Source organism: Stenotrophomonas sp. HITSZ_GD, assembly GCF_029543105.1.
GTDB lineage: Bacteria > Pseudomonadota > Gammaproteobacteria > Xanthomonadales > Xanthomonadaceae > Stenotrophomonas_A.
The window spans coordinates 1-57,103 of record NZ_JARQXB010000015.1; the positions used below are offsets into that span (position 1 = coordinate 1).

At 69.3% G+C, this 57,103-nt stretch carries 51 protein-coding genes (1 of these 51 cut by a window edge); 11 read left to right on the forward strand and 40 right to left on the reverse strand.

The features are described 5' to 3' along the window. Nucleotides 1–253: 253 nt before the first annotated feature. From P6166_RS14020 to P6166_RS14040, 5 genes are all read left to right on the forward strand, one after another. Entirely contained in the window at nt 254–454 is a 201-nt protein-coding gene (locus tag P6166_RS14020; protein WP_130320098.1) for an AbrB/MazE/SpoVT family DNA-binding domain-containing protein, read from the forward strand. Nucleotides 455–458: 4 nt separating this feature from the next. Beyond that, nucleotides 459–857: a type II toxin-antitoxin system VapC family toxin gene (locus tag P6166_RS14025; RefSeq protein WP_130320097.1), complete on the forward strand. Its 399-nt coding sequence runs from the start codon at nt 459–461 to the stop codon at nt 855–857. A gap of 43 nt (nt 858–900) precedes the next feature. Beyond that, nucleotides 901–3,492, forward strand: coding sequence for a bifunctional aconitate hydratase 2/2-methylisocitrate dehydratase (gene acnB / locus P6166_RS14030; protein ID WP_277765073.1), 2,592 nt, complete (start codon nt 901–903; stop codon nt 3,490–3,492). Nucleotides 3,493–3,507: 15 nt separating this feature from the next. Further along, nucleotides 3,508–3,831 (forward strand): Blp family class II bacteriocin, encoded by a 324-nt coding sequence (locus P6166_RS14035; RefSeq protein ID WP_277765074.1) that lies wholly within the window; start codon nt 3,508–3,510, stop codon nt 3,829–3,831. A 171-nt stretch (nt 3,832–4,002) separates the two neighbouring features. Beyond that, the gene (locus tag P6166_RS14040) at nt 4,003–4,155 is read left to right on the forward strand and encodes a hypothetical protein (RefSeq protein ID WP_277765075.1); all 153 of its coding nucleotides are present in this window, start codon (nt 4,003–4,005) and stop codon (nt 4,153–4,155) included. Between the two features lie 6 nt (nt 4,156–4,161). On the opposite strand, the gene P6166_RS14045 is transcribed toward P6166_RS14040, so the two are convergent. Continuing rightward, nucleotides 4,162–5,415: a LysR substrate-binding domain-containing protein gene (locus tag P6166_RS14045; protein ID WP_345781878.1), complete on the reverse strand. Its 1,254-nt coding sequence runs from the start codon at nt 5,413–5,415 to the stop codon at nt 4,162–4,164. A 101-nt stretch (nt 5,416–5,516) separates the two neighbouring features. Here P6166_RS14045 and P6166_RS14050 point away from each other — a divergent pair, with 101 nt between their 5' ends. The 6 genes from P6166_RS14050 (at nt 5,517) to P6166_RS14075 (ending at nt 11,934) form a co-directional block, all read left to right on the forward strand. Next, on the forward strand, nt 5,517–6,188 hold the full coding sequence (locus tag P6166_RS14050; protein WP_277765076.1) for a 4-carboxy-4-hydroxy-2-oxoadipate aldolase/oxaloacetate decarboxylase: 672 nt from the start codon (nt 5,517–5,519) through the stop codon (nt 6,186–6,188). Beyond that, on the forward strand, nt 6,181–7,236 hold the full coding sequence (locus P6166_RS14055; RefSeq protein WP_277765077.1) for a 4-oxalomesaconate tautomerase: 1,056 nt from the start codon (nt 6,181–6,183) through the stop codon (nt 7,234–7,236). The genes P6166_RS14050 and P6166_RS14055 overlap by 8 nt, the downstream gene beginning before the upstream one ends. 45 nt (nt 7,237–7,281) lie before the next feature. Next, on the forward strand, nt 7,282–8,604 hold the full coding sequence (dctA, locus tag P6166_RS14060) for a C4-dicarboxylate transporter DctA (protein WP_277765078.1): 1,323 nt from the start codon (nt 7,282–7,284) through the stop codon (nt 8,602–8,604). A gap of 81 nt (nt 8,605–8,685) precedes the next feature. Then, entirely contained in the window at nt 8,686–9,996 is a 1,311-nt protein-coding gene (locus P6166_RS14065) for a carbohydrate porin (RefSeq protein ID WP_277765079.1), read from the forward strand. A gap of 25 nt (nt 9,997–10,021) precedes the next feature. Beyond that, on the forward strand, nt 10,022–11,044 hold the full coding sequence (locus P6166_RS14070; RefSeq protein ID WP_277765080.1) for an amidohydrolase family protein: 1,023 nt from the start codon (nt 10,022–10,024) through the stop codon (nt 11,042–11,044). Then, complete coding sequence (locus P6166_RS14075; protein ID WP_277765081.1) at nt 11,044–11,934, forward strand: amidohydrolase family protein; 891 nt, start codon at nt 11,044–11,046, stop codon at nt 11,932–11,934. The genes P6166_RS14070 and P6166_RS14075 overlap by 1 nt, the downstream gene beginning before the upstream one ends. Nucleotides 11,935–12,180: 246 nt before the next feature. On the opposite strand, the gene P6166_RS14080 is transcribed toward P6166_RS14075, so the two are convergent. The 39 genes from P6166_RS14080 to fliJ form a co-directional block, all read right to left on the reverse strand. Further along, a complete protein-coding gene (locus P6166_RS14080; RefSeq protein WP_277765082.1) occupies nt 12,181–12,759 on the reverse strand; it encodes an isoprenylcysteine carboxylmethyltransferase family protein in 579 nt (192 codons plus the stop codon). Between the two features lie 53 nt (nt 12,760–12,812). Beyond that, nucleotides 12,813–15,398 carry an EAL domain-containing protein gene (locus P6166_RS14085; RefSeq protein ID WP_277765083.1) on the reverse strand — a complete coding sequence of 862 codons (2,586 nt, stop codon included), beginning with the start codon at nt 15,396–15,398 and terminating at the stop codon, nt 12,813–12,815. Nucleotides 15,399–15,405: 7 nt separating this feature from the next. Further along, complete coding sequence (locus tag P6166_RS14090; RefSeq protein WP_277765084.1) at nt 15,406–16,491, reverse strand: chemotaxis response regulator protein-glutamate methylesterase; 1,086 nt, start codon at nt 16,489–16,491, stop codon at nt 15,406–15,408. Further along, complete coding sequence (gene cheD / locus P6166_RS14095; RefSeq protein ID WP_130320083.1) at nt 16,488–17,084, reverse strand: chemoreceptor glutamine deamidase CheD; 597 nt, start codon at nt 17,082–17,084, stop codon at nt 16,488–16,490. Before cheD ends, P6166_RS14090 begins: the two co-directional genes overlap by 4 nt. Continuing rightward, a complete protein-coding gene (locus P6166_RS14100) occupies nt 17,081–17,941 on the reverse strand; it encodes a CheR family methyltransferase (RefSeq protein ID WP_277765085.1) in 861 nt (286 codons plus the stop codon). The genes cheD and P6166_RS14100 overlap by 4 nt, the downstream gene beginning before the upstream one ends. A 157-nt stretch (nt 17,942–18,098) precedes the next feature. Continuing rightward, nucleotides 18,099–20,462, reverse strand: a complete 2,364-nt coding sequence (locus P6166_RS14105) for a methyl-accepting chemotaxis protein (protein WP_277765086.1) — start codon at nt 20,460–20,462, stop codon at nt 18,099–18,101. A gap of 85 nt (nt 20,463–20,547) precedes the next feature. Beyond that, on the reverse strand, nt 20,548–20,931 hold the full coding sequence (locus P6166_RS14110; RefSeq protein ID WP_057646266.1) for a hypothetical protein: 384 nt from the start codon (nt 20,929–20,931) through the stop codon (nt 20,548–20,550). Between the two features lie 151 nt (nt 20,932–21,082). Beyond that, entirely contained in the window at nt 21,083–21,571 is a 489-nt protein-coding gene (locus P6166_RS14115; RefSeq protein WP_277765087.1) for a chemotaxis protein CheW, read from the reverse strand. 81 nt (nt 21,572–21,652) lie between these two features. Continuing rightward, nucleotides 21,653–22,456: a flagellar brake protein gene (locus P6166_RS14120; RefSeq protein ID WP_277765088.1), complete on the reverse strand. Its 804-nt coding sequence runs from the start codon at nt 22,454–22,456 to the stop codon at nt 21,653–21,655. 214 nt (nt 22,457–22,670) lie between these two features. Beyond that, nucleotides 22,671–24,857 (reverse strand): methyl-accepting chemotaxis protein, encoded by a 2,187-nt coding sequence (locus tag P6166_RS14125; RefSeq protein ID WP_277765089.1) that lies wholly within the window; start codon nt 24,855–24,857, stop codon nt 22,671–22,673. Between the two features lie 782 nt (nt 24,858–25,639). Further along, nucleotides 25,640–28,351: a Cache 3/Cache 2 fusion domain-containing protein gene (locus P6166_RS14130; protein ID WP_277765090.1), complete on the reverse strand. Its 2,712-nt coding sequence runs from the start codon at nt 28,349–28,351 to the stop codon at nt 25,640–25,642. A gap of 90 nt (nt 28,352–28,441) precedes the next feature. Beyond that, nucleotides 28,442–30,700, reverse strand: a complete 2,259-nt coding sequence (locus P6166_RS14135) for a methyl-accepting chemotaxis protein (RefSeq protein WP_277765091.1) — start codon at nt 30,698–30,700, stop codon at nt 28,442–28,444. A gap of 300 nt (nt 30,701–31,000) precedes the next feature. Further along, nucleotides 31,001–33,001 carry a chemotaxis protein CheA gene (locus P6166_RS14140; protein ID WP_277765092.1) on the reverse strand — a complete coding sequence of 667 codons (2,001 nt, stop codon included), beginning with the start codon at nt 32,999–33,001 and terminating at the stop codon, nt 31,001–31,003. Between the two features lie 44 nt (nt 33,002–33,045). After that, nucleotides 33,046–33,411, reverse strand: a complete 366-nt coding sequence (locus tag P6166_RS14145) for a response regulator (protein ID WP_057642711.1) — start codon at nt 33,409–33,411, stop codon at nt 33,046–33,048. Continuing rightward, a complete protein-coding gene (locus P6166_RS14150) occupies nt 33,408–33,716 on the reverse strand; it encodes an STAS domain-containing protein (RefSeq protein WP_277765093.1) in 309 nt (102 codons plus the stop codon). The genes P6166_RS14145 and P6166_RS14150 overlap by 4 nt, the downstream gene beginning before the upstream one ends. Before the next feature lie 65 nt (nt 33,717–33,781). Next, entirely contained in the window at nt 33,782–34,876 is a 1,095-nt protein-coding gene (locus tag P6166_RS14155; RefSeq protein WP_277765094.1) for a chemotaxis protein CheW, read from the reverse strand. After that, nucleotides 34,873–35,655, reverse strand: coding sequence for a ParA family protein (locus P6166_RS14160; protein WP_277765095.1), 783 nt, complete (start codon nt 35,653–35,655; stop codon nt 34,873–34,875). The genes P6166_RS14155 and P6166_RS14160 overlap by 4 nt, the downstream gene beginning before the upstream one ends. Further along, on the reverse strand, nt 35,655–36,629 hold the full coding sequence (gene motD / locus P6166_RS14165; protein ID WP_277765096.1) for a flagellar motor protein MotD: 975 nt from the start codon (nt 36,627–36,629) through the stop codon (nt 35,655–35,657). The genes P6166_RS14160 and motD overlap by 1 nt, the downstream gene beginning before the upstream one ends. A gap of 3 nt (nt 36,630–36,632) precedes the next feature. Then, nucleotides 36,633–37,373: a flagellar motor protein gene (locus P6166_RS14170; protein WP_277765097.1), complete on the reverse strand. Its 741-nt coding sequence runs from the start codon at nt 37,371–37,373 to the stop codon at nt 36,633–36,635. A gap of 153 nt (nt 37,374–37,526) precedes the next feature. Further along, complete coding sequence (locus P6166_RS14175; protein WP_277765098.1) at nt 37,527–39,251, reverse strand: chemotaxis protein CheA; 1,725 nt, start codon at nt 39,249–39,251, stop codon at nt 37,527–37,529. 3 nt (nt 39,252–39,254) lie between these two features. After that, nucleotides 39,255–39,872: a protein phosphatase CheZ gene (locus P6166_RS14180; protein WP_277765099.1), complete on the reverse strand. Its 618-nt coding sequence runs from the start codon at nt 39,870–39,872 to the stop codon at nt 39,255–39,257. Further along, on the reverse strand, nt 39,872–40,264 hold the full coding sequence (cheY, locus tag P6166_RS14185) for a chemotaxis response regulator CheY (RefSeq protein WP_057647133.1): 393 nt from the start codon (nt 40,262–40,264) through the stop codon (nt 39,872–39,874). The genes P6166_RS14180 and cheY overlap by 1 nt, the downstream gene beginning before the upstream one ends. Before the next feature lie 22 nt (nt 40,265–40,286). Then, entirely contained in the window at nt 40,287–41,039 is a 753-nt protein-coding gene (locus P6166_RS14190; protein WP_130320068.1) for an RNA polymerase sigma factor FliA, read from the reverse strand. Further along, entirely contained in the window at nt 41,036–41,920 is an 885-nt protein-coding gene (locus P6166_RS14195) for a MinD/ParA family protein (RefSeq protein WP_277765100.1), read from the reverse strand. Before P6166_RS14195 ends, P6166_RS14190 begins: the two co-directional genes overlap by 4 nt. Continuing rightward, nucleotides 41,907–43,505, reverse strand: coding sequence for a flagellar biosynthesis protein FlhF (flhF, locus tag P6166_RS14200; RefSeq protein WP_277765101.1), 1,599 nt, complete (start codon nt 43,503–43,505; stop codon nt 41,907–41,909). Before flhF ends, P6166_RS14195 begins: the two co-directional genes overlap by 14 nt. Before the next feature lie 60 nt (nt 43,506–43,565). Then, nucleotides 43,566–45,638, reverse strand: a complete 2,073-nt coding sequence (gene flhA / locus P6166_RS14205; RefSeq protein ID WP_277765131.1) for a flagellar biosynthesis protein FlhA — start codon at nt 45,636–45,638, stop codon at nt 43,566–43,568. A gap of 17 nt (nt 45,639–45,655) precedes the next feature. Beyond that, nucleotides 45,656–46,789 carry a flagellar biosynthesis protein FlhB gene (flhB, locus tag P6166_RS14210; RefSeq protein ID WP_277765102.1) on the reverse strand — a complete coding sequence of 378 codons (1,134 nt, stop codon included), beginning with the start codon at nt 46,787–46,789 and terminating at the stop codon, nt 45,656–45,658. A 55-nt stretch (nt 46,790–46,844) separates the two neighbouring features. Then, entirely contained in the window at nt 46,845–49,766 is a 2,922-nt protein-coding gene (locus P6166_RS14215; protein WP_277765103.1) for a diguanylate cyclase, read from the reverse strand. Between the two features lie 143 nt (nt 49,767–49,909). Next, entirely contained in the window at nt 49,910–50,701 is a 792-nt protein-coding gene (fliR, locus tag P6166_RS14220; RefSeq protein ID WP_277765104.1) for a flagellar biosynthetic protein FliR, read from the reverse strand. Between the two features lie 7 nt (nt 50,702–50,708). Continuing rightward, on the reverse strand, nt 50,709–50,978 hold the full coding sequence (locus tag P6166_RS14225) for a flagellar biosynthetic protein FliQ (RefSeq protein WP_057647119.1): 270 nt from the start codon (nt 50,976–50,978) through the stop codon (nt 50,709–50,711). 38 nt (nt 50,979–51,016) lie between these two features. Then, on the reverse strand, nt 51,017–51,802 hold the full coding sequence (locus P6166_RS14230; protein WP_277765105.1) for a hypothetical protein: 786 nt from the start codon (nt 51,800–51,802) through the stop codon (nt 51,017–51,019). A gap of 18 nt (nt 51,803–51,820) precedes the next feature. Continuing rightward, nucleotides 51,821–52,006 carry a hypothetical protein gene (locus P6166_RS14235; RefSeq protein WP_277765106.1) on the reverse strand — a complete coding sequence of 62 codons (186 nt, stop codon included), beginning with the start codon at nt 52,004–52,006 and terminating at the stop codon, nt 51,821–51,823. A 65-nt stretch (nt 52,007–52,071) separates the two neighbouring features. Beyond that, the gene (fliP, locus tag P6166_RS14240; RefSeq protein ID WP_277765107.1) at nt 52,072–52,911 is read right to left on the reverse strand and encodes a flagellar type III secretion system pore protein FliP; all 840 of its coding nucleotides are present in this window, start codon (nt 52,909–52,911) and stop codon (nt 52,072–52,074) included. Continuing rightward, a complete protein-coding gene (gene fliO / locus P6166_RS14245) occupies nt 52,908–53,321 on the reverse strand; it encodes a flagellar biosynthetic protein FliO (RefSeq protein WP_277765132.1) in 414 nt (137 codons plus the stop codon). The genes fliP and fliO overlap by 4 nt, the downstream gene beginning before the upstream one ends. 2 nt (nt 53,322–53,323) lie before the next feature. Then, nucleotides 53,324–53,656: a flagellar motor switch protein FliN gene (gene fliN / locus P6166_RS14250; RefSeq protein ID WP_130320106.1), complete on the reverse strand. Its 333-nt coding sequence runs from the start codon at nt 53,654–53,656 to the stop codon at nt 53,324–53,326. Then, nucleotides 53,656–54,666, reverse strand: coding sequence for a flagellar motor switch protein FliM (gene fliM, locus P6166_RS14255; protein WP_277765108.1), 1,011 nt, complete (start codon nt 54,664–54,666; stop codon nt 53,656–53,658). The genes fliN and fliM overlap by 1 nt, the downstream gene beginning before the upstream one ends. Nucleotides 54,667–54,675: 9 nt before the next feature. Beyond that, nucleotides 54,676–55,194 carry a flagellar basal body-associated FliL family protein gene (locus P6166_RS14260; RefSeq protein ID WP_277765109.1) on the reverse strand — a complete coding sequence of 173 codons (519 nt, stop codon included), beginning with the start codon at nt 55,192–55,194 and terminating at the stop codon, nt 54,676–54,678. A 271-nt stretch (nt 55,195–55,465) separates the two neighbouring features. Beyond that, nucleotides 55,466–56,743, reverse strand: a complete 1,278-nt coding sequence (locus tag P6166_RS14265) for a flagellar hook-length control protein FliK (RefSeq protein WP_277765110.1) — start codon at nt 56,741–56,743, stop codon at nt 55,466–55,468. Further along, nucleotides 56,740–57,103, reverse strand: partial view of a flagellar export protein FliJ gene (gene fliJ / locus P6166_RS14270; RefSeq protein ID WP_277765111.1) — the 3' portion only. It continues 92 nt past the right edge of the window; the window shows 364 of its 456 coding nt (coding positions 93–456); its start codon lies beyond the right edge, outside the window; the stop codon is at nt 56,740–56,742. Before fliJ ends, P6166_RS14265 begins: the two co-directional genes overlap by 4 nt.

Genomic DNA, 57,103 nt, shown 5'->3' on the forward strand with positions numbered 1-57,103 from the left:
GTCAGCGGGCCATGGATGGCCCGCGGCGGCGAATCGGACAGGACGTCTGCTGAGCCGTGACGACCATACCCGCCAGGCCGGTGCCCGCACCGTAAGAAGCCGCAACAAACCGCCCAAACACGAGCGCGCCCCTAAAAAATCCACCCCACAAACCCGAAACCCAAGACAACCCCCCCAGCAAAGAACACCCCCAAACCCCACCCACCCCACCCCCAAGTATGTATAATTCGTACATACTTTCCGGAGCCTACCCATGGAAGCGACCGTCGCCGAACGCGGCCAGATCACCCTTCCCAAGACCGTGCGCGACGCGCTCGGCCTCACCAAGGGCAGCGTGCTGAAGGTCGAACTGGAAGGCAGCCGCATCGTGCTGCGCAAGAGCGTGGACGACGCCATCTCCCGCGTCCGCGGCAAGTTCACCCGCGACCCCTCCGCCGGCCCGGAGCAGGGCTGAGCCCGTGATCGCCATCGACGCCCCCGTCCTGGTCGAGCTGCTCACCGACGGCCCCCAGGCCGACGCCGCGGAGGCCTGCCTGCGCCAGTGCCTGGGCAATGGCCGCGTCGTGGTCAGCGACGCCGCCTTGGCCGAACTGTGCGCCGCGCTGCGCAATGGCGCCGAAGCGCTGGGCGCGCTGGAGGAGATGGGCATCCATTTCAACCCGGTCGAGGCCAAGTCGGCCCTGCGCGCCGGCGAGATGCAGCGCCGCTCGCGCCAGCGCGGTGGCGCCGCAAGGCCGATCGCCGATTTCTTGGTCGGTGCCCACGCGCTGCTGCAGTGCGATGGCCTGATCACCCACGACACGAATTTCTATCGCGACTACTTCAAGGGCCTGAAGCTGATCGTGCCGCAAGCCTGAGCCCAAACCACCGAATCCTTTTTCCGATTCCCGGAGTGTTGTCATGTTGGAAGCCTATCGCCACCACGTCGCCGAACGCGCCGCGCTCGGCATCCCGCCGCTGCCGCTGAGCGCGCAGCAGACCGCGGATGTCATCGAACTGCTGAAGAACCCGCCGGCCGGCGAGGAAGCCTTCCTGGTCGACCTCATCACCCATCGCGTGCCGGCCGGCGTGGACGACGCCGCCAAGGTCAAGGCCTCCTACCTGGCCGCCGTGGCCTTCGGCACCGAGAAGACCCCGCTGCTCAGCCCGCAGCGCGCCACCGAACTGCTGGGCACCATGCTCGGCGGCTACAACATCCATCCGCTGATCGAACTGCTCGACAACCCGGAACTGGGTGCCGTGGCCGCCGAAGGCCTGAAGCACACGCTGCTGGTGTTCGACGCCTTCCATGACGTGCAGGAAAAGGCCGAGAAGGGCAATGCCCACGCGCAGGCCGTGCTCAAGAGCTGGGCCGCGGCCGAGTGGTTCACCAGCAAGCCGGAAGTGCCGCAGAGCCTGACCATCACCGTGTTCAAGGTGCCGGGCGAAACCAACACCGACGACCTGTCGCCGGCGCCGGACGCCACAACCCGCCCGGACATCCCGCTGCACGCGCTGGCGATGCTGAAGAACAAGCGTCCCGATGCGCCGTTCACCCCGGAAGAAGACGGCAAGCGCGGCCCGATCCAGCAGATCCTGGACCTGAAGAAGAAGGGCCATCTGGTCGCCTACGTCGGTGACGTGGTCGGCACCGGTTCGAGCCGCAAGTCCGCCACCAACTCGGTGCTGTGGTTCACCGGCGAGGACATCCCGTTCATCCCGAACAAGCGCTTCGGCGGCGTGTGCCTGGGCTCGAAGATCGCGCCGATCTTCTACAACACCATGGAAGATGCCGGCGCGCTGCCGATCGAACTGGACGTCTCCCAGATGGAGCACGGCGACGTCATCGAGCTGCGCCCGTATGACGGCAAGGCGCTGAAGAACGGCGAAGTGATCGCCGAGTTCGAACTCAAGAGCGACGTGCTGCTGGACGAAGTGCGCGCCGGTGGCCGCATTCCGCTCATCATCGGCCGTGGCCTCACCGCTAAGGCGCGCGAAGCGCTGAAGCTGCCGGTCACCGACCTGTTCCGCCTGCCCGTCAACCCGCCGGACACCGGCAAGGGCTTCTCGCTGGCGCAAAAGATGGTCGGCCGTGCGTGCGGCCTGCCGGAAGGCCAGGGCATGCGCCCGGGCACCTATTGCGAACCGAAGATGACCTCGGTCGGCTCGCAGGACACCACCGGCCCGATGACCCGCGACGAGCTGAAGGACCTGGCCTGCCTGGGCTTCTCGGCCGACCTGGTGATGCAGTCCTTCTGCCACACCGCCGCCTATCCCAAACCGGTGGACGTCAAGACCCACCACACGCTGCCGGAGTTCATCTCCACCCGCGGCGGCGTCTCGCTGCGCCCGGGCGACGGCGTGATCCACAGCTGGCTCAACCGCATGCTGCTGCCCGACACCGTCGGCACCGGCGGCGACTCGCACACCCGCTTCCCGATCGGCATTTCGTTCCCGGCCGGCTCGGGCCTGGTCGCCTTCGCCGCGGCCACCGGCGTGATGCCGCTGGACATGCCCGAATCGGTGCTGGTCCGCTTCAAGGGCCAGATGCAGCCGGGCGTGACCCTGCGCGACCTGGTCAACGCGATCCCGCTGTACGCCATCAAGCAGGGCCTGCTGACCGTGGCCAAGCAGGGCAAGAAGAACATCTTCTCCGGCCGCATCCTCGAAATCGAGGGCCTGCCGGACCTGAAGGTCGAGCAGGCGTTCGAGCTGTCCGACGCCTCGGCCGAGCGTTCGGCCGCCGGCTGCACCGTGCACCTCAACAAGGAGCCGATCATCGAGTACCTCAACAGCAACATCACGCTGTTGAAGTGGATGATCGCCGAGGGCTATGCCGATGCACGCACGCTGGGCCGCCGCATCAAGAAGATGGAAGAGTGGCTGGCCGACCCGCAGCTGCTCGAGCCCGATGCCGACGCGGAATACGCCGCGGTGATCGAGATCGACCTGGCCGACATCCACGAGCCGATCGTCGCCTGCCCGAACGACCCGGACGACGTGAAGACGCTGTCCGAAGTGGCCGGCGCGCAGATCGACGAAGTGTTCATCGGCTCGTGCATGACCAACATCGGCCACTTCCGTGCGGCCGCCAAGCTGCTGGAAGGCAAGCGCGACATCCCGACCCGCCTGTGGGTCGCGCCGCCGACCAAGATGGACGCCTCGGAGCTGACCAAGGAAGGCCACTACGGCACCTTCGGCACCGCCGGTGCGCGCATGGAGATGCCGGGCTGCTCGCTGTGCATGGGCAACCAGGCGCAGGCGCGCGAGGGTGCGACCGTGTTCTCGACCTCCACCCGCAACTTCCCGAACCGCCTGGGCCGCAACACCAACGTGTACCTGGGTTCGGCGGAGCTGGCGGCGATCTGCTCGCGGTTGGGCAAGATCCCGAGCAAGGAGGAGTACATGGCGGATATCGGCGTGATCAACAGCAAGGGTGCCGAGATCTACCGCTACATGAACTTCGACCAGATCCAGGATTACCAGGAAGTGGCCGATACCGTCGCGGCGTAAGCCACGCGGGAAGGAATGCAGAAAGCCCGGCGAAAGCCGGGCTTTTTGTTTGAATTTTCTAACTGTTCGGCAAGATGTGTCCGAAAGCGGTGGACGCTCGATGCGACTTGGGAAAGCCTGATCGTGCGGAACGACCCGCGAAATCAAGGTGATACATCCATGCGTGAACTAACGATTGATGAGATCAAGTCGGTTGATGGCGGTGCCTATGCCGAGCGTCACCAGGTCCAATTCCGCAACATGATGGTTACCGCCATCGGGGGCGCGATCATCAGCGGGCCGGCAGGTTTTGCCGTTGGGCTCGTGGTCGGCGCGATCACCAGCTACTCCGCCCGGTGAGGCGGCAGGGGCGCCGCAGTCGGCGCCCCCCTTGCTCTTGCGTCAAGACAAAAGCGAGTGCGCATGTATAGAGAGCCTCGATGTGTCCTGCGGCTGCTGAGTTACTGCGGCCTCCCGAACTTCCTCAAGCAGAAGCAGCATCGATTCGCCCATGCCTTCTGGATGCATGGATTGAATTTCCTGCTCACCTTCGGCCCCGTGTTTCTGCTCTTGCGCTTGTGGATGGGGCCGCCAGGCGGCTGGCTGCTCGCGTTCTGCGTGCTGGTTGCGGGATCATTGGTCTACGGCCTCATGATGGCCAGTACGCAACCGCGCGCCGAGTGAGGTACCTCACCGCGCCGCATGCCGGAACGGCCACGGGTCGTCATCCCCGGCGCCGCCGCGCTCGGCGCACACCGCGCGGAACATCTCCACGAAGGCCGATTGCTGCCGGGTAGGGTGCCAGTCCGCGCGGGTCGTGAGGCCGATGCGCCGACGCAGGCCTTCACCGGCGCTGGCGAGTTCGGTCATCAGCCCGGCGCGGCGCTCGATCAGGAACTGGTCGCGCGACATCAGCGTCAGCCAGTCGTCCTCCAGCAGCAGGCCGCGCGTCACCAGTACCGAGCCGCACTCGATGCGCGGTGGCGGCGGTGCGTGGCCCTGGTCGAGGAACATGCGCTCCCAGCGCGCCCGTACCGGCGCGCCGGTGGCGGCGATGACCCAGGGGTAGTCGAGCAGGCGCTCGAATGCGAAGTGCGTGCCGGCCAGCGGGTGGCCGGCGCGGGCGACGATCACCGGGTCGTCGTCGAACAAGCCTTCCTGCACCACGTCGCGCACGGGCAGGCGGTCGCGCATGGCGCCGACCAGCAAGTCGAGGTTGCCCTCGCGCAGGTCGTTGAGCACTTCGGCATAAGGCCCTTCGACCACGTTGATGCGGGTGTTCGGATACGCCCGCGAGAACCGTGCCAGCACCTGCGGCAGCAGGATGGCGCGGGCCAGCGGCATCACGCCCAGTGCGATGCGCCCGCCGCGCTCCGAACGCAGCGAGGCCAGTTCATCCACCCCGGCCGACAGTTCGGCCAGCGCCAAGCGCACCAGCCGCAGCATGCGCGTGGCCGCCGGCGTGGACTGCACGGTCTTGCCGCGGCGCATCGTCAGCGGCACTTCGATCAGCTCGGAGAGGTCGTGCACCGCGCGATACACCGCCGGCTGCGAAATACCGCTGCGCGCGGCGGCCAGCGAGTAGTTGCCGGCCTGGTCCACCGCGGTCAGCGCACGCAACTGGCCCAGCGCCACGCGCCGCTCCAGCCCGGCCAGCGCGGGCAGGCGCTGCGAACGCCGCGCCAGCCGCACGCCGTGCGCGATGTAGGCCAGGGCGCGCTCGATGCGCGGCACGAGCAGTTGCGCCGCTTCGGTAGGCGCCATGCCGCCGGGCTGGCGATCGAACAACGTCGAGTGCAGTTGCCGCTCCAGCTTGGCGATGGCCTGCGTCAGCGCGGGCTGCGAAAGATTCACCTGCGGCGCGGTCGCGCTGATGCCGCCGCTGGCGACCACCACGGTGAGCGCGTGGAGGTGGCGAAGGTTCAGGTCCGGGAGCTGCTCCATGGATCAACTATAACCAAAACCAATGGCCGTCTCGGAAAACGATCTTGAGCCCCCGCGCGGATCGCGGCCAGACTCGCTCATCCCCAACGAAGGATGGATGGATGTCCCGGGTCGTCACCCATATCGAACGCACCGATCTTGCCCTTGTCGATGGCCTGGCCGAGGCCGGCGTGGCCACGGTCCACGAGGCACAGGGCCGCAGCGGCCTGCTGCATCCGCGCATCCGGCCCGTCTATGCGGGCGCGCGCATTGCCGGCACGGCGGTTACGGTGTCGGTGCCGCCGGGCGACAACTGGATGATGCACGTGGCTATCGAACAGCTGCGCGAGGGCGACGTGCTGGTGGTCGCCCCGACCAGCGAATGCTGCGACGGCTATTTCGGCGACCTGCTGGCCACATCCGCGCAGGCGCGCGGCTGCCGCGGCTTGGTCATCGACGCCGGCGTGCGCGATGTGCGCGACCTGACCGCGATGGGCTTCCCGGTGTGGAGCCGTGCCATCCACGCGCAGGGCACGGTCAAGGAAACGCTGGGCTCGGTGAATGTGCCCGTGGTGTGCGCCGGTGCGTGGGTGCAGCCGGGCGACGTGGTGGTGGCCGACGACGATGGCGTGTGCGTGGTGCCGCGTGCCGACGCGGCGCGCGTGCTGGGCGAGGCCCAGGCCCGCGAGGCCCGCGAAGCGGAAAAACGCGAACGGCTGGCGCGCGGCGAGCTTGGCCTGGACATCTACCAGATGCGCGAGCGGCTGGCGGCCAAGGGCCTGACTTATGTCTGAGCCGGTGCGCGCGATGTGGATGCGGGGCGGCACGTCGAAGGGCGGGTTCTTCCTGGCCTCGGACCTGCCGGTCGATACCGCTGCGCGCGACGCCTTCCTGCTGCGCGCCTATGGCTCGCCCGACCCGCGGCAGATCGACGGCATGGGCGGCGCCGACCCACTGGCCTCCAAGGTCGCGGTGGTGTCCGCTTCCGACCGCGACGACGCCGATGTCGATTACCTGTTCCTGCAGGTGTTCGTGGACCAGGCGCTGGTCAGCGATGCACAGAACTGCGGCAACATGCTGGCCGGCGTCGGTCCGTTCGCGATCGAGCGCGGCCTGGTCACTACGCAAGGCGAGCGTACCGAGGTGCGCATCTTCATGGTCAACACCGGCAAGCTGGCCACCGCCACGGTGGAGACGCCCGCCGGGCGCGTGCGCTACGACGGCGACGCGCGCATCGACGGCGTACCCGGCACCGCCGCGCCGGTGCCGCTGGCCTTCGCCGACATCGCCGGTTCGTCCTGCGGCGCGCTGCTGCCCACCGGGCGGGCACGCGACACGATCGACGGCATCGACCTCACCCTGATCGACAACGGCATGCCCTGCGTGGTGATGCGCGCCGAGGACTTCGGCATCAGCGGCTACGAAGACCGCGAGACGCTCGACGCCCATGACGAACTGAAGCGGCGGCTGGAATCCATCCGCCTGCAGGCCGGTCCGCTGATGAACCTCGGCGATGTGGCCCAGGCCTCGGTACCCAAGATGATGCTCGTTGCCGCACCGCGCGAGGGCGGTGCCATCAGCGTGCGCTCCTTCATCCCGCATCGCTGTCACGCCTCCATCGGCGTACTCGGCGCGGTCAGCGTCGCCACCGCCTGCCTGCTGCCCGAATCCCCGGCGCATGCACTGGCCCGGCTGCCGGAAGGGCGCTCGCTGCGGCTGGAAGTCGAACACCCCAGCGGCAGCACTGGCTGCGTGATGGACCTCGACGACGCGGGCCAGGTCGTGCGCGCGGCGGTCCTGCGTACCGCCCGCAAGCTTTTCGACGGTGAACTGTTCGCCTGAAACAGACGCCGGCTTCATTATCATCATTGACCTGGGAGGGTTGACATGACCGTGGTAGAGAAGCGGCCCGGCCGCTTCGGAATCTTTGGCCAGCTGTGGTTCCAGGTGCTGGCCGGCACGCTGATCGGCGTGCTGCTGGGCTGGCTGCAGCCGGATATGGGCTCGGCGATGAAACCCTTTGGCGATGCCTTCATCAAGCTCATCCGCATGATGATCGGGCCGGTGATCTTCGTCACCGTCGTGCACGGCATTGCCGGCATGCGCGACATGAAGAGTGTCGGCCGGCTGGCGTTGAAGTCGCTGATCTACTTCGAGGTCATCACCATCGCCGCGCTGGTCATCGGCCTGGTGGCGGTGGACCTGTGGAAGCCGGGCGCGGGCATGAACATCGACCCGGCCACCATCGATACGGCAACCATCCAGGGCTACGTGCACACCGCGCACGACCAGTCCATCGTCGCCTACCTGATGGGCATCATCCCCAACACGCTGGTCAGCGCGTTCACCGAGGCCCACGTGCTGCAGGTGTTGTTCGTCTCGGTGCTGTTCGGCGTCGCGCTGGCGGCGGTGGGCGAGCGTGGTGAGCCGGTGATGAAGGTCATCGAGTCCACCTCCAGCGCGCTGTTCAAGATCATCGGGTACGTCATGTACTTCGCCCCGATCGGTGCGTTCGGCGCCATCGCCTTCACCGTGGGGCAGTTCGGCGCCGGCTCGTTGCTCTCGCTGGGCGAGCTGATCATCGAGTTCTTCGTGGTGTGCGGCCTGTTCACCGTGATCGTGCTCGGCGCGGTGGCGTGGTGGTGCGGCGTGAGCCTGTGGCGGCTGATGGCCTACCTGCGCGATGAAATCGTCATCGTCGCGGCGACGACCTCCACCGAGACCGTGCTGCCGCGCCTGATCGAGAAGATGAAGAAGCTTGGCGCCGAGGAAGGCGTGGTCGGCTTCGTGATTCCCGCCGGCTACTCGTTCAACCTCGACGGCACCTGCCTGTACCTCACCACCGTGGCGCTGTTCCTGGCCCAGGCCACCAACACCGAACTGACCGTGTGGCACCAGCTCGGCCTGATCGCCGTGTTGCTGCTCACGTCCAAGGGCGCGGCGGGCGTGGCCGGCGCGGCCTTCGTGGTGCTGGCCGCTACGCTGGGCACCACCGGCACGATTCCGGTGGCGAGCATCGCGCTGATCCTGGGCATCCACCGCATCCTGGCCGAAGGGCTGACCTTCGTGAACCTGATCGGCAACGCGGTGGCCGTGCTGGTGATCGCCAAGTGGGAAGGCAAGCTCGACGAGCGGATGCTCGCCGCGCAGGTCGGCACGCGCCGGCTGCGCCAACGGCACGCCGGCCTGCCCGCGCACCAGCAGATCTGATCCGGGCGGCCGCAGGCACCGCCGCGGCCGCCCGCTTACCCCATTCCAGTGCCGGCCGCAGACGGCCGGACAGGAGGCTTTGTGTCCCGTATTTCCCGTTGTACCCGCAGTGCGTTGGCGCTGTGCATCGCCGCCGGGCTTTGCGCGCCGGCCTGGGCGCAGGACGAAGCCGGCGCCAGGACGCCGGGCAAGGTACGCGACGGCATCGACCTGACCCTGGATTTCGTCGGCAACGTGGCTTCCAACCCGGTGGGCGGCGTGGAGCAGGGCACGGAAGGTTCGTACTGGGTGATGGCGCAGTCGAAGTTCGACCTCGACAAGTTGTTCGGCGTCCACAACACCGACGTGGACCTGCAATGGGCCTGGTTCGCCGGGCGCAACCTGGCGCGCGAGAAGATCGGCAGTTCCATCAGCGCGCAGCAGACCTGGCGCCCGGTCGCCGGTGGCCGCCTCACCCGCATGACCGTGCGCCACCGCTTCGACAACGGCCTGAGCATCACCGCCGGCCGCGCGCCGGTGAACAGCTACTTCAACAACTCCCCGCTCAACTGCGTGTTCATGAGCAACGCGATGTGCCTCACGCCGTATGGTGCGATCACCGACCTGGGCATCACCGCGTATCCGAACTCTTCGTGGGCGGCGATCTTGCGATACGACGTCAACGACCGCTGGTACGCCCAGACCGGTGCGTTCGATTACAACAACGACCTCAACAAGGCCGGCAAGAACGGCCTGGATTTCTCCTTCGGGGAGGGAACCGGCACCATCGTGCCGTTCGAGGTCGGCTACCAGACCAACGCGAAGAACGACCCGCTGCCGCGCGCCTACCGCGTGGGCGTGTACCACAACAGCGATGGCGGCAAGAGCCCTTACTGGGACATCAACGGCAACCCGGCCGGGCTCACCGGCAAGGCGTTTGCCAGCCAGGATGGCTCGCGCGTGGGCTGGTACGCCATGGCAGACCGGACCGTGTGGAAGCAGGGGCCGCGCAGCCTGGCGCTGTTCGCGCGCTACTACGTCAATACCGGCAACGATGCGCCGATCGATTACTTCGCGTCCGCCGGCTTCGTGAAGACCGGCACCTTCGCCGGACGCGACCGCGATACGCTGGCGATGTTCGTCTCCAACACGCATTTCAGCGACAGCCAGCAGGCCTACCTGCGCGACCGCCGGATCCGCAACGGTGGCAGCGGCACGCCGGACAACAACGAGATCATCGCCGAGCTGAGCTACGGCTGGGCGGTGCATCGCGGCGTCCGGCTGATGCCGAACCTGCAATACATCGTCCATCCCGACCCGATCTACGCGCCCACCCGCACCACCGACATCCCCGATGCGCTGGTGGTGGGCCTGCGCGTGGACGTGCATTTCGCCCAGCTGTTTGGCTGGTGACCTTCCTCCCCCACGAGGCCTGCCCATGATCATCGACTGCCACGGTCACTACACCACCGCCCCCAAGGGCCATGACGCTTTCCGCAAGGCACAGGTCGCGCATTTCGACGACCCGTCGCTGCCGCCGGCGGTGTACCCCACGATCTCCGACGACGCGCTGCGCGAGAGCGTGGAGAACCACCAGCTGCGCCTGCTGCGCGAGCGGGGCGCGGACATGACGATCTTCTCGCCGCGCGCCAGCACGATGGCCCACCATGTGGGAGATGAGCGTGTCAGCGCCGAATGGACGCGCCGTTGCAACGACCTGATCGCCCGCGTGGTCGGGCTATACCCCGAGACCTTCATCGGCGTGTGCCAGCTGCCACAGTCGCCGGGCGTGCCGATCAGCCATTCGATCGGCGAGCTGGAGCGTTGCGTCAACGAGCTGGGCTTCGTGGGGTGCAACCTCAACCCGGACCCGTCAGGCGGACACTGGAGTGGCGTGCCGTTGACCGACAAGGCCTGGTATCCCTTCTTCGAAAAGATGGTGGAGCTGGACGTGCCGGCCATGGTGCATGTGTCCGGCAGCTGCAACCCCAACTTCCACGCCACCGGCGCGCATTACCTCAATGCCGATACCACGGCGTTCATGCAGTTCCTGCAGGGTGACCTGTTCCGAGATTTCCCTGAGCTGCGCTTCATCATCCCGCACGGCGGCGGCGCGGTGCCGTACCACTGGGGCCGCTTCCGGGGCCTGGCCGACATGCTGGGCAAGCCGCCGCTGGACACGCACGTGATGCGTAACGTGTTCTTCGACACCTGCGTCTATCATCAGCCGGGCATCGATTTGCTGTTCGAGGTGATCGACATCGACAACATCCTGTTCGGTTCGGAAATGGTCGGCGCGGTGCGTGGCATCGATCCGCAGACGGGCCATTATTTCGACGACACGCGGCGCTATGTGGATGCGCTGGGACTGGCGCCGGCCGACCTGCACAAGGTGTACGAAGGCAATGCGCGGCGCGTCTATCCGCGCCTGGACGCGCAGCTGAAGGCAAGGGGGCTGTGATGGTCGCCTTCCAGAAAGATGCGAACTGGCTGGACTGGTGCGCGCACCCCAGCAAACCGGCGTTCGTTCCGCCGGCGGGTGCAGTGGACGCACATTGCCATGTGTTCGGACCGGGCGACGAGTTTCCGTATGCACCCGAGCGCAAGTACACGCCGTGCGATGCGGGCAAGGCGCAGCTGTTTGCCCTGCGCGATTTTCTTGGCTTCGAGCGCAACGTGATCGTGCAGGCGACGTGCCATGGCGCGGACAACCGGGCGTTGGTGGATGCGTTGCAAGCGGCGGATGGGCGGGCCCGCGGCGTGGCGACGGTGCGCGACACGGTGACCGATGCGGAGCTGGCCGCGCTGCATGCGGCCGGCGTGCGCGGGGTGCGCTTCAACTTTGTGCGGCGGCTGGTGGATCCGAAGCCGGATGCCTACTACCGGGCGATCATCGAGCGGATCGCGCCGTTGGGCTGGCATGTGGTGATCTATTTCGAGGCCGCGGACCTGGCCGAGCGCTGGGACTTCTTCACTTCGCTGCCGACGACGGTGGTGGTGGACCACATGGGCCGGCCGGATGTGCGGCTGCCGGTCGAGGGGCCAGAGTTCCAGCGGTTCGTGCGGTTGATGGACGAGCATCCGAACGTGTGGAGCAAGGTGAGCTGCCCGGAGCGGCTGTCCGTGTCCGGGCCCCCAGGGTATGACGACGTGGTGCCGTTCGCGCGCTACCTGGTGGAGCGGTTCCCGGATCGCGTGCTGTGGGGCACGGATTGGCCGCATCCCAACATGACTTCGCATATGCCCGATGATGGGAAACTGGTGGATTTTATCCCGCGCATCGCGGTGAGTGCGGATTTGCAGCGGAAGTTGTTGGTCGATAATCCGATGCGGCTTTACTGGGGCGCGTAGAGCGGCTCTCCGGGTTTCATGCGGCGGCCTTCGGGGGCGGCGGGCGCTTTCGGGACACGCCGTGAATCCATCCATGGAGGCTCGTAGGCGACATCCATGTCGCCTACGGTCCCGAAAGCGCCCGCCGCCCCCGAAGACCGCTCAGGTTTCCCACGAACGGATACGCGCCGCTACATACTGTGTGGCGCGCTGGTCGTGTCTTTCTCCTGCTCCTCGTGGGAGCGGCTTCGGCCGCGACCCGTCGACCTACAGGATTCCCGGAATCAGGGCGCGCGTCCGCTGTTTGTACGCGGCATACCGTTCACCGAATTGTTCGCCCAGCCAGCGCTCTTCCAGCCGCAGCTTGCGCCAGAACGAGACGAACACGATCGCCAGCGCGATCAGCCCACGCCAGTCGCCCACCTTGATTGCATTGCCGAGGAAGGCGAGCAGCAAACCGGTGTAAATCGGATGGCGTATCCAACGGTAGGGGCCGCGCTCGATGAGCTCATGGTCCTGCTTGAGTTGCACCACGCTGCTCCAGTTGCTGCCCAGCAGGTGGCGCGACCAGATCGCCAGGGCGACACCGACCCATGCGAGCGCCACGCCGGTGGCCCTGATCGGAATGCTTTTGGGAACGAAGCGTTCGCTCAGCCAGCTGCCTTCGTACCATTCGCCCGGGCCCAGCAGGAGCACCGCGACCAGCAGGGGCAACCAGTACACCGCCAGCTGTCGCCATGGGGTTTCGCTGCGGCTGGCGCGTTTCACCCGGCGCGCGGACCAGATCCAGTAACCGAGGAATACCAACCAGGCGAGGGAGAGTGCGGCGTCGAGAAAGGCTTTCATGGGCGCAACGTAGGGGCGATGGGCCGATCCTACCGGTTACGGCCGCACTGCGTTCATTCGGCGTCGCGCTCGGCCAGCCAGCGCTCCAGGTCCGCGGCCGGCAGTGGCTTGGAAAACAGGAAGCCTTGCAGCACTTCGCAGCCCAGGCCGGCAAGCAGGCGGCGCTGCCGTTCGGTTTCCACGCCCTCGGCCACCACGTGCTTGCGCAGGCTCTCGCCGATGCGCAACACGGAGTTGGTCAGGGCGCGGGCGGACATGCTGTGCTCGATGTCGCGCACGAAGCTCATGTCCAGCTTCAATTCGTTGATCGGCAGCCGGTGCAGGTGGCTCAGGCTCGAATAGCCGGTGCCGAAGTCGTCCAGCGACAAGGCCAGGCCGGCGGCCTGCATGGCCGCGATGTTGTCCAGCACGCGCGGCTGTGGAGAGAGCATCACGCTCTCGGTCATCTCCAGCGTCACGTCGGTCGGCGAGAGGCCGTGTTGCAGCAGCAGGCGCAGCAGTTCGTCCAGCAGCTGTGGGTCCTCGAAGTTGCTGGCCGACAGGTTCACCGCGATGCGCGGGATGGCCACGCCGCGCGCGCGCCAGTCGGCGAGCTGGCGCAGCGCGTTGCGCAGCACCCATCGGCACAGGTCGCCGATCAGGCCGCTTTCCTCGGCCAGCGGCACGAAGCGGGCCGGCGAGATCGCGCCCAGCTGCGGGTGGTCCCAGCGCAGCAGTACTTCCACGCCATACAGCGGGTGCGGCGGATGGCTGAGGACCTGCGGCTGGTAATGCAGCTGCAACTGGTCGCGGCGCAGGGCCTCGCGCAGCGCGGTTTCCAGCGCGACGCGCTCCTGCGCCAGGCGGTTCATGTCGGCGCTGAAAAAGCGGAAGCTGCCGCCGCCTTCGGTCTTGGCGCGATGCATCGCCAGGTCGGCATGCCGCAGCAGCGTGTTGATATCGCGGCCGTCCTCGGGAAAGATCGCCACGCCGATGCTGGCCGAGGGATGCAGCGTCATGTGACCGACCACCGACGGCGCGGCGATCGCCCCCAGCAGGCGCTCGGCGATGCCGCCGGCCTGCTCGGCGCCGCAGTTCGGCAGCGCCAGCACGAATTCGTCGCCGGCCTGGCGCCCGACAAGGTCCCCCAGGCCGAGGTTCTCGCCCAGGCGCTGGGCGATATCGCGCAGCAGGCCGTCGCCGGCGGCGTGGCCCTGGGTCTCGTTGACCCGCTTGAAGCGGTCCACGTCGAGGAACAGCACCGCCGCCGGCGCATGCTGGCTCTCGGCGTTCACCAGCAACTGCTCGGCGCGGGCGTTGAACATCATCCGGTTCGGCAGGCTGGTCAGCGCGTCGTAGAAGGCCAGCTGGTGCACCCGGGCACGGGTGTGCTCGCGTTCCAGCGCCAGCGCGCACAGGTGCAAGCAGATGTCGGCAAGCTTGATGTGCCAGGGGTCGGGCTCGCGCGCCTCGGCGTAGTAGATGGCGAAGGTACCGAGCACGCGGCCGCCGCTGGACTTGATCGGGCTCGACCACGCCGCGTGCAGGTCGTAGCGCGCGGCGAAGTGGCGGAAGTCCTTGAACAGCGGGTCGGTGGCGATGTCGCTCACGCTCACCGGCCGCCCGCGCCAGGCGGCGGTGCCGCACACGCCCACGCCCGCGCCGATGCGCAGGCCGTCCACGTCCTCGCTGTATCCGGGCGGCATGCTGGGCGAGGCGAGGGTATGCAGGCGGCTGTCGCTGTCCACGCTGAGTACCGAGGCGCGCAGCGCCGGGGCCACGCGCTCGAGCTCCACGCAGATCATCGCCATCACGTCGGCCAGCGGCTGCTCGCGCACGATCGCGTCGAGCACGTGGGTGTGCAGCACCTCGTGCATCTTGGCGTGGGTGATGTCGGTGATCACCGCCACCGTTTCGCTGGGCACGCCGGGTACATCGCTCACCGGATTGGTGATTACCGAGGTCCACAGCGGCTGGCCGTCGTGGCGGTACAGCAGCAGGTCGGCGCGCGCCTGGCGCCAGGCGGCGGCCTGTTCGTAGAGCCCGCGCAAGGTGTCCGGGTCGGTATGCGGGCCGGCCAGCACCTGCGAGGGACGCTTGCCGCGCATTTGCGCCAGCGAATAGCCGAACAGGCGGGTGAATCCTTCGTTGACGTAGGCCACGCCCAGCGCATCGTCCAGCGTGAGCAAGGCGGTGTCGCTGCGGTCCACGGCCAGCGAGAGCTGGCGCATGCGTGCTTCGTGTTCGCGCTGGCGGGTGACATCGCGGATGAAGCCTACCGTCACGCGGCGCGTGTCGCGTTCCACGCTGAGCAGCGAAATGGCCAGCACGGCGACATTGCCGTCGCCGCGCACCAGCTGGATGTCGCGCGGGTCGGTGGCGCGGCCCGGCGGGTCGAGCGCCACTTCGTCGAAGTACGTGCCCAGGATCGCCGGGCACAGGTGTTCCACCGGCTGGCCGCACACCAGCGCGGACTCCGTGCCCCAGATGCGCTCGGCGGCGCGGTTGAACATCACCACGCGCCGCGCCGTGTCCACCGCGATGACGCCGTGCGGCATCTGCGAGAACGTGTAGGCCAGCAACGTGTCCAGGTCGCGCGGATCGATCAGCGCGGTCTCGGGCAGTGTGGCGGTCGCGGTGGACAGCGCGAGGTCGTCCATGCGCGCCTCAGCGACTGACGCGGGAAAGGGCGAGCAGGCGCTCGGCGACGCGCTCCAGCGGGACGGTCTCCTGTGCGGCCCCCAACTTGAAGGCGGCACCGGGCATGCCCCACACCACCGAGGTGGCTTCGTCCTGCACGAGCGTGGCGGCGCCAGCCTGCTGCATTTCCAGCAAGCCGCGGGCGCCGTCGTCGCCCATGCCGGTGAGGATCGCGCCGATCGCGTTGGGGCCAGCGTTGGCTGCCACCGAGCGGAACAGCACGTCCACGGCGGGTTTGTGGCGGTTGACCGGCTCGGTGTCGTCGATGCGGCAGCGCCAGCGGGCGCCGTCGCGGATCACGCGCAGGTGGCGGCCGCCCGGCGGCAGGTAGGCGTGGCCCGGCAGCACGGCCTCGCCATCGCTGGCCTCACGCACGGACATCGCTGAATGGCGGTCCAGGCGCTCGGCGAAGGCGGTGCTGAAGCTGGCCGGCAGGTGCTGGGTCAGCACCACGGCCGGCGCGTCGGCGGGCATGCCTTCGAGCACCACGCGCAAGGCCTCGGTGCCGCCGGCCGAGGCGCCGATGGCGATCAGGCGGTCGGTGGTGCGGAACAGGCCCGCGCGTGCGGCGGCGCTGGCCGGCGTGGCCGCCGGGGTATCGAGCTCGACCTTGGCGGCGGCCGGGCGCGCCAGCGGGCGCACGCGCGCCTGCGCGGCGGCCTTGACCTTGCCGACGATCTCTTCGGCATAGGTTTCCAGCCCGCGCGCGACATCGAGTTTGGGCTTGGCGACGAAATCCACCGCGCCCAGCGACAGCGCCTGCAGCGTGGTATCCGCGCCGCGCTCTGTGAGCGAGGAAATCATCACCACGGGCGTGGGGCGCAGGCGCATCAGGTTCTCGAGGAACGCCAGCCCGTCCATGCGTGGCATTTCCACGTCCAGCGTGATGACGTCGGGGTTGAGGCGCTTGATCTTCTCGCGCGCCAGCAGCGGGTCGGCGGCGCTGCCGACGACCTCGATGCCGATGTCGCGCGAAAGGATTTCGGTGAGGATCTGCCGCACGACCGCGGAGTCGTCGACGATCAATACGCGGACCGGAGCCTGCAGGTTCATTGGAACAGCTCCACGCCGCCGCTGACGGGCGTCTTCGACAGGCGGGCCCGTACGGCCGATTCGGTCGCCGCGACCTCGGCCTCGTGCGCATGCGGCAGGCGCTGCACGACGACGCGGCCGGTGACCGGGAAGAACCAGATCTTGCGCGGATGGATGCCGCACAGGTCCTCGGCCACGATGGGGATGTGCTCGGCCAGCAGGTAGGCGCGCACGAACTCGGCGTTGCGCGTGCCCACCGGGTTGGAGGTGAAGCCCTTGAGCACGTTGGCGCCGCCGAACACCTTGGCCTCCAGGCGCTTGCGGTGCGCGCCGCGCTTGAGCAGGTCGTTGATCAGCAACTCCATGGCGTAGCTGCCGTAGCGCGCCGGCGCACCGTCGCCGACCTGGCCTTCGGGCAGCAGGAAGTGGTTCATCCCGCCGATCTTCAGCACTGGGTCGCGCACGCACGCGGCCACGCACGAGCCCAGCGTGGTGGTCAGCGCGGTGTCGTCGTCCACCACCAGGTACTGGGTGGGCAACAGCTTGGCGGCGATGGTCTGGAAACGGGTGTCGCGGTAGCGCATCACCTCGTCGATCTTCAGGGCCGAGGTCATGCGCGCGCTCCGCGGGCGGCGCGGTACAGCGTGCGGCCGCAGGGCTGGATCAGGTCGGCGGCGTGCAGGTAGTTCTCCGAGTGCCCGGTGTACAGCAGCCCGTCCTCGCCCAGGTGCGGCACCAGGCGCGAGAGGATGCCGCGCTGGGTGGGCTTGTCGAAATAGATCATCACGTTGCGGCAGAACACCGCGGCGAACGGGCCGCCCACGTCGTAGCGCGGGGCCAGCAGGTTGAGCTGGCGGAACTCGATCAGCTGGCGCAGCGCCGGCAGCACCCGGCACTTGCCTTCGTTCGGGCCGCTGCCGCGCTGGAAGTACTTGCGGCGCAGCGCCGGGTCCAGCGAGGACACGCGGTCGACCGGATATACGCCGCGCGCACCGGTCTCCAGCACCTGGGTGTCCACGTCGGTGGCCAGGATGCGCACCGGCGGGTTCAGCGTGCCGAACGCCTCGCAGGCGGTGATCGCCATCGAGTACGGCTCTTCGCCGGTGGACGCCGCGCACGACCACAGTTTGAGCGTGGGTTCGCGGCGATGCTTGAGCAGTTCCTCGCGCAGCTTGTCGAAATGGTGCGGCTCGCGGAAGAACGAGGTGAGGTTGGTGGTCAGCGCGTTGGTGAACGCCTGCCACTCGTCCTCGTCCTGGCCGCTTTCCAGCAGGTCCAGGTAGTCGCGGAACGAGCGCAGGCCGAGCGCGCGCAGCCGCCGCGAGAGCCGGCCGTACACCATGTCGCGCTTGGCCGGCGCCAGGGCAATGCCGGCGCGCTGGTGGATCAGTTCGCACACGCGGCGGAAATCGCGGTCGGCGAACTCGAATTCGCGACTGTCGACGGGGGCGGGGGAGAGGGTGGGCGGCATTCGGCACCTCGGGTTCAAGAAGGTTATCGGCCGCGCGGGGGCGGAACTGTAGTGCGAGCGCAGTCGCAAATTTCCTGCCCGCCACGGCGTGGCCGGCGCCCAAAAACAGACACCCCGGCCGGAGCCGGGGTGTGTGCATTGCCACTACACGGAGAGATCAGAATTCCTGCCAGTCGCTGTCGGCGACCACCGCTTCGGCTTCCTGGCGCGCCGGGCGGGCGGGCCGGGCAGCCGGTTGCGGGCGCGCCGCGCGCTCGCTCGTGCGCGGGGCCAGCGCCGGCGCCGGTTCGGCGGCCGATTCTTCCAGGCGGAAGATCGACACCGCATCGGACAGCTGGCCGGCCTGTTCTTCCATCGCGCGCGCGGCGGCGGTGGCTTCTTCCACCAACGCGGCGTTCTGCTGGGTCGTTTCGTCCATCTGGGTGATGGTCTGGTTGACCTGCTCGATGCCGGCGGACTGTTCCTGCGATGCCGCGGAAATCTCGGCCATGATGTCGGTCACGCGCTGCACCGAGGCGACGATCTCGCCCATGGTCGCGCCGGCCTTGTGCACCAGCGCCGAGCCGTCGGCGACGCGGCCGACCGAATCATCGATCAGGCCCTTGATTTCCTTGGCCGCGTTGGCCGACCGCTGCGCCAGCGTGCGCACTTCCGAGGCCACCACCGCAAAGCCACGGCCCTGCTCGCCGGCACGCGCGGCTTCCACCGCGGCATTGAGCGCCAGGATGTTGGTCTGGAAGGCGATGCCGTCGATGACCGAAATGATCTCGGCGATCTTCTTGGAAGACTTCTCGATGTCGCCCATCGTGGTGACCACCTTGCCCACCACCTCGCCACCCTGCGAAGCCACCGTGGCCGCGCCCTGCGCCAGCTGGTTGGCCTGGCGGGCATGCTCGGCGTTCTGGCGCACGGTGGAGGTCAGTTCCTCCATCGAGGCGGCGGTTTCTTCCAGGTTGGCGGCCTGCTGTTCGGTACGGCGCGACAGGTCGCTGTTGCCGGCGGCGATCTCGCCGGCGGCCGAGTTGATCGCCACCGAGGACTGCTTGATGCGGCCAACGATCTCCGTCAGCTGCTCGGCGGTGGCGTTGGCGTCGTCGCGCATGCGGGCGAACACGCCCTGGTAGTCGCCATGGATACGCACGGTCAGATCACCCTGCGACAGCGCGGCCAGCAGGCGGGAGACCTGATCGATCGAAGCACCGTTGGCGTCCAGCAAGCCGTTGAGCTGCTGGGCCAGCTGCAGGAAGAAGCCTTCCTTGCCTTCGACCGCCACGCGGCCGCCCATGTCGCCAGCCGCGGCCGACTCCACGATGCGCGCCACTTCCTCTTCCACCTGCACTTCGATGCTGCGGTCGCGCCACTCGCACACGGTGCCCACGGCCTGGCCGTCGGCGTCGCGGATCATCGAGACGATCTGCGCGATATGCGCATCGCCGTAGCGCATCTCGCGGCGCGCCGAACCGTTCTTCTCCAGTTGGGCGACGAACTTCGGGTCCACCTCGCCGCCGTGCTCGAGCACGTTGACGTGGTGGCCGACCAGCGAGGCCTCGATGTCCAGTGCCGGCAGCGCCTGCTGGAAGTCCTCGGCGTGCTGGGCGATGACCTGGTGGATGGCCGGGTTGGTGTAGACGACCTGCAGCGAGGGATCGGTGATGATCACGCCGGTGGAGGAGGCATCCAGCGCGGTGCGGATGCGCAGGTTCTCGGCGGCGACGGCCTGGTCGCGCTCGATGCGCTCCTTCAGGTCGCGCTGCATGCGCTGCAGCGCGCGCATCAGGTCGCCCACCTCGTCGGAGGCGGCGGTGTCGATATGGCCGTCCAGCTTGCCGGTCGCCACGTCGTTGGCGACATTCACCGCGCCGCGCATGTTGCCGACCAGCGAGCGGGCGAACAGCCAGGCCAGCAACAGGCCACCGGCGATGCCGGCCAGCACCATCACCACGGTCAGCGTGACCGAGGTGGCGTGCACGGTTTCGGCGCGGTCCTTGGCTTCCTGCGCGAGGCGGTTGTCCTCGTCGATCAGCTTGGCCAGCGAAGCCTGCGCGGCCAGGTGGGCGCTGCGCGTCTCGCCGACGAAGGTGTCCACGGCGTCGTCGGGCAGGTTGAGTTCGAGCATTTCCTCGACGCTGGCGTAGGAGGCGGCGGCCTTCTTCCAGTCGGCGACGAACTGGTTGTAGAGCTTCTTCTGCGCGTCGCTGCGCAGCAGGTGCGGATAGTCGGCGATGGTGGCGTCGATATCCTTCTTCAGCTGGACCTGGCGCGTCTTGGCGTCCTGCTTGACCGCGTCGCTGGCGCGGATCAGGCCCTGGTAGGCCGAGTTGCGGAATTCGCCGAGCATGCCGCGCAGTTCGCCGGCTTCGCGCACGCTGGCCATCGAATCGCCGGCCAGATCGCGCGTCACGTTGTTGAGGGCGGCAAGGCCGGAATAGGCGATGATGCCCTGGATCAGCATGATGACCAAGACGATGCCGAAGATCAGCATCAGCTTCGGGCCGAGTTTGAATTTGTTGATCCACTGCATGTACGCGCTTCCTCTTCCTGTGACGTTGCCCGGCGGGAGGGCCAGGCACCGTCCCGCGCACGGCGCGGGACGGCGCGGCGGGGTATTACTTGATCGTCGCCAGCTTCAGGCTGGACGGCGAGCTGACTTCGATTTCCGCGCGCGAGGCGTCGCGCTGGATCTTGCCGATCACGCAGACGTCCTTGCCTTCCAGGGTTTCCGGGGCGAAGGAGAACTTGCTGCGGTTGGCGCCGTCGATGCGGGCCGAGAAGGTGTGGCGCGGGAACATGCCGCCCATGTACAGGAAGGTCGGCTCGCCCTCGGAGGACTGCGCGTACTTGGCCTTCTCGACCTTGCCGCACACCATGCCGTCCTTGCCGACGAAGCGGGTCGCCATTTCCGGCGGGATCATTTCTTGGGACTGGGCCAGCACGTCGGCCGACAGGGTGGCCAGGGCCAGGGCGGGAATCAGGGTGAACAGGGTTTTCATGGGTATCTCCGAAGTGGGGAGGGGTGGCCTCGCGCGGGCCTTGAGGCAGCTATCGGCCCCTGCCCGGACAACTTGAACGGGCGGGATGAGAACTGCGCCACAGTTCGTTCCACCGGTGGCGGCTGTGTCGGGGCATGCCCGACACGGGCCGTCAGGCGGCTTCTTCGGTGAGGGCTTCCTGCGGGGACAGGTCGGCGCTGTCCAGCAGCGTCTCGATGTCGAGCAGGATCAGCATGCGATCGTCCTGCGTGCCGATGCCGGAAATGAAGCGGGTGTCCACGGCGGCGCCGAACTCCGGCGTCGGGCGGATCTGCTCTTCGCTGAGCGGGATCACGTCCGAGACGCTGTCCACGACGATGCCGACCACGCGGTCCTCGACGTTGAGCACGATCATCACGGTGAAGGCGTCGTAGCGCGCTTCCTTCAGCCGCAGCTTCAGGCGCAGGTCGATGACCGGCACGATGGTGCCGCGCAGGTTGATCACGCCCTTGATGTAGTCCGGCGCGTCCGGCACGCGGGTGACCGCGTCGTAGCCGCGGATTTCCTGCACCTTGAGGATGTCCACGCCGTACTGCTCTTCGCCCAGGGCGAAGCTGAGGAATTCACCGCCGTGACCGGCGGCTGGCTTTTTGTCGTTCATCGGTGGCTCCGGGCAGGCACGGCGGAATGGCGGGGTTGCCATGCCAAGATCGGCCCGGGCGGCGGAATCTTTAGGGCGCGCTCAGAACACGCCGCTCTTGCGCGCGTTGCGCTGGCGGTCGATGCGGAAGATGTAGCGCTGGATATCCTCGTCGGCGCCGCGTGGCAGGTTCTCGAAGCGCGCGCCGATGCGGAAGCTTTCCACGCCGTTGGCCAGGGTCTGCCGGGCCTGGCTGCAGATCGCCAGGGCGACGGGGAAGGGCGGCTGGTCGGGCAGGCGCAGCTCGCAGCGGCGGTAGACGCGCCCGACCTCCAGCAGCGGCGCGCCGGCCGGCAGGCTCACCGCCAGCCCGCCGCCGGAGATATCGATCACCCGCAGGCGCAAGGGCTCGCGCGGGAGGGCGTCTTCGTCCTCGCCCGGGTCCGGGTCGAAGCCGATCAGGCAGGTGGGCGAATCGGTGATCGGCGTTTCCAGCCGGTAATACTCGCGGCGCTGCAGGTGGTAGATGCCGGTCGGCAGCGCCGCGCGGAAGGCCACGTGGCCCTCGTGCTCGATGCGCTCGACGTGGTCGAGCCGGAAGCGGATGCGCACGCGGTCCAGCTGGGCGAAGCACAGCAGGTGGCTGGCCTCGGCGGCGGCGCGGTTGGAGGCCTCGTTCGGGCTGCCGTCCAGCAGGATCCATTCCTCGTCTTCGTCCACCTCCAGCACCGCGCTGGGAAAGGACTGGTCGCGGCCACCGATATGCGCGCTCACCAGCGAGCGCTGGTCGATCAGCGCGCGCAGCAGGCCCCGCACCTGGCGCGGATTGCGGACGAGGTAGCGGTCCTCCCCCTCGTCCGGCTCGGTATGCGGCTGCTGCGATGCGCTGGTGTCGCCTGGAAGCATGGGGCCCTTTGTCTTGCAGAAGCACGAACGGTCGGGGAAATCGACCCCGGCATGGCCTCCATATCGGCCAATCGGCGCGAAATTGTAGGGTAAACAGGCTTTCTTGCGTGATGGCGTAAGCGCTTCCACGCGCGACGCGGCCGCAATGCGGGCCAGGTCGCCGTCGCGCGGGGGCGATGCGCCGGCCCGCGTTGCGCGGGCCGGCGCCGTGGGATCAGGCGGTTTCCAGCGGCTCGACGGCCTGGCGGCCCAGGCGCTGCACCAGCCGCCGCGCGTCCGCCTCTTCGGCGGCGGCCAGGCGGAACTGCGCCACGGCCTCGCGCAGCTCGCCGGCCTGCTCTTCCAGCGCACGCGCCGAGGCGGTGGCTTCCTCCACCAGCGCGGCGTTCTGCTGTGTGGTTTCGTCCATCTGGGTGATGGTCTGGTTGACCTGCTCGATGCCGGCGGACTGCTCCTGCGAGGCGGCCGAGATCTCGCTCATGATGTCGGTCACGCGCCGCACCGAGGCGACGATCTCGCTCATGGTGCCGCCGGCGTGGTGCACCAGTGCCGACCCCTCGGCGACCTTGTCGACCGAATCGTCGATCAGGCCCTTGATCTCCTTGGCCGCGTTGGCCGACCGCTGGGCCAGCGTGCGCACTTCCGAGGCCACGACCGCGAAGCCGCGGCCCTGTTCGCCGGCACGCGCCGCTTCCACCGCGGCATTGAGCGCGAGGATGTTGGTCTGGAAGGCGATGCCGTCGATGACCGAAATGATCTCGGCGATCTTCTTCGAGGAGGCTTCGATGCCGGTCATGGTGGCGACCACCTTGCCGACCACCTCGCCGCCCTGCGAGGCGACCGAGGCCGCGCCGAGCGCCAGCTGGTTGGCCTGGCGCGCGTGTTCGGCGTTCTGCTTCACCGTGGAGGTCAGTTCCTCCATCGAGGCGGCGGTTTCTTCCAGGTTGGCGGCCTGCTGTTCGGTGCGCCGGGAGAGGTCGCTATTGCCCTGCGCGATCTCGCTGGCGGCCAGGTTGATGCTGCCGGTGGCTTCCTGGATGCGGCCGACAATGCCGGTCAGCTGATCCACGGTGGCATCGGCATCGTCGCGCATGCGCGCGAACACGCCATGGAACTCGCCGTGCATGCGCGCGGTGAGGTCGCCCTGGGCGATGGCGCGCAGCAGGGCCGAGAGCTTGCCCAGGTTGCGGTCGTTGACGGCCATCATCGAGTTGAGGTCGCCGACCATGACGGCGAAATCGAACTGGAAAGCCGCCTCGTCGCCACGCACCGAGAAATCGCCGGCGGCGGCGGCCTGTGCGAGGCGCTTGATCTCGTTGTTGATCGCCCGCAGGCTGTCGCGCACGCCGTTGATGGCGGCGGTGATGACGGCCTTTTCGCCGGGCAGGGCTTCCATTTCCTGCGACAGGTCGCCGGCCGCGTAGGCCTGCGCGAGCTCCACCACGCGCAAGGTGACGCGGATATGGTCGGCCGCCAGGCGGTTGGTGCCTTCGACCATGGTGGCGAACTCGCCGGAGAAGGCATGGCTGTCGATGCGGTAGCTGACGCTGCCCGCATCGTGCTGGCGGGCCATCTCGTGCTGGGCTTCGATGACATCGCGCAGGCGGGCCTGCATCTCGTCCATCGCCTGCAGCATCTGCCCGACTTCGTCGCGGCCACGATGGCCGACATGCACGTGCAGGTCGCCTTGCGACACGCCCTTGATCACCGCCAGTGCGCGGCCCACCGGCACCAGCACCGAGTTGCCGAGCAGCCAGCCCAGGCCCAGGTTGATGAGCACCAGCACGCCGCCGGCCAAGGCCATGATGCCGGTGAACACCAGCGCCTGGGATTGCGTATCGTCGACGTAGACGCCGGTGCCGATCACCCATCCCCAGGGCTGGTAGAGCGTGTTGTAGGAGGTCTTGGCGACCGGGTCCTTCTTGCCGGGCTTGGCCCAGGTGTAATCCACGTAGCCGCCGCCGGCCTGCGCGACTTTGACGAACTCGGGGAAAATGCGCTTGCCGTCGGGGCTGAGCACATCGTTGAGCGGCTTGCCCACGAGGTCCGGCCGCGTGGGGTGCATGAGCATGTTCGGCTTTTCGTCGGTGACGTAGAAGTAATCCACGCCCTTGTTGGCCTGCAGCGTGGCCAGCGTGGCCAGGGCCTGTTGCTGGGCCTGTTCCAGCGACAATTCGCCCTTCTCGGCGCGGGCGGCGAACGATTCCACGACGCCCAGCGCCATCTGGGTCTGCGCCTTCAGCGCGGCCTGGCGCGTGTGGGTGAGGTCGAGGTACTGCATCCGCGCGGCGACGACCGCCAGGGCGACGATGCCGACCGCGACCAGGAAGGTCTGCGAGAGGAACTTGCGCTTCAAGGGCATGTTGGCCATGGCCTGGGCGAGGGCGCTTTGCGTTTTCATCGACTCGGCTCGTTTTGCGGGAATAGGCGGATGCCTAAGCGGAATAACGGCTTTGCGGGGCCAAAATTGAGCGCTGGGTCTCAACGCGCGGTTGATGGAATTCCGCTGGGCGATTCATGGCTTGGATCGCCGGGTGTGTGTGTGCTGCCCGGGGCGGTTGGTATTTCCCTTCGAAGCATTGGCGCTGGATGTTCGGCGCGCGGCGAGCGGTGGCGGCCTGTGGCCGGGACACGCCGTGAACCCATCCATGGGGGCTCGTAGGCGACATCCATGTCGCCTACGGTCCCGGCCACAGGCCGCCACCGCTCGCCCGAAAGACCACGTGAGCCGACAGAAATGCAAAAACAGGCGCCGCAGATCATCGCGCAGCGCCGTAGCTTTCGCGCATGCGCGCCGCGCTGACCAGGAAGGCAGGGCACGCATCGCCGCGCGTGCCGGGCCCGCGGCGCCTGCATTTGATTGCCGGCCCGTACACGCTGCACGTCCGGGTGCCCGGTGGCGAACCCTTGTCGGGACCGTAGGCGACATGGATGTCGCCTACGAGCCTCCATGGATGGATTCACGGCGTGTCCCGGCAAGGGTTCGCCACCGGGCGCCGCGCGACGAACCCCGCGAGCCGCGCCTCAGGAAGGAGGCAACCCGATCACCGCGCGACGAACCCCGCGAGCCGCGCCCCAGGAAGGAGGCGAGCCGATCACCGCGCGACGAACCCCGCGAGCCGCGCCTCAGGAAGGAGGCACACCGATCACCGCGCGACGAAGCGAACCAAAAAAGCAGCCCCCTCAGCCCCGACCCGCGACCCGCAACGGCGCCTTGCGCAACGGCACCACCGGCGCGCTGGCCGGCGTCGCCGACTCGGTGCGGAAGATCGACACCGCCTCGGACAACTGGCCCGCCTGCTCCTCCATCGCCCGCGCCGCGGCGGTGGCTTCCTCCACCAGCGCAGCGTTCTGCTGCGTGGTTTCGTCCATCTGCGTGATCGTCTGGTTGACCTGCTCGATCCCCGCCGACTGCTCCTGCGAAGCCGCCGTGATCTCCGCCATGATGTCCGTCACCCGCTGCACCGACGCCACGATCTCCCCCATCGTCGCGCCCGCCTTGTGCACCAGTGCCGAACCATCGGCCACCCGCTCGACCGAATCGTCGATCAGCCCCTTGATCTCCTTGGCCGCGTTGGCCGAACGCTGCGCCAGCGTACGCACTTCGGAAGCCACCACCGCGAACCCGCGGCCTTGCTCGCCGGCACGCGCCGCCTCCACCGCCGCGTTGAGCGCCAGGATGTTGGTCTGGAACGCGATACCGTCGATCACCGAGATGATCTCGGCGATTCTCTTCGAGGAAGCCTCGATGTCGCTCATCGTCGAGACCACCTGGCCCACCACCTCGCCACCCTGCGACGCCACCACCGCCGCCCCCTGCGCCAGCTGGTTGGCCTGGCGCGCATGTTCGGCGTTCTGCTTCACCGTGGAGGTCAGCTCCTCCATCGACGCCGCGGTTTCTTCCAGGTTGGCAGCCTGCTGCTCGGTACGGCGCGACAGATCGCTGTTGCCCGCGGCAATCTCGCCCGCCGCCAGGTCGATGCTGCCGCTGGCGGCCTGGATGCGGCCCACGATGCCGGTGAGCTGCGCCACGGTCGCATTGGCGTTGTCACGCATCTGCGCGAACACGCCGCGGAAATCACCCTGCATGCGCGCGGTGAGGTCGCCGTGCGCGAGTGCGTCGAGCACGCCCGAAATCTGCGCGATGCTGTGCGCGTTGGCGTCGAGCAGGCCGTTGAGCTGGCGCGCCAGCAGCAAGTAGAAGCCGCTTCGCCCCTCGGTCTGCACGCGCTGCGACAGGTCGCCATCGACCGCCGCCTGCACGATGCGCGCCACCTCGGCCTCCACCTTCGCCTCGGTGGTGCGGTCGCGCCATTCGCAGACCGCGCCGAGCAACTGGCCGCCCTCGTCGCGCACCTGCGAGATGTTCTGGTCGAAGCACACCTCGCCGAACTGCACCTGGCGACGCACCGTGCCCTCGCGCTGCAGCTGCGCGAGCACGTCCGGCGCCAACGCGCCGCCTTGCTCGAGCACCGCCAACGGCTGGCCGACCAGCGGGCGGTCGGTGTCGATGTCCGGCAGCGCGCGGCCGATCTGCTCGGCATAGCCGTTGAGCATCGCGCGCAGCGCCGGGCTGGCGTAGATGACGGTGAGGTCCGGGTCGGTGATCAGCGTGCCGGTCGACGCGCTGTCCAGCGCGATGCGCACGCGCAGGTTCTCCGCCGCGACCGCCTGGTCGCGCTCGATGCGCTCGCGCAGGTCGCCCTGCATGCGCTGCATCGCGCGTAGCAGTTCGCCCACCTCATCCTGGCCACCGGCCGGGATATGCCCATCGAGCTTGCCGGCGGCGATATCGCGCGCCACGCCGCAGGCGCCAGCCAGCGGCTTGCTGACCATGCGGCGCGTGGCCACGAACACCAGCGCGGCGATCAGGCCGATGGCCACCAGCGACAGGCCGAGCATCGCGGTCATCATCCGCCGCAGCGTGGCCGCCAGCGCGGTGCGCGGCTCCACGCCCACCAGCGCCCACTTCCAGCGCGGGAAGTGTTCCACGCTGACGGTGGCCGGCACCGGCGTGGCCTTGTCGCTGGCCGCGACGTCGAACACGCCCACCGCCGGCGCCGAGGCAGCGCTGTCGACCAGCTTGCCGAACGCCTCGCGGTCCTGCGCGCCGACCAGCGCCAGCGCATCGCCGCCTTCGCCGGCCGGGTGCACCACCAGCTTGCCGTGGGCGTCGCCGTCGGCCTGGTCGATGATGAAGAAGTAACCATCCGCGCCGATCTTCAGCCCGCGCATGCGCTCCTTCAGCGCCGCCAGCCCTTCGCTGTAGTTGACGCCCACGAACGCGATGCCCACCACCTGGCCGGTGGCATCCACCAGCGGCTGGTAGTGCGTCATGTAGTCGTTGCCGAACAGCTTGGCGCGGCCGGTGTAGGGCTTGTTCTCCAGCATCAGCGCATAGGCCGGGTGCTTGTGGTCCAGCACCGTGCCGACCACGCGCTCGCCCTTGTCGTTGGTGAGCGAGGTGGAGATGCGCACGAAATCGTCGCCGCTGCGCGAGAAGATCGTGGCCACCGCGCCGGTGCCGGCGGTGAAGCGGTCCACGAGCTGGTCGTCGGCGCCCAGCGCCTTGCCGCCGAAGGCCAGGTTGGCGACCTCGAACTCGCCGCGCTTGAGCGGCTTGCCCCGCGCCGGGCCCGCGTCGCCCGCCGGGAACAGCGCGGTGAACCCGCCGCTCAGCCGTTCGGTGTCCTGGGTGAGCGCGCGGTCATACAGGGCGATGGTGTCCTGCATCACGTGGGTGGCGGTGGCCAGGCCCTGGCGGCTCTTGGTCTCGTAGGCACTGGCCGATTGCTCGTAGACGCGCCAGGTCAGCGTGAGCAGGACCAGCGTCACCGCAAGGGTGACCAGCAGGGAGAGACGGACGCCGATCGACAGGCGGGAGAGGATGTTCATGGCGGTGAGGGTTCCGGAAGCTCGTTCGCGTGGCTTCCGTGCCTCGCGTGGGGAAGGGAAGGGTGCCGGCGCGGGCCGGCACCCCGTGCGTCAGAACTCCTGCCAGTCGGCGTCGCCCGCGGGCGCGGCGATGGCCGCCGCCGGCTTGCGCGCCGTGGCCGGGCGCGGCGCGTTCGGCGCGGCGCCGGCCGGCGCGCTGGCGCGTGCCGGCGTGCGCAGCTTCACCACCGCGGCGCTCGGCGCGGCGGCCTGGCGGGTCTTGAAGATCGACACGGCCTCGGAGAGCTGGCCGGCCTGTTCTTCCATCGCACGCGCGGCGGCGGTGGCTTCTTCCACCAACGCGGCGTTCTGCTGGGTCGTTTCGTCCATCTGGGTGATGGTCTGGTTGACCTGCTCGATGCCGGCGGACTGTTCCTGCGAGGCCGCGGAGATCTCGGCCATGATGTCGGTCACGCGCTGCACCGAGGCGACGATCTCGCCCATGGTCGCGCCGGCCTTGTGCACCAGTGCCGAGCCATCGGCCACGCGCTCGACGGAGTCGTCGATCAGGCCCTTGATCTCCTTGGCCGCGTTGGCCGACCGCTGGGCCAGCGTGCGCACCTCGGAAGCCACCACCGCGAATCCGCGGCCCTGTTCGCCGGCACGCGCGGCTTCCACCGCGGCGTTGAGCGCCAGGATGTTGGTCTGGAAAGCGATGCCATCGATGACCGAGATGATCTCGGCGATCTTCTTCGAGGACGCCTCGATGTCGCTCATCGTCGAGACCACCTGGCCCACCACTTCGCCACCCTGCGAGGCCACGCCGGCCGCGCCCTGGGCGAGCTGGTTGGCCTGGCGCGCGTGTTCGGCGTTCTGCTTCACGGTGGAGGTCAGCTCCTCCATCGAGGCGGCGGTTTCTTCCAGGTTGGCGGCCTGCTGCTCGGTGCGGCGCGAGAGGTCGTTGTTGCCCTGCGCGATTTCGCCGGCGGCCAGGTTGATGCTGCCGGTGGCGGCCTGGATGCGGCCGACGATGCTGGTCAGCTGCGCCACAGTGGCGTTGGCGTCGTCGCGCATCTGCGCGAACACGCCGTGGAAATCGCCTTCCATGCGGTGTGTCAGGTCGCCGTCGGCGATGGCCCGCAGCAGCGCCGAGAGCGCGTGCAGGTTGTCGTCGGCGGTGGACATCAGGCGGTTGAGCGTTTCCACCATCGAGCGGAAATCGTACTGGAACGCCTCCGCGTCGCCGCGCACGCTGAAGTCGCCCGCCGCGGCCGCCGCGCCCAGGCGCTTGATCTCCGCGTTGATCGCGCCGAGGTTGCGCTTGACCGTGTCCATGGTGTCGCTGATGACCGCCTTCTCGCCGGGCAGGCGCGGCATGTCCTGGCTCAGGTCGCCGATGGCATAGCGCTGCGTCAGGTCGATGACCTGCATCTTCACTTCGATGTGCTCGGCCACCAGTTGGTTGGCGTCGTGCACCATGCGGCCGTAGTCGCCCGGGAAGCGGCCTTCGTCCATGCGGAAGCTGATCTCGCCGGCTTCATGGCGACGCGCCATCTCCTCCTGCGCTTCCAGCACGGCCTGCAGCTGCTGCTGCATGTGGCGCATGCTCTCCAGCAGCTGGCCGGTCTCGTCGCGGCCCTGCACGACGATGGCGTTGTCCAGCTTGCCGCGCGCGATGGCGCCGGCCACGCGGGTCGCCTCGCCGAGCGGGCGGGCGATCGAGCGCGCGATGGCGTAGCCCAGGCCGATGGCCAGCACGGTGAGCAGGCCGAGCACGACCAGCATCGTCGCCACGGTGCGCTTGTGGGCCTCGTTGGCCTTGGCCACCGTGCCATGCAGATGCTCGACGTTGTACGCGCTCAGTTCCTTCAGCGCGGCAAACAGGTTGCGGCGCGCTTCGCGCGAATCGCTGGAGGAGATCGCGCGGGCGGTGTCGAAGTCGCCCGCGTGCACGGCGTCGGCGACCTTCTTGTGCGCGGTGAAGTACGCATCGCGGGCCTGCTTGACCTTGCCGTAGATGGCCACCTCGTCCGGGTCGGCATCGGTGGAGGCGTCGGCGTAACCCTTCTCTTCCTTGGCAATGGCGGCTTCGCCTTCCACCATGCGCTTGTCGTAGTCGGCGATCTTTTCCGGGTCGTCCTGGCTGTAGAGCTGCGAGATCTCGTAGGTGCGGTACTCGCCGAGCTGCGCACGCATTTCACCCAGGTGCTGCACCGAAGGCATCCAGTCTTCGCTCAGCTCGACCAACTGGTCGTTGCCGTGGCCCAGTTGCTGGAGCGCGAACGCGCCCAACGCCAGGGTCATCACGGTCGTGACGGAAAACGCGAGCGCCAGCTTTCTGGCGATCGTCAGATTCTGGAACCACTTCATGTCGATATCTCGAATGTTCGGCCTGGAGCCGCGGGATGGGAGGCGCCACGGCGACGGATGGATTTCGCCTTGACACAGGAATTAGCGGCGCGACAAGTTCACCCTTGAGGGTCGATGAGCGTCACAATTCGAACGCCGTTAATAATCCCCGCGACTAGTTCATTCCTGATCTGGTCAATTCGGGAATAAGTGCCCGTGGCGGGCGGGGAGGGCGCTGCGGCGGGCGATACGAAAACGCCCCGGCGCGCTGCCGGGGCGGGGAACGTTCGACACCGGCGGCGACGGGCGCCGCGGAAAGGCTCAGGCCGCTTGTGGCAGCGCACGCAGCGAGCGCACCAGCCCGCCGATATCCACGATCAGCGCCACGCGGCCATCGCCGAGGATCGTCGCGCCGGAGATGCCGGCGATGCGCCGGTAGTTGTTCTCGATGTTCTTGACCACGACCTGCTGCTGGCCGACGAGTTCGTCCACTTCCAGCGCGATCTTCTGCCCGTCGCCCTCGACGACGACCACCAGCGGGTCCTCGCTGCGCTGGCCGGCGTAGCCGTAGTAGTCGCTGAGCGAGAGGATCGGCAGGTATTCGCCGCGCACGCGCAGCACGCGGCCTTCGCCGGCCATGGTGCGGATGTCGGCCTGCTGCGGCTGCAGCGCTTCGAGCACGTAGGCCAGCGGCAGGATCAGCGTTTCGCCGGCCACCGAGACGGTCATGCCGTCGAGGATGGCCAGGGTCAGCGGCAGGCGGATCAGCGTGCGCGTGCCGTGACCGGCGCTGCTTTCCACCTGCACTTCGCCGCCCAGCGCCTGGATGTTGCGGCGGACCACGTCCATGCCCACGCCGCGACCGGAGAGGTCGGTCACCGCGTCGGCGGTGGAGAAGCCCGGGGCGAAGATGAGGTCCCACACCTGGGTGTCGGTCGGGTTGTCCGGCACGCTGATGCCGCGTTCGGCCGCCTTGGCCAGGATCTTCTCGCGGTTCAGGCCGCGGCCGTCGTCGCTGACCTCGATGACGATGTGCCCGCCCTGGTGCGAAGCGGCCAGGGTGATCGTGCCGGTCTCGTCCTTGCCGGCGGCGCTGCGCGCCTCGGGCAGTTCCAGGCCGTGGTCGATGGAGTTGCGGACCAGGTGCACGAGCGGATCGGCGATCTTCTCGATCAGGCCCTTGTCCAGCTCGGTGCCTTCGCCCAGCGTGCGCAGGCGCACCTGCTTGCCCAGGCGGGTGGACAGGTCGCGCACCAGGCGCGGGAAGCGGCGGAACACCGCATCCACCGGCAGCATGCGCACGCCGATCACCGCTTCCTGCAGGTCGCGGGTGTTGCGTTCGAGCAGGTCCAGGCCGGCGGACAGGCGTTCGGCATGCGCGGCATCGAGCCCGCCGGACACGGCCTTGAGCATGGCCTGGGTGATGACCAGTTCGCCCACCAGGTTGATCAGCGCGTCCACCTTGTCCACGCTCACGCGGATCGAGGTTTCGGCTTCATGCGCGGCGCTGTTGGCGGCCGGGGCGGCGCCCTGGGCCGCGGCGGGCGCGGGCGGGGCGGCGGCCACCGGCGCGGCCGGCGCAGCGTCTTCCACGGCCAGGCTCGGCGGCGGGGCCGGCACCGCCATCGGGCGGATCTCCAGCTCGCAGTCGTCCACCACCCAGGCGAAGGTGTCTTCGATCTTGCTGCGCGGCACCTTGCCGATCAGGCCCAGGTCCCACGCCAGGTAGGCCTCCATCGGGTCGATCTGCTCGAAGCCGGGCAGGCGCTCCAGGCGCGCGGCGATTTGCAGCGGGCCCAGGTGTTCCAATTCGCGGATGATGCGCAGCGGGTCGTTGCCGCTCATGAACAGCGACGGCGCCGGCGTGAAGCCGATATGCCAGGCTTCCGGTTCTTCTTCCTTCTGCGCGGCGGCGGCCGGCGCGGCGGCGGCCTGGCCGGACAGCACGGCATTCAGGCGCGCCAGCACCGCCTGCACGGCGGCCGGGTCGGCGGCCTGGCCATGTTCGGCCTCGCGCAGCAGGGCGCGCAGCACGTCCACCGAACCCAGCATGGCGTCCACGGCAGCCGGTTCGAGTGCGCGCTTGCCGGCACGCAACTCGTCGAGCAGGGTTTCCAGCACGTGGGTCAGCCCGGCGATCGACTCGAAGCCGAAGGTGGCCGCGCCGCCCTTGATCGAGTGCGCGGCGCGGAAGACCGAGTTGATCGTTTCCGGATCGCGGCTGCCTTCCTCGAGCGAAAGCAGGCCGGCTTCCATCGCGTCCAGCCCCTCGCGGCTTTCCTCGAAGAACGTGGCGTGGAATCGTTGCAGGTCCATGCTCATGGCGCGCGGTCCGGAAGTCTTCTGGGAGGAGGGGTGGGTGGGGCTCAGCCCAGGACTTTCTGCACCGTGGCGACCAGCTGTTCGGGATTGAACGGCTTGACCAGCCAACCGGTGGCACCGGCGGCCTTGCCTTCGGATTTCTTGTCGGCGGCCGATTCGGTGGTCAGCATCAGCAGCGGGGTGAACTTGTAATCCGGCAGCTGGCGCAGCTCGCGGATCAGCGCGATGCCGTCCATGTTCGGCATGTTCACGTCGGTCACGACCGCGTTGAACTTGGCACCCTTGGCACGGCCCAGGGCGACGGCGCCGTCCTCGGCTTCTTCGACCGCGAAACCGGCCGAGGTGAGGGCGAAGGACACCATCTGGCGCATCGACGCCGAATCGTCCACCACCAAGATACGTGCGCTCATGCGGCGTTCTCCACAGATTTCAGGTTGTCATGGGACGCGGCCAGGCCCAGCACGGCACTGACGCCGAGCAGACGCGCCGCGTCCTTGAAGGTTTCGTTGCAGCCGTCGAAGCCAGTAGCGCGTCCGGCGCGGCGGCGGGCGTCGAAGAACGCGCAGAGCAGCTGCACGCTGGCCGTGTGGATGCGGCGGACCTGGCCGGCATCGAGCAGCAGTTCGCCTTCCTGCGAGAGGTGGGTGGCGAGCGTCTGCTTGAGGTCGGCGCTGGTCTCGATGCCGAGATCCTCGCCCAGTGACAGGGTGCTCATCGGTACTCCGAACGGATGGTTGCAGTCAGGTTAGCGGCCATGGCCGGACAGACTTTAGGCCGGGGTCAGTGCAGCAGTTGGGTGGCGTCGAGCAGGATCACCGGATGGGCGCTGATCCGGGCCACGCCTCGGAAGAGGTGGTTGGAAATGCGGCACAGGCGGGTGGTGTCGGGCGGTTCGATCTGCTGTTCGGTGAGGCTGGCGACGTCTTCCACCGCCGACACCCGCAGGCCCATCGTCTCGCCGTTCTCCTCCAGCACGACCACGCGGGTCTGGGTGTCCTGGACGACCGGTGCGGCGCCCAGGTGCAGGCCCAGGTCGAGCACCGGCACCACCTGGCCGCGCAGGTTCATGATGCCCAGCATCGAGCGCGCCGCGCCGCGCAGCGGCAGCAGCGGCACCGGCAGGACGACTTCCTGCACCTTCAGCAGTTCCAGCGCATAGGTCTGCTCGCCGCAGCGCAGGCGCAGCCAGCGCGTGCTGCGCTCGGCGGCGCGGCGGTGCGGGCTGGGGTCGCTCGGCGGCGGCTGGAACATGGCCGCGATGTTCGGCGGCAGGCGCGAGGGGCGCGGCGCGGCCGCGCGGCGCGCAATGGGGGCGATCGGCGCGCTGGGGCGCGGCCGGGTCATGGCGGGCAACGCAGGCGGCGCCGGCGCTGGCTTGGGCGGGGCGAACGCCGGGTCGGCGTCCATCTCGGCGAGCATCGCGGCGGTGTTGGCGTCGATGTCCAGCGTAGGCCCGGGGGCCGGCGCGGGCTTGGGCGGGGCGAACGCCGGGTCGGCATCCATCTCGGCGAGCATCGCGGCGGTGTTGGCGTCGATGTCCAGCGTAGGCCCGGGGGCCGGCGCGGGCTTGGGCGGGGCGAACGCCGGGTCGGCATCCATCTCGGCGAGCATCGCGGCGGTGTTGGCGTCGATGTCCAGCGTGGGCGCGGCGGCCGGCGCGGGCTTGGACGGCGCGAAGGCCGGGTCGCTGTCCATCTCCGCCGGCAGCGCGGCGACGTTGTCGTCCGCCGCGGCTTCGGCCGCGACGTGGGCAGGCTGCTCGGTCGCGGCTGACGCCACGCCTGCAGGGGCGTCCGGCGCGGCCGTCACCGGCGCGGGCGCCGCTTCGGCCAGCAGGCCGAGCAGGTAGTCGTCCAGGGCTTCGACCGCGTTCATGCCGCCTGCTCCATCGCCTGCGCGTCCTCGGCGAGGATCCATTCCAGTGCGCGGCGGTAGGCCGACAGCCCACGGCCGGGATACTCGCCCGGCACGCCGGGCAGGGTCAGCGTCTCCACCGCGCAGATGCGCGTGTCCACCGGGATCGCGTCTTCCCACACGCGCTCGCCGTAGCGGTCCTGCATCTGCTTGAGCGTCTCGGTGCCGGCGCGGGTGCGGCGGTCGAACAGCGTGGGCAGGATCGAGACCGGCAGCGGACGGCGGCGCGAGCGCTCCACCATGTCCGCCGTGCGGCTCATGCCGGCCAGGCCGTGCAGCGCCAGCGGCTCGGCCTGGGTCGGGATGACCAGGCGGTCGGCCGCGGCCAGCGCGTTGATCATCAGCAAGCCCAGCGTGGGCGGGCAGTCGAGCAGGATGTAGTCGTGGTGCCGCGCGTGGCGGGTGAGCGCGTTCTGCAGCGCCAGGCCCAGGCCGGGCTGGTTGGCGCTGCGGCGCTCCAGCGTGGCCAGCGCGGTCTGCGCGCACACGAAGGACAGGCCGGGAATCGGGCTTTCGCGCAGCAGGCCGGCCAGGTCGGCCGGCGGCGTGGAGAACAGGTCCAGCACGCCCTTCGGCGGCGGGTCCAGCGGCACGCCGAACGCGCGCGTCAGCGAGGAGTGCGGATCCAGGTCGATCAGCAGGACGCGATGGCCGAGCGCGGCCAGCCCACGGCCCAGCGCCAGGGTCGTGGTGGTCTTGCCTACGCCACCTTTCTGGTTGGCGATCGCCCAGATACGCATCAGTTCACTCCTTCGGTCACGGCAGGAGCCACGGCAGGGCCGTGGCCCGGATTCGACGGGCCGCCCGCCACCGGGTTCGGCGGCAGGGCCGGGCCGGCCTGCAGTTGCGTTGGCGGCCGGGGTTCCGGCGCCAGGTTCGCGGCCGAGTCGGCGAGGATGATCAACACCACCCGCCGGTTGGCATTGCGGCCAGCCTCGGTGGAGTTATCGGCACGCGGGCGGAATTCTCCATAGCCCACCATCGCCAGCCGGCCCGGGCTCAGGCCCTGGTCGGCGAACAGGTGCACCACCGAGGCCGCGCGCGCGGCCGACAGCTCCCAGTTGGACGGGAATTGCGAGGTGGCGATGGGTTGGTTGTCGGTGTAGCCCTCCACGCGCACCCCGTTGGGCGTGCGGCGCAGCACGTCGGCCAGCAGCGAGAGCGTCTGCCGCGCGCTCTGGTCCAGGCTGGCCGAGCCGGTGTTGAAAAGGATGTCGCTGTGGATCTCCACCTCGATCCACAGCTCCGAGCGCCGCACGCTGATCAGGTTCTTCTCGATCAGCGGCGACAGCGCCTGGCTCAGCTGCGCGCTCACCGCGTCCAGTTGCCGCTGCGCGCGCGCCAGCTGGTCCTGGTTGCGCAGCGAGACCGGCATGCGCATCTGCGAGGCCATCGAGGGCAGCAGCGTGGGGTCCGGGCTGGGCGAAGGCGCGGTGGGGCCGCTCTTGGCGCCGGACTTGATCGGCGAGGGGCGGTCCCAGTTGGCGCCCTGCAACTGGTTGTTGCCGACCTGCACCGGGTTGATGGTGCGCGGCGCGCCGCCGAACGCGGCGGTGAGCGCGTCGGCCATCACGCGGTACTTGCCTTCGTTGAGCGAGGAGATGGCGTACATCACCACGAAGAAGGCCAGCAGCAACGTCATCAGGTCGGCGTAGGGGATCGCCCAGGCCTCGTGGTTGGCGTGCTCGTCATGGGCGGGGCGACGACGGGCCATGGCTCAGTGCAGGTAGCCGTTGAGCTTGGACTCGATGTTGCGCGGGTTCTCGCCCTGGGCGATGGCGATGAGCCCTTCGATGATCATCTCGCGCTCGCCGCTGCTGCCGTGGATGACGCTCTTGAGCTTGGCGGCGATGGGCAGGAACAACAGGTTGGCCGACGCAATGCCGTAGATGGTGGCGGTGAACGCGGCGGCGATGCCGTGGCCAAGCTTGCTCGGGTCGGCCAGGTTCTTCATCACCGCGATCAGGCCCAGCACCGCGCCGATGATGCCCAGCGTCGGCGCGTAGATGCCCATGCCCTCGAACACGCGCGCGGCGGCCAGGTCGTGCTTCTCCTGCTGCTCGACCTCGATCTCCAGCATGCGCCGCATCTGCTCCGGCTCCACGCCGTCCACCAGCATCTGCAGGCCCTTGCGCAGGAAGGCATCGTCCTGGCGCGTGACCTGCGGCTCCAGGCCCAGCAGGCCCTGGCGGCGGGCGATGTTGCTCCACTCCACGATCTGGCTGATCAGTTCCTCGCGGTCGCTGGCCGGCGGGCTGAACACCCAGCCCACGATCTGGAACGCGCGCTTGAACACCGCCGGGGCGGTGTGCAGCAGGATCGCCGCGATCGTGCCGATGATCACGATCACGAAGGCCGCCGGCGACCACAGCGAGGCGAGGCCCGCGCCCTTGAGCACGCTGCCGCCGACCAGGGCGGCCAGCGCGAGCACGATTCCGGTGACACTGAGCTTGTCCATGAAGCCTTTATCGGCGGCGCGGCGTCGCGCTTGAAGGCTTAGTGAGCGGGGAACGACCGGCGTCACACTTCTGTGTGGCAGCCGCGCCTGGGCATGGCGATCCGGCTGCCCGGCGCGGGCAGCGCGTGTCGGCGGATGGAAGCGTTCGGCGCGTCAGTCGCTGGCGCGCAGGCCGTCCACGTCGAGGATCAACGCCATGCGGCCATCGCCGATCAGCGTGGCGCCGGCGTAGCCGGGCAGGCCGCGCAGGGCGCGCGGCAGGGGCTTGATCACCACTTCCTCGCGGCCGCGTACCTGGTCCACGACCAGGCCAAAGCGCGTCTCGCCCGCTTGCAGCAGCACCACCGTCAACAGCGCGGCGGGCGCGGGTTCCACGCCGAGCCAGCGGCGCAGGTCCACCAGCGGCAGCGTGTGCGAACGGCGGTCGAGCACCGCGCGGCCGTCGAACCAGCCCAGCGAGGTCTGCGGCGCGTGCAGCACTTCCACCACGCGTGCCAGCGGCAGGGCGTATACGTGTTCGCCGGCCTGCACCAGCAGGGTCGGCAGGATCGCCAGCGTCAGCGGCACGCGGATCATGAAGCGGCTGCCGCGGCCGAGTTCGGACTGGATCTGGATGGTGCCGCTCAGCTCGCGAATGCGCGACTGCACCACGTCCATGCCCACGCCGCGGCCGGAGATGTCGGTGACTTCGGTCTTGGTGGAGAAGCCGGGCAGGAAGATCAGGTGCAGGCACTCGTCGGTGCTCAGGCGCGCGGCGGCTTCGGCGTCGATCAGGCCCTTCTCGCGGGCCTTCTCGCGCAGGCGTTCCGGGTCGATGCCGGCGCCGTCGTCCTGCACCTCGATGCTGACGTAGTCGCCTTCCTGCTGCGCGGACAGCCGCACGTGGCCGCTGCGCGGCTTGCCGGAGGCCTCGCGCAGCGACGGTGCCTCGATGCCGTGGTCGATCGCGTTGCGCACCAGGTGCACCAGCGGATCGGCCAGCGCCTCGACCAGGTTGCGGTCCAGCTCGGTTTCCGCGCCGACCAGTTCCAGGTCCACTTCCTTCTGCAGCGAGCGCGCCACGTCGCGCGCCACCTTCGGGAAGCGCGAGAACACCTTGCCCACCGGCTGCATGCGCGTACGCATCACCGCCGATTGCAGGCGCGCGGTGGCGATGTCGAGCACGCTGACGGCGCGGTCCAGTTCCTCGTCGCGCAGGCGTGCGCGCAAGGTCTTCAGGCGGTTGCGCGACAACACCAGCTCGCCGATCAGGTTGACGATCGCATCCAGGCGCTTGGTGTCCACGCGCACGGTGTGTTCGACCTCGGCGGCCGGCTTGGCGGCGGCGCCGGGCTTGGGGGCCGCGGCGGCGACAGCGGGCAGCGGTGTGGCGGGCAATGGCTTGGCGCCCGGCGCGGCATCGCCATGCAGGGCGTCGAGCAGGTGCTCGAACTCGTCCTCGCTGATGAGATCGCCGCCGCCGGCGGCGGCCAGCGGCGCGGCGGCCACCACGGGCGCGGCGCCGTGCGCGTCGAACTGCGCGATCAGCGCCGGCGGTGCGTGCGTGGGTTCGCGCCCGGCCGACACCGCGTCAAGCATCGATTGCAGGTAGTCCAGCGATTGCTGGGCCGCGTCGAAGTGCTGCGCCAGCAGGGTGATCTCGCCCGAACGCGCCTTGCCCAGCGTGTCCTCGGCGGCGTGGCACAGCTCGACCATGGCGTGGATCGCCAGGAAGCCGGCGCCACCCTTGAGCGTGTGGAAGCCGCGGAACACGGCGTTGAGCTGATCCGCGTCTTCCGGTGCCTGTTCCAGCGACACCAGCTGTTCGCCGAGGCGATCCAGGATCTCCTGGGCCTCGATGATGAAATCCGCTGCGATGTCGTCCGGCACGGCACTCATGGTTTACAGCCCCAGCGTGGAAAGCAGGTCGTCGGCGTCCACCTGCGAGACGGCGTGGCGGTCCAGGCCGCTCACCGCCGGGCCGGCCAGGCCGTTCTTCTCGCCCTGGGTGTCCTTGGGCGGCAGGCCGAGCGCGCCGAAGCCCTCGTGGACGCGGCGCACGATGCCGGCCACGCGGCGGATGATCTGCCCGGTGAGGTCCTGGAAGCTCTGGGTCAGCGCCATCTCGGTGAGGTTGTGGCGGATGCGGTCCAGGATCTCGGTCTGCTCGCCCTGCAGGCCGCCGGCGGCCAGCTGGTCGGCGAGCGTGCGGCATTCCTCGGCCAGGTCCAGCGTGCGGTGGCTGGCCTGCTCGGTCATCGCCACCACGTGGTCCAGGCGCGCGCAGGCATCGTCCAGTTCGCCGGCCTCGGTCGGCACGGTCGGCAGTTCGCCCAGCGCCTGGCCCAGCTCGCGCGCCAGCCGGCTCAGGCCCTGCATCATCGGGCGCGTGCGCCACGCGGCCAGCGTATCGATCTCGCGCCGCCAGGCGCTCTCATCGCCGCTTTCCAGCGCGTCGAGCGCGCCTTGCAGCCGCTCGATCAGCAGCCGGCGCTCTTCCTGTGCGTCGATGGCGTTCATCAGGCGGTGGCCGTCAGGCGTTCGAAGATCTTGCCCAGCTTTTCCTCGAGCGTCTGCGCGGTGAACGGCTTGATGATGTAGCCGTTCACGCCGCTCTGCGCGGCCTCGATGATCTGCTCGCGCTTGGCCTCGGCGGTCACCATCAGCACCGGCAGCGTGCGCAGCTTCTCGTCGGCGCGGATCGCCTTGAGCAGCTCGATGCCGGTCATGCCCGGCATGTTCCAGTCGGTGACGACGAAATCGAAGGGGCCCGAACGCAGCGCGGCCAGGGCGCTGTTGCCGTCCTCGGCCTCGGCGGTGTTGGTGAAACCCAGATCGGCGAGCAGGTTCTTGACGATGCGCCGCATCGTCGAGAAGTCGTCCACGATCAGGATCCGCATGTTCTTGTTCACTTCAGGCTCCAGTCAAAGCACATCATTCGTCGTTGTCCACGCCGGCATCGGCCAGCTCGAAGGTCTTCAGGCGCCCGCGCAGGCGCACCATCGCCTGGCCATGGATCTGGCACACGCGCGATTCGCTCACGCCGAGCACGGCGCCGATCTCCTTCAGGTTCAATTCCTGCTCGTAATACAGCGACAGCACCAGCTGCTCGCGCTCGGGCAACTGGCCGATGGCCTTGCCCAGTTCGCGGCCGAACTCGCCGCGCTCGAACAGCTGCTGCGGGTTCGGGCCGCCGCGGGCGATGGTGTCCAGCTCGCCGTGGTCTTCCACGCGCGATTCCAGGCTCAGCACCTGGCCGCGCGCGGCGTCTTCCATCAGCCGCAGGTATTCGGGCAGCGGCATGTCCATCGCGGCGGCCACCTCGGTGGCGGCGGCGGCGCGGCCGGTGCTCTGCTCGATCTTGCGGATCGCCGCGGCGGCATCGCGCGCGCGGCGGTGCACCGAACGCGGCACCCAGTCGCCCCGGCGGATCTCGTCGATCATCGCGCCGCGGATGCGGATCGAGGCGTAGGTCTCGAAGGACGCGCCCTGGTCGGCATCGTAGGAACGCGAGGCCTCGATCAGGCCGATCATGCCGGCCTGGATCAGGTCGTCGACCTCCACGCTGGCGGGCAGGCGCGCGGCCAGGTGGTGGGCGATGCGGCGCACCAGGTCGGCGTGCTGGGTGACGCAGTCGGTGGCGTCGCTGGCGCGCTGCACGGCGCGGTACTGCGCGGCCGCGTTCATGCCGCCACCCCGCGCTGGATGATGCGCTCGACGAAGAACTCCACGTTGCCGCGCGGCGCGGTGGGCGCCTGCCAGCGCGAAGTGCGCCGGGCGATCTCGGCGATCGCCTGCGCCGACGGGCTGGCCGGGTAGGCCTTGATGACCGGTTGCTGGCGCTGCACCGACAGGCGCAGCCAGTCGTCCTGCGGCACGTGGCCGAGGTAGTTCAGCGAGACATCGCCGAGGAACTTCTCGCACACGCGCGACAGCTTGTCGTAGAGCAGGCGGCCCTCGTTGGGGTCGCGCACCATGTTGGCGACGATCTGCAAGCGGTCCACGCCACGCTCGCGCGAGAGCACCTTGATCAGCGCGTAGGCGTCGGTGATCGAGGCCGGCTCGTCGCACACCACCACCACGGTGTCCTGCGCGGCCTGGCAGAAGGTCAGCACGCTGTCGGTGATGCCGGCGGCGGTGTCGATGACCATCACGTCCAGGTCGCGCTCCAGTTCGGAGAACACGTTGACCAGGCCCACGTGCTGCGCCGGCGCCAGCTCGGCCATGTGCCGGCGGCCCGAAGCGGCCGGCACCACCAGCACGCCGCCGGGGCCTTCGAGCAGCACTTCCTCCAGCGTGCAGCGGCCGGCGATCAGGTCGGCCAGGGTGAACTTGGGCGACAGGCCTAGCACCACGTCCAGGTTGGCCAGGCCCAGGTCGGCATCCAGCAGCAGCGTGCGCTTGCCCATGTCGGCCAGCGCCACGGCGAGGTTCGCCGACAGGTTGGTCTTGCCGACGCCGCCCTTGCCGCCGGTCACGGCGATGGTCCGCACCGGGCCCAGGGGCTCGCTACGGGTCGCCGACAGCGGGAAGGCGTTGGTCAGCTTGGCGTATTCACGCGACGGCATGGTTCTGCTCCGGAGTACAGGGCTTATCGGCAGCGCGGCGCAAATCTTCAAGGCGCAGCACCAGGCTGGCCGCATTGGCCCGGTGGAGGTCGTCGGGGACGCGCTGGCCGTCGGTGACCCAGGTGATGGGCAACTGGTGGTCCACCACCACCGACAGCGCGCTGCCGAAGCGGCCGGTCTCGTCCAGCTTGGTCAGCACCACGCCCTGCGGGCGGGCGGCGGCGAAGCGGCGGACGACCTCGTCCAGGTCGGCGAAATGGGCATTGGCCGGCAGCACCAGCAGGGAAGTGACCTGGCGCGCGCCGCGCAGCCAGTTGAGCTGGGCGGCCAGGGCGCGGTCGCGCTGGCCCATGCCGGCAGTGTCGATCAGCACCAGCTTGTAGTCGGCCAGGCGTTCGAGCAGCTCGATCAGGCCCTGGTCGCTGTCGGCCTCGTGCACGGCGATGCCGAGCTGGCGACCATAGCTGTAGAGCTGTTCGCGGCCGCCCACGCGCAGGGTGTCGGTGGTGACCAGCGCCACGTCGCGCGGCGCGTGCTCGGCGGCGAAGCGCGAGGCGAGCTTGGCGATGGTGGTGGTCTTGCCGGCGCCGGTCGGGCCGACCAGGGCGATCACCCCGCCGGTCTGCAGCGGGTCGATCGGGGCGATGGGCAGGCGCTTGGACAACAGGCCGAGCATCAGCCCGCGGCCGCGCGGCAGCTCGGTTTCCGGCGGGATCTGCAAGGCGATGTCGCGGGTGAGGCCGGCATCGAAGCCGTAGTCGTCCAGCAGCTCCAGCGCCTGGGCGCGCACGGGCGAGCCGCGCAGGCGCTCGTCGGTGAGGCGGTTCATCTCGCGCTCGATCATCTGGCGCATCAGCGCCAGTTCCTCGCGCAGCTGCGCCAATTGTTCGTCGCTCTGCGGGGCCGGGGGCGCCGGCACGGCGGCCAGGACCGGCGCGGCGACGGGGGACGGCACTTCCGGCGCCAGCGGCGCGGGCATGGCGATGCGCGGCAGCGCGGTGTCGAGCTCGAAGTCGTTGTCGGCGGCCGGCGCGGCGCGGCGCTTGGCCGGCGCCGGCGTGTCGTCCGCCTGCGCGGCGGTGGCCGGGCTCGCCACGCTCGCCGTGGCCGTGGCCGCGGCTGCGGCCGCGCGCGGCGCGGCGGCTTGCGCGAAGGTGGCGAAGATCTCTTCGGGGATGCCGTCGGCGCCGGCGCGCTCGGGCGCGGGCATCGGCGGCACCGGGAACACGGCGCGCTGGCCGGTGGCGGCGGTCGCGCGGGCGGGCTGGCGCTCGGCCATGGCGGCGATCAGCGCATCGGCCGGCGAGGGCGCGCGGCGTGCGGCGGCCGGGGCCGGGGCGCTCGCCACAGCCGGTGCGGGCGCGGCGCTGCGCTCGGGCACGGCGGTGGCGACGGCCTTCTGCTCGGCGCGGGCGTTGTCCAGCGCACGCATCACCAGCTCTTCGTCGTAGTTGCTGGCGGCGACGATTTCCACGCCCTCGTCGGTACGGCGGTTGGACAGGATCACTGCGTCCGGGCCGTGCTCTTCCCGCACCAGGCGGAAGGCGGTGCGCATGTCGGGGGCGACGAAGCGTTTGATTTTCATGTCAGGGCCGGATGGGTGTTCGGGTTCGGTGTTCGGGGGTGACGTCGTGATCCACTGCTATCAACTGATGGTGCCGACCAGCTTGAGCCGCTTGTCCTCCGGCACTTCGCCGTAGGCCAGGACCGACAGCGAGGGCACGCTGTGGCGGACCAGGCGGGCCAGCGCGGCGCGGACCGTGCCCGGCACCAGCACCACCGCCGGCTCGTTGCGCGCCTCCTGCTTGCCGACGCACTCGGCCAGGCTCTGGTGCAGGCGCTCGGCGAGGCCGGGTTCCAGGGCCACGCCGTTGCCCTGCGTGGAGTCCTGCAAGACGCGTTCCAATTGCGGGGCCAGGGTGAACACCGGCAGCTCCGGCGACATCCCGGCGATCTCCTGCACGATGAAGCGGCCCAGCGAGGTGCGCACCGCGGCGGTGAGCGCGGCCGGGTCCTGGCTGTGCGGGGCGTGCTCCACCAATGCCTCGACGATCTTGCGCAGCTGGCGGATCGGGATGCGCTCCACCAGCAGGTTCTGCAGCACGCGCACCACCACCGACAGCGGCAGCGCCTTGGGCGTGAGGTCTTCCACCAGCTTGGGCGCGCTCTTGGCGAGCGTGGCCAGCAGCTGCTGCACTTCCTCGTGGCCGAGCAGTTCCGGGGCGTGTTCGCGGATCAGGTGCGAGAGGTGGGTGGCGACCACCGTGGCCGGGTCGACCACGGTGTAGCCCACCGACTCGGCGTGCGCGCGCTGGTGCGGCTGGATCCACACCGCGTCCAGGCCGAACGCCGGGTCCTTGCCGGGGATGCCGTCCAGCGCGCCGAGCGCGCCGCCCGGGTCCAGCGCCAGTTCGCGGTCCGGGTGTATCTCGGCGGTGGCCACCGGCACGCCGTGCACCAGCAGGCGGTAGGCGGTGGCGCCCAGTTCGAGGTTGTCGCGGATATGCACCGGCGGGATCAGGAAGCCGATGTCCTGGGTGAGCTTGCGGCGCACGCCCTTGATGCGCGCCATCAGCTCGCCGCCCTGCGCCTTGTCCACCAGCGGGATCAACCGGTAGCCGACCTCCAGGCCCAGCGGGTCCATCGGGCGCAGTTCGTCCCAGCTCAGCTCGGCGGTGGGCGCCGGCGCCGCGCCGGGGGCGCCCGGCGTGCGCGGCGCGGCCGGCGTGCCGGCCTCGGCATCGACCAGGCTGCGCTTGTGCAGTTTCCAGGCCAGGAAGCCCAGGATCAGCGCCAGCGTCAAAAAGGCGACATTGGGCATGCCCGGTACCAGGCCGACCAGGCCCAGGATCGCCGCGGCCACCGCCAGCGCGCGGTGCTGGCCGAACACCTGGCCGACCATCGCCTGGCTCATGTCCTGCGCGCGCGAGGCGCGGGTGACCAGCATGGCCACCGCCGAGGACACCAGCAGCGCGGGCAGCTGCGCCACCAGGCCGTCGCCGATGGAGAGCAGGGTGTAGGTGGAGGCGGCGTCGCCGAACGCCATGTTGTGCTGGAACATGCCCACGGCCAGGCCGCCGAGCAGGTTGATGAACAGGATCAGGATGCCGGCGATGGCATCGCCGCGGATGAACTTGCTGGCACCGTCCATCGCGCCGTAGAAGTCCGCTTCCTCACGCACTTCCTCGCGGCGGACCTTGGCTTCCTCGCGGGTCAGCAGGCCGGCGTTGAGGTCGGCGTCGATGGCCATCTGCTTGCCGGGCATCGCATCGAGGATGAAGCGCGCGGTCACTTCCGACACGCGCCCGGCACCCTTGGTGATGACCACGAAGTTGATGATGGTCAGGATCGCGAACACCACGATGCCGACCGCGTAGTTGCCGCCGATCACGAATTCGCCGAACGCGGCGATCACCTTGCCCGCCGCGTCGTGGCCGTTCTGCCCGTGCAGCAGGATCACGCGGGTGGAGGCTACGTTCAGCGCCAGGCGCAGCATCGTGGTCATCAGCAGCACGATCGGGAAGATCGTGAATTCCAGCGGCCGCTTCACGTACACCACGGCCAGCAGCACCATCAGCGAGATGGCGATGTTGAAGGTGAACAGCGCATCGAGCACCGGCGCGGCCAGCGGCACGACCACCATGGCCAGCATCGCCAGCACCACCAGCGGCGCGCCGAGGCCGCCGCGGATCAGCTCCAGCACGCGCCGGGCGTTCATCGGCTGGGGTTGGGCGCTCATGCCGCGCCTCCGGGCTTGGCGAACTCATCCAGGTCGATGGGCGGCAGGTCCGGCATGGGGCCCGCGCGCCACGCGCGCAGCTGGTAGACGTAGGACAGCACCTGGGCGACGGCCGAATACAGTCTCACGGGAATTTCCTTGCCGAGTTGGGCTTCCCGATACAAGGCGCGTGCCAAAGGCGGGGCGGAGACGATGGCCACCCGGTGGCGCTCGCCGGCCTCGCGGATGCGGAAGGCCATTTCGTCCACGCCCTTGGCCACCACCACCGGCGCGCGCATCTTGCCGCCCTCGTACTTCAGCGCCACCGCGTAGTGGGTGGGGTTGACCAGCACCACGTCGGCGGTGGGCACCGCTTCCATCATCCGGCGCTGGGACAGCTGCATCTGCATCTGCCGGATGCGGCCCTTGACCTCCGGGCTGCCCTCGCTTTCCTTCATTTCCCGCTTGATCTCCTCGCGGGTCATCTTCAGCTTCCGCAGCCAGTTCCACTTCTGGTACGGCGCGTCGATGGCCGCCAGCAGGGCCAGCGCGCCGGCGGTGGCCAGCAGCAGGCGCAGGGTGAAGCCCAGGCCATCGACGATGGCCGTTTCCAGCGGCTGGTTGAGCATGCCGCGCAGCCCGTCCATGCCGTGGGCGATGACCAGGCCGGCGGCGCTGCCGACGAAGGCCACGCGCAGCAGGGACTTGAGCAGCTCGGCCGCGCCCTGGCCGCCGACCAGGCGCTTGATGCCGCTGATCGGGTTGAGCTTGCCGAAGTTGGGGGTGAAGGCCTTGGTGGAGAAACGCAGCCCGCTCATCGCCAGCGGGGCCACGAGCCCGGCCAGCATGCACAGCGCGGCCAGCGGGGCCATCACCCACAGCAGGTCCAGCAGCAGCTCGCCGAAGTGGCCGAACAGCGTTTGCGGGTGCTGCCACAGGTCCGGAGCCGGGGTGAGCGCGGTTTCCATCCAGCCGCGCGCGCCGGAGGCCAGGCTGCCGGACATCGTCAGCAGGGCCACCACGCCGGCGCCGAACACCGTGGCCGTCGCCAGCTCCCGCGAATGCGGCACGTTGCCCTGTTCGCGGGCTTCGCGCAGGCGTTTGGCGGTGGGAAGTTCTGTGCGTTCGGCGCCGTCTTCGTTCTCGGACATCGGTCGGGCAACGGGTGGGTTGCCAGGTGTCCTGCAAGCGGCGTGCCGCCGTGGCTCAGGGCAGGGTGGCCGGCGGGCGCTCGCCCAGGCCGGGCTCGGGGCTGGCGGCGGCCTCGTCGATCTCCATGCGGTTACGCCCGCCGTGCTTGGCCCGGTAGAGCGCCGCGTCGGTGCGGGCGAGCAGTTGGCCCACCGTCTCGCCCTCGCGGTACCAGGCCACGCCCATCGAGCAGGTCACCTCCAGCACGATGTCGTCCACCGCGTAGGGCGTGCCGCAGATCGCGTCGTGGATCGTGCGCAGGCGCCCGTGCGCCAGCGGCGACAGGCCGGGCATCACCGCCAGCAGTTCCTCGCCGCCGTAGCGGCCGACCTGGTCGCTGCCGCGCAGGCAAGCATCCAGGCGGCGGCCCACGCGCGCCAGCACCGCGTCACCGGCCAGGTGGCCGTAGACGTCGTTGATCTGCTTGAAGTAGTCCAGGTCGATCAGCACCACCGCCAGCGGCTCGCCGTCGCGGCGCGCCTGCGCCAGGCACACCGCCATCGCCTCCAGGATGCCGGTGCGGTTGAGCAGGCCGGTGAGGTCGTCGCGCGTGGCCTTGATCGCCAGGCTGGCGCGCGCGGCTTCCAGTTCCTGTTTCTCGCGCTGCAGTTCGTGGGTACGCTCGTCCACCAGGCGCTCCAGCTCGCGCTCGCGCGCCAGCAGCCGGCTTACCCGCCAGCGCAGCAGGCCCAGCACGGCGGCGAAGGCGAGCAGCACGTACACCAGGATCGCCAGCGGGCTGCGCCACCACGGCGGCAGCACGTCCACGGCGAACTGCACGATGTTGCTGAGCTGGCGCTGGCGCAGGTCTTCGGCCTGCACCTCCAGCGTGTAGTGGCCCGGCGCCAGGATCGGGTAGACGAGGTGGTCCTGCGCGGTGCTGATCCACGCGCCGGCGTGATCGTTGATGCGGTAGCGGAACACCACCCGGTCGCTGCCGCCGGCCGCGCCGGGCGTGGAGAGGTCGATGTCCAGCGGCTGCTCGGACCACAGCAGCGCGCTGCCCGGCAGCACCGGCTGGTCGCCCCGGCGCACGCGCGCGATTTCCAGCTTCAGCGGGCGCGGGGCGAACAGCGCGGCCGGGTCGAAGATGCGGCTCAGGCCGCGGCTGGAGCCGATCCACACCGCGCCGTCATGGTCTTCGAAGAAGGCGTTGGCCGAGGTGTCGTCCCACAGCAGGCCTTCGGCCTGGGTGACGCGGATCCAGCGGCCGTCGCGCAGCAGGTCCAGGCCCTGGCTGCTGCCCAGCCACAACCAGCCGCGGCTGTCGTGGCGCAGGATGAAGGGCATGATCCGCGAGACGAGCGGGTCGTCCACGCGCGTGACGGACAGGCGGTTGGCGGCCTCGTCCATGCGTCCCTGCCACAGGCCGGCATCGTTGAGCGACAGCCAGATCCCGCCGTCCGGGGCGAGGGAGATCCGCGAGAAATCCTGGCTCGGCAGCGCGCCGACCACTTCCACCCGGCGCCAATGGCCTTCCACGCGCCGGTACAGACCGGCGCTGGAGGTGAGCCATAGACGGCCGGCGGCGTCGATGCGCGCATCGTCGAACGAGCTCACCGGCAGCTCGCGTTCGCGCACGGGGCGCTCGCTGCCCGGCGCCAGCGCATAGACGCCGCGCCCGGTGACGATCCACAGCACGCCCTCGCGGTCGAACAGCACCACGCGCACGCCGGCCGGTACTTCGGCGACATCGCGCGTGCTGCCGTCGAGCGGATCGCGGCGCGCGATGGCGCCGGAGGAGCGGCCGAGCCACACCGCGCCATCGGGCGCGGTGGTCAGGCTGGTGGTCTGCTGCAGGGGCCGGCCGTCGGCCAGCGTCCAGGGCCCCATGCGGCGCGATGCCGGATCGAGCTGGTTGCTGCCGGCATCGCCGCCGACCAGCAGTTCGCCCTGCGGCGTGCGCAGGATCGCCCAGGTCGGCGCGGCGGCCAGGCCCTGGCTTTCGTCCCAATGCTCGATGCGGTCGTAGGCCAGCCAGCGCTGCACGCCCAGGCCGCGCGTGCCGATCCAGAAGCGCCCATCGCGCTGCACCAGGATCGGCCCCACCAACGGGGTGATGTCCACGCCCTGGCTGCGCGAGAACAGCCGCCAGCGGTCGCCTTCCCAGCGCACCAGCCCGGTGTTGGCGCGCGTCACCACGCGGCCGCGGGGGTCCAGCGCCAGGTTGGTGGCGCCGGACAACATGGTGAAGCCGCCGCCGACCGGCGCGGGATGTTCGATGAAGCGCGTGCGGCCCGGCGGCAGCGACAGCACGTGGTCGCCCCCGCGCACCCACAGCGTGCCGTCGCGGGCGCGCAGGATCGCCTGCAGGCGCTCGCCCGGCAGCCCCTGCGCCGGGCCGAACGGCGTGATGCGGCCATCGTGTTCGATGCGGCACAGCTGCGTGCCGCAGGCGACCCACAAGCGCTCGCCTTCGGCCATGAGCGCCTCGCCCATCGGCGGCAGCGCATGGCCCTCCCAGCGCAGCGGGATCGGCCGGACCTGCCAGCCGTTCTCGTCCGGGCTGATGCGCAGCAACTGGTGATGGCTGATGGCCACCACGCCGTCGTCCTGCGCCACCAGTGTGTTGCCGTTGTCCAGCTGCAGCGGGCGGCCTTGCCACTGCACGCTCTCGAAGCGCGAGGCGCGGCGCACGTACAGGCCGTTGGAGGTGCCCACCCACAAGCGGCCGGCGCTGTCCTCGGTGATGGCGCGCACGTAGATGCTGCTGATCCCGGCTTCCTCGCCCACCACGTGGAAGCGCTCGCGTTCGTACCGGTGCAGGCCCAGTTCGGTACCCGCCCAGACCACGCCCTGGCGATCCTCGTAGAGCGCGCTGACCGACAGGCCCTGCAGGCCCTCGGCCTGCGCGTAGGCGCGGAAGCTGTAGTTCTGCGCCGCCGCCGGGAAGGCCAGCCCGGCAAGCGCGCACAGCCACGCCGCGGCGTGGATCACGGCCGCGAGGCGAGCGACAAGCGTGTGCGGCGAGGTGGCCACGTGACTGCGAAGACTCCCCGGAACCGGCGAACCCTCTCCCGGGGCTCGTCCGCTACAGGTATCGGCCGCCGCGCGCGGAACTGTAGCGGCGGCCATGTGGGTCAGCGGGTGAGTTGCCGCGCCGCGTCGAAGCTGGCGTCGAACAGCCGCTGCACCGGCGGCCCCATCTCGTTGGCCAGCGTGGCCAGCAGCACCAGTCCCAGCAACACCGACACCGGCAGGCCGAGCTGGATGGGGTTGAGCGCCGGCGCCGCCTTGGCCAGCGCGCCGAAGGCCAGGTTCACCGCCAGCATCGCCACGATCATCGGCAATGCCAGCGTGAGCCCGCCGCGCAGCACCTGCAGGAAGAAGGTGGGCGCCACTTCGGCGAACGCATGCGGGTCGGGCAGGGCGGCCCCGATCGGAATGGCCTTGTAGCTGTCCACGATCAGCGCGATCAGCGCCAGGTGCCCGTTGGCGACGAAGAACAGCAGCCCGAAACTGAGGTAGAACCACTGCGCGATGACGCCGGAGGTGACGCCGCGCAGCGGATCGGACATCTGCGCGAACGACAGGCCCGTACTCTGGGAAATCATCTCGCCGGCCAGCGCCCCGGCCTCGAAGACCAGCTTGAGCATGAAGCCGATGCTCACGCCGATCGCCAGCTCGCGCGCGACGGTCAGCACCACCGCGGCATCGAAGCCGTTCCAGGCCGGCACGGGCGGCAGGATGGGGGCCAGCGCCATGGCCAGGGTGCCGGCGATGGTGACTCGGATGCGCTTGGGCACGGCCTTGGTGCCGACCAGCGGCATCGCGGTCAGGACGGCGCCGATGCGCAGCATCGTCCACAGCACCGCGCCGACCATCGCGAACGCGCGCTGGCCGTCGATCACCATCTGGGTGGCGGCATCCACGGCGTCGCTAGCCGATGAGGTGGGGAATGCGCTGGAACAGCATGGTCGTGTACTCGACCAGGTGCGCCAGCAGCATGCTGCCGGTGGCGAACAGCACGGCGGTCAGCGCCACGGCCTTGGCGATGAAGGCGATGGTGGGTTCGTTGATCTGCGTGGCGGCCTGGATGACGCCGATGACGACACCGACCACCAGCACGGCCAACAGGATGGGGCCGGCCAGCCAGAGGACGGTGACCAGTCCGCCGCGCAGTTCGGTGAGGGCGATTTCGGGGCTCATGGGCTGGCAGATGCAATCGCTATGCCAGCGAACCAGTGTCAATCGCTTGTCATCGCATGCGCGGGTAGGGCCGGAGCATTACCATCGGCCAGGCGGATGTAGCGCACATTGAGTGAAATCACTTCTTCGTAGCGGATCACGAAATAATCGCCTTCAATCCGGTAGAAGCGCGCCGCTTCCGGCTCGTGGGCTTCCTTGTCCAAGCTCTTGTCGGCGGATAGAGGGCGACGCTCAACGCCTTCCAAAACCAATCGATCAAGTTTTCCATCCGAATCGAAGTAGTAGTCCTCAAGCGTGCCAACATAGAGCACGGGCTCACCGGCAACATTGATGACAGCTGCGACCGAAATGAGGTCCGGTACATCTTCCTTGGCGAAATCCGCTCCACTGAGCAGGTAATACCAGGGAGCGCGACGAAATCTGAATAGCCAAGCCAACCGTGAATCGGATCGATCCCACCGATGACGGGTGATTTGCCAGCGAAGTATTGGGGTAGCCACCACGGCAGCCAGCAGCTGGGTTCCGAAGTACCACGCAATCTGAGCTGCCTCGGACTGTGCAGCTGCGACGGCCTCGGATTGCAACGCCGGACTGGAGGACAACAATCCGAGCAGCAGTCCGAGGTCCAAATATCGATGCGCAAGGGCGCAAGCCAGCAGCCATATCGCATGTAAGGCGGCTGCCCAGACTAATCCCTCGACCACGATGGCGCCGAACGGCGAGTAGTCCAGCTTTTCGCTTTCGGCGAGTTTGATCTGCGAACGCGCGATGAATCCCGGAAGGACGATCAGGAAGACGATGAGCGCCGGAAGTGCGACGTTCATCGCTTAGTGTCCGCGATATCAGGAAGCCTTTGCGACGAACCGTGGCGTAAGTTCGAGCTCGTGGCCATTGTCGTCCCTGACCTTGATCACGACTTCGGGTTTGTTCGCCTTGAACTCGCCAGTCGTTAGAAACTTCCTCAATTGTTCCCGTCCCTTGGCATCGGCCAAGACTTTCTTCGCCAGCGGACTCTTGAGCGCTTTCATGGCTTTGAATATGGCACGAAGCCCAAGGGCTTTCAAGGCGTGCCAGGGCACACCGCGGTTTGTCGTCACACCGCGTTGAAGCTCGCCGCCAGCGTGCCCACCACCAGCACCCAGCCGTCCACCAGCACGAACAGCAGGATCTTGAACGGCGCAGACACCAGCATGGGCGAGAGCATCATCATGCCCATCGACATCAGCACGCTGGCCACCACCAGGTCGATGATCACGAACGGGATGAAGATCAAAAAGCCGATCTCGAAGGCCGTCTTCAGCTCGCTGGTGACGAAGGAGGCGACCAGCACCGGGAACGGCACCGCATCCGGGCCGGCGTACTTGCCGTCGCCGGCCATGCCGGCGAAGGTCATCAGGTCGGTCTCGCGCACCTGCGCCAGCATGAAGGCGCGCAGCGGCTGCGTGGTCAGCGTCCAGGCGGTCTGGAAGTCGATCTGGTTGTTGAGGTAGGGCTGCAGGCCGCTGCTCCACATCTTCTGCCACACCGGCATCATCACCAGCGCGGTGAGGAACATCGCCAGCCCCACCAGGATCTGGTTGGACGGCGTCTGGCCGGTGCCCAGCGCCTGGCGCAGCAGGCCCAGCACGATGGTGATGCGGGTGAAGGCGGTGAGCACCAGCAGCATCGACGGCAGCAGGGTGATGGCCGTCATCAGCAACAGGGTTTGCAGCGGCAGGCTCACCGGCTGCTCGCCGATGCGGCCCACGGTGACGTTCGGCAGCGCCGGCAACTGGCTGCTGCCGCCCACGGGCGCCGCGGCCGGGGCGGCGGCCGCTTCGATGTTCACCGGGGCGGCGGCCGGCGCGGCGAAGGCGAACGCGGGGCACAGCGCGAGCAGCAGGATCAACAGCAGGCGCAACGCGCGGGCGGTACGGAACGGCAGCATGTTCATCGGTCCTTGCGCAGCTTCTGGGCGAGCAGCTGGGCGAAATCGGGCAGTTTCTTCAGGTCGGGCAGGGTCGGCGGCGGCGGGGCCGGCAGCGGGGCGTCGAGGCGGTGCAGGGTGTTGATGCCGCCGGCGGTCACGCCGAGCAGCAACTGCTCTCCGCCTACCTCCACCACCACCACGCGCTCCTTGGCGCCGAGCGGCAGGCTGGCGACCACCTTCAGGCCGGCGGCCGGGCGGAAGCCGCTGCCGGGCATGCGCTTGAGCAGCCAGCCCAGGCCCACGATCAGCCCCAGCACCAGCAGCAGCGCGAACACCGCGCCGAACAGGCCCGGCGAGCTCGGCGCGTGGTTGCCGACCTGCTGCGCGCCGGGCGCGGCCGCCTGCGCGGCGGTGGCCAGCGCGAGCGCGATCAGGCTCAACGCAGTCTCCGGATGCGCTCGCTCGGGCTGACCACGTCGGTCAGGCGGATGCCGAAGCGGTCATTGATCACCACCACCTCGCCGTGCGCGATGAGGGTGCCGTTGACGTAGACGTCCAGCGGCTCGCCGGCGCCGCGCTCCAGTTCCACCACCGAGCCCTGGTTGAGCTGCAGCAGGTTGCGGATCGGGATGCGCGCGCGGCCCACTTCCAGCGACAGCGTCACCGGCACGTCGAGGATGACGTCCAGGTTGAGGTCGGCGGCGGCGTGTTGTTCCTCGGCCAGCAGCTGTTCGAACTGGGCGGCCTGGGCGATTTCTTCTTCGGTCATCATGGCAGCAGGTCCTGCGCTTTGCGCAAAGTCGGGGTGCCGGGCGGTTGCACGGCGGTGATCTTGATGGCGTTCTTGCCGTTGGCGATGCCGAATTCGCCGGTGAACAGCGGGATGTTCTCCACGCACAGCGGCACCTGCGCCGGCAGCTCGATCGGCAGCACGTCGCCGACCTTCAGGTGGGTCAACTGGCGCAGGCTCACGCGCCGGGAGGCCAGCACGCTGGAGAGCGTCACTTCGGCCACGTTGAGCTGCTCGCGCAGCATCACGTTCCAGCTTTCGTCGCGGTCGTTGCGGTCGCTCTGGATGCCGGCATCGAGCAGCTCGCGGATCGGCTCGAGCATCGAGTACGGCAGGGTGACGTGGATTTCCCCGCCGCCGCCTTCCAGTTCGACGTGGAAGCGGCACACCACCACGTATTCGCGCGGGGTCACGATGTTGGCGAAGTGCGGGTTGATCTCCGAGTTGAGGTATTCGAAGTCCACGTCCATCACCGGCGCCCACGCTTCCTTGAGGTCGGCGAAGGTCTGCTTGAGCAGCAGCTGGATCACCCGCATCTCGGTGGCGGTGAACTCGCGGCCCTCGATGCGCGTGGGGTAGCGGCCGTCGCCGCCGAAGAAGTTGTCCACCACGGTGAACACCAGCGTCGGCTCGAACACGATCAGCCCGGTGCCGCGCAGCGGCTTGAAGCGGATCAGGTTCAGGTTGGTCGGCACGTACAGCGAGTGCATGTACTCGTTGAACTTGATGAGGTCGATGCCGCGCACGGACAGGTCGGCCGAGCGGCGGATCAGGTTGAACAGGCCGATGCGCCACAGGCGCGCGAAGCGCTCGTTGACCATCTCCAGCGTGGGCATGCGGCCGCGGATGATGCGGTCCTGGCTGGCGAGGTCGTAGTTGCGCGCCTCGCCGGGCGCCGCGGCGGCCGGGGCGGTATCGACCGCGCCCGAATCCACGCCGTGGAGCAGGGCATCGATCTCGTCCTGGGAAAGCAGGTCGTTGACGCTCATCGGCGTGCCTTACTGGGTCACGAAGCTGGTGAACAGCAGTTCGTCGGCGCTCTTGCTGCCGGTCTCGGCGCGCATGAGCTTCTGCACTTCGGCCAGCGAGGTGGCCTGCAGCTTCTCCTTGCCCGCGCGGTCGGCGATCTCGGCCGGCTGCACCTGCGAGAACAGCATCAGCAGGCGGGCGCGGATGGCCGGCGCGTTGGCTTCGAGGTTCTTCAGCGCGATCGGGTCGCGCGTCATCAGCTGCACTTCCACCTGCAGGTAGCGCGGGCCGTCCACGGGGCCGTTGAGGTTGACCACGAACGGCGGCTCCATGGCGAAGTACTGCGCCGGGGCGGGGAGGGCGCTGGTCGCCGGGGCGGCCTTGGCGGCCTCGGCCTTCTCGGACTTGTCGTGCCCGGTGAAATACCAGGCCGCGCCACCGGCGGCCGCGGCGGCCACCACGGCCACGACGGCGATCAGCGCGATGGGCTTGCCGGCCTTCTTTTCCTTGGCTTCGGCTTTCTTGTTCTTGTCGGCGGCAGCGGCCACGGGGAAACTCCAATGAAACGGGCTGCTGGCTGAGATGCAACGCCCGTGCCATTGGCGCGGTGGCGGTTTTCCGGCGGGCTTGGGGCCTGGGGTCGGGCAGGGGTTGGCCGGCTCGTCGGGGATACCCGCGCCAACGGCGTCGGCCGCGACAGGTTTCCGGCGGTGCGGGTGGCGGGTGCGGGGTGGCGGCGGGCGACGCGCCTACGACGGGCGCCGCCGCTCATGCGGGCGAATCATCGGCCGGCGCCCCGCGGCGGCGCGGGGCCTGCCGTCAGGCGTAGGCGTCGAGCAGGCCGCGGGCGCGCAGGACCGAAGCCGGCACCACCACGCTGGCCGCGTCCTCGCCCGTGCCTTCGGCCGGGCCGTCGAAACCGGCGCTCGCACCGGCCTCCTGGCGCTGGCCCTGCTGCTGCGCACCCACGTCGGCGTGCGCCAGCTGGAACCCGTGCTCGCCGAGCATGTCGCGCAGCCGCGGCAGGCTCTGTTCGAGCGCCTGCCGGGTTTCGACGTGGCTGGCGGTGAAGCTGGCATGGACCTTGTCGCCGTCCATCTGCAGGCGCACCTCGACCGGGCCCAGGTCGTTGGGGGTGATCTTGATGTGCGCGTGGCCGATCTTCTGCTCGGCCAGCCAGGTCAGGCGCGTGCCGACCGCCTCGTCGAAACCGTCGCCGTGCAGGTCCGGTGTCGGCGTCGGGCTGGCGCTGAAGACCGCGGCGGCGTCCTGCGGCCGGGTGCTGGCGCTGGCCGCGTGCGGCAGGTTCGGCAGCACGAAGGTGGGGGTGTCGATGGCCGGCGCGTCGCCGTCCGCCGTCGCCGTGGCGGCGGTGGCGCCGCCGGTCAACGCGGTGGCGGCCAGGGCGGCGAGGGCGGCGGCTTCGTCGGCGCTGGCGTTGGGCGCGGTGGCGGCCGCAGCCGCCAGGCCCGGCAGCGCGATGGCGCCCGTGGGCGCCGCGCCCGGCACGGCGGCCGCGGGCGCGGCAGCGTCGGGCTGCGGCAATCCGGACAGCAGCGCGGTGCCGGCATGGGCGGTGGCGGCGCTGGCGAGTGCGGGCATGTCGGGCACGGTCGTCGTGGCGGTGGCGGGCTGCAGCAGCATCAGGCCGAAGCCGCCCAGGCCCGGCGGCGGCCAGGCGCCGGCGTCGTGCCCGTCGGTGTCGGCGCTTTCGCCGGTCTCGGCCAAGGCCGGGGCAGCTTCGGTGCCTTCGGGCGTCTCGGCCTGTCCGGTTGGGGTCGTCTTCTGGCTGGCGCCGGCTTCGGCACGCTGGGTGCGGGACTGCGTCGGATCCTGGCCCTGCGTCCGCTTGCCTTCTTCCTGCCCGGCGCGGTCGTCGTCCTGGCGCGGGCGGCTGTCCTCGCGCTTGGCCGTCTGGCTGCGGGCGGCCTGCGGCGGCGGGGCGGCCTGCGAGGGCGACGGGCTGTTGAGCATGCTGGCGAAGCTGCCGCGCTGGGTGCCGGCATCGTCCTGCGCGGCGTCGTCGCGCGAGACGAAGCTTTCGTCCTTCAGGCCCGCGGCGCGGCCGGCGCCGTTGAAGATCGACAACGGATTCAAGCGTCTTCTCCCGGCTCGGCGGCCAGTTGCGCCTGGCGCGCGCGGCGCGCGCCGAGGTCGTCCATCTCGCGCTGGTCGCGGCGTTCCACCACTTGGCGTTCCTGCGCGCGATAGCTGGCGGCCAGCTGCTCGAGCACCTGCTTCTCGCGGCTGGCCAGCAGCAGGCGCGCGCGCTCGGCTTCCACGCGGGCGCGGTTCTGGTCGACGGTGCGCATCTGCTGCTCCACCGCGCTGTCCAGGCGGTCGAGGAAGGCGCGCCGGTTGCTCAGCTGCGCCGGGCTGGTGGCGGCCATCTGGCTGCCGGCATATTCCTCGGCATAGCGGCGCAGCTCCTCCAGGCGGGAGACGTGCGTGTCCAGG

Excerpts from the sequence above, each read along its gene's own strand:
- P6166_RS14020 (WP_130320098.1), top strand. The coding sequence starts at position 254 with ATGGAAGCGACCGTCGCCGAACGCGGCCAGATCACCCTTCCCAAGACC.
- acnB (WP_277765073.1), top strand. The coding sequence starts at position 901 with ATGTTGGAAGCCTATCGCCACCACGTCGCCGAACGCGCCGCGCTCGGC.
- P6166_RS14035 (WP_277765074.1), top strand. The coding sequence starts at position 3,508 with ATGCAGAAAGCCCGGCGAAAGCCGGGCTTTTTGTTTGAATTTTCTAAC.
- P6166_RS14045 (WP_345781878.1), bottom strand. The coding sequence starts at position 5,415 with ATGGAGCAGCTCCCGGACCTGAACCTTCGCCACCTCCACGCGCTCACC.
- P6166_RS14050 (WP_277765076.1), top strand. The coding sequence starts at position 5,517 with ATGTCCCGGGTCGTCACCCATATCGAACGCACCGATCTTGCCCTTGTC.
- P6166_RS14055 (WP_277765077.1), top strand. The coding sequence starts at position 6,181 with ATGTCTGAGCCGGTGCGCGCGATGTGGATGCGGGGCGGCACGTCGAAG.
- dctA (WP_277765078.1), top strand. The coding sequence starts at position 7,282 with ATGACCGTGGTAGAGAAGCGGCCCGGCCGCTTCGGAATCTTTGGCCAG.
- P6166_RS14070 (WP_277765080.1), top strand. The coding sequence starts at position 10,022 with ATGATCATCGACTGCCACGGTCACTACACCACCGCCCCCAAGGGCCAT.
- P6166_RS14075 (WP_277765081.1), top strand. The coding sequence starts at position 11,044 with ATGGTCGCCTTCCAGAAAGATGCGAACTGGCTGGACTGGTGCGCGCAC.
- P6166_RS14080 (WP_277765082.1), bottom strand. The coding sequence starts at position 12,759 with ATGAAAGCCTTTCTCGACGCCGCACTCTCCCTCGCCTGGTTGGTATTC.
- P6166_RS14085 (WP_277765083.1), bottom strand. The coding sequence starts at position 15,398 with ATGGACGACCTCGCGCTGTCCACCGCGACCGCCACACTGCCCGAGACC.
- P6166_RS14090 (WP_277765084.1), bottom strand. The coding sequence starts at position 16,491 with ATGAACCTGCAGGCTCCGGTCCGCGTATTGATCGTCGACGACTCCGCG.
- cheD (WP_130320083.1), bottom strand. The coding sequence starts at position 17,084 with ATGACCTCGGCCCTGAAGATCGACGAGGTGATGCGCTACCGCGACACC.
- P6166_RS14100 (WP_277765085.1), bottom strand. The coding sequence starts at position 17,941 with ATGCCGCCCACCCTCTCCCCCGCCCCCGTCGACAGTCGCGAATTCGAG.
- P6166_RS14105 (WP_277765086.1), bottom strand. The coding sequence starts at position 20,462 with ATGCAGTGGATCAACAAATTCAAACTCGGCCCGAAGCTGATGCTGATC.
- P6166_RS14110 (WP_057646266.1), bottom strand. The coding sequence starts at position 20,931 with ATGAAAACCCTGTTCACCCTGATTCCCGCCCTGGCCCTGGCCACCCTG.
- P6166_RS14115 (WP_277765087.1), bottom strand. The coding sequence starts at position 21,571 with ATGAACGACAAAAAGCCAGCCGCCGGTCACGGCGGTGAATTCCTCAGC.
- P6166_RS14120 (WP_277765088.1), bottom strand. The coding sequence starts at position 22,456 with ATGCTTCCAGGCGACACCAGCGCATCGCAGCAGCCGCATACCGAGCCG.
- P6166_RS14125 (WP_277765089.1), bottom strand. The coding sequence starts at position 24,857 with ATGAAAACGCAAAGCGCCCTCGCCCAGGCCATGGCCAACATGCCCTTG.
- P6166_RS14130 (WP_277765090.1), bottom strand. The coding sequence starts at position 28,351 with ATGAACATCCTCTCCCGCCTGTCGATCGGCGTCCGTCTCTCCCTGCTG.
- P6166_RS14135 (WP_277765091.1), bottom strand. The coding sequence starts at position 30,700 with ATGAAGTGGTTCCAGAATCTGACGATCGCCAGAAAGCTGGCGCTCGCG.
- P6166_RS14140 (WP_277765092.1), bottom strand. The coding sequence starts at position 33,001 with ATGAGCATGGACCTGCAACGATTCCACGCCACGTTCTTCGAGGAAAGC.
- P6166_RS14145 (WP_057642711.1), bottom strand. The coding sequence starts at position 33,411 with ATGAGCGCACGTATCTTGGTGGTGGACGATTCGGCGTCGATGCGCCAG.
- P6166_RS14150 (WP_277765093.1), bottom strand. The coding sequence starts at position 33,716 with ATGAGCACCCTGTCACTGGGCGAGGATCTCGGCATCGAGACCAGCGCC.
- P6166_RS14155 (WP_277765094.1), bottom strand. The coding sequence starts at position 34,876 with ATGAACGCGGTCGAAGCCCTGGACGACTACCTGCTCGGCCTGCTGGCC.
- P6166_RS14160 (WP_277765095.1), bottom strand. The coding sequence starts at position 35,655 with ATGCGTATCTGGGCGATCGCCAACCAGAAAGGTGGCGTAGGCAAGACC.
- motD (WP_277765096.1), bottom strand. The coding sequence starts at position 36,629 with ATGGCCCGTCGTCGCCCCGCCCATGACGAGCACGCCAACCACGAGGCC.
- P6166_RS14170 (WP_277765097.1), bottom strand. The coding sequence starts at position 37,373 with ATGGACAAGCTCAGTGTCACCGGAATCGTGCTCGCGCTGGCCGCCCTG.
- P6166_RS14175 (WP_277765098.1), bottom strand. The coding sequence starts at position 39,251 with ATGAGTGCCGTGCCGGACGACATCGCAGCGGATTTCATCATCGAGGCC.
- P6166_RS14180 (WP_277765099.1), bottom strand. The coding sequence starts at position 39,872 with ATGAACGCCATCGACGCACAGGAAGAGCGCCGGCTGCTGATCGAGCGG.
- P6166_RS14190 (WP_130320068.1), bottom strand. The coding sequence starts at position 41,039 with ATGAACGCGGCCGCGCAGTACCGCGCCGTGCAGCGCGCCAGCGACGCC.
- P6166_RS14195 (WP_277765100.1), bottom strand. The coding sequence starts at position 41,920 with ATGCCGTCGCGTGAATACGCCAAGCTGACCAACGCCTTCCCGCTGTCG.
- flhF (WP_277765101.1), bottom strand. The coding sequence starts at position 43,505 with ATGAAAATCAAACGCTTCGTCGCCCCCGACATGCGCACCGCCTTCCGC.
- flhA (WP_277765131.1), bottom strand. The coding sequence starts at position 45,638 with ATGAACGCCCGGCGCGTGCTGGAGCTGATCCGCGGCGGCCTCGGCGCG.
- flhB (WP_277765102.1), bottom strand. The coding sequence starts at position 46,789 with ATGTCCGAGAACGAAGACGGCGCCGAACGCACAGAACTTCCCACCGCC.
- P6166_RS14225 (WP_057647119.1), bottom strand. The coding sequence starts at position 50,978 with ATGAGCCCCGAAATCGCCCTCACCGAACTGCGCGGCGGACTGGTCACC.
- P6166_RS14230 (WP_277765105.1), bottom strand. The coding sequence starts at position 51,802 with ATGAACGTCGCACTTCCGGCGCTCATCGTCTTCCTGATCGTCCTTCCG.
- P6166_RS14235 (WP_277765106.1), bottom strand. The coding sequence starts at position 52,006 with ATGAAAGCGCTCAAGAGTCCGCTGGCGAAGAAAGTCTTGGCCGATGCC.
- fliP (WP_277765107.1), bottom strand. The coding sequence starts at position 52,911 with ATGAACATGCTGCCGTTCCGTACCGCCCGCGCGTTGCGCCTGCTGTTG.
- fliN (WP_130320106.1), bottom strand. The coding sequence starts at position 53,656 with ATGACCGAAGAAGAAATCGCCCAGGCCGCCCAGTTCGAACAGCTGCTG.
- fliM (WP_277765108.1), bottom strand. The coding sequence starts at position 54,666 with ATGAGCGTCAACGACCTGCTTTCCCAGGACGAGATCGATGCCCTGCTC.